This is a genomic window from Nocardioides sp. JCM 18998, assembly GCF_055391535.1.
Window position 1 is genome coordinate 451,641 of the sequence record NZ_AP043886.1, and the last position, 57,671, is coordinate 509,311.

The window sequence follows — 57,671 nt, forward strand, 5'->3', positions numbered from 1 at the left end:
GGCGGCCACTTCAACCCCGCGGTCTCCGTCGGCGCGGCGATCAGCGGACGGATCGCCTGGATCACCGCCGGCTTCTACGCGGTGGCCCAGATCGTCGGCGCGATCGTCGGAGCACTGGTGCTGTGGATCGTCGCCCACGGGTACAGCGCCTACGCCTCCCACTCCGCGATCGGGATCGGGCAGAACAGCTTCGGCGGCACCGGCGGCTACAGCTGGTGGGCGGCTTTCGTGCTGGAGCTGGTCCTGACGGCGGTCTTCGTCTACGTCATCCTCGCCACCACCGACGAGCGCAACCCGTACGCCGCAGCGGCGCCGCTGGCCATCGGCCTGACGCTCACTGCGATCCACTTCGTCGCGATCCCGGCCACCGGCACCTCGGTCAACCCGGCCCGCTCGATCGGCCCGGCGCTCTTCGCCGGCGGCCACGCGATCGGCCAGCTCTGGCTCTTCATCCTCGCCCCGCTCCTCGGCGGCGCCATCGCAGGCATCACCTACCCGCAGATCTTCGGCCGGGTCAGCGACCCGGTGCCCGGCTCGGGCCTCGTGCTCCCGGTCCGCACCGCGACCGGGACGACCCCGGAGCACGCCGGCTGGGGCCAGCAGGGCTGGGGCGGCCCGGAGGCCACCGGCCCCGCGCCGGTCGCCGGCCACGCGAACGCACCGCAGGCCGACGGCGGTCAGACGGGCCAGACGGGACAGACGGGCCAAGCAACGGCGCAGTCCATCGCGGACCTCCCTGTCATCGAGCAGGACGGCTGGCGCTGGGACTACGCCGCGCAGCAGTGGCGCCCGATCGAGCAGCCCGGCCAGCCCGACTGACCCCGACTTTGCAGCAAGGCCCGTCGAGTCGGCACAAGATGCGCCGACTCGGCGGGCGTCTCGGCTACTGGCGGAGCACCTGGTGCTCCCCCGTGCTGGTGTCGATCCGGTCGACCAGGCCCTCGCCCTTCGCGTAGGTGTCCCACTGCTGCGAGCCCGGGCTGAGCGTGCTCGCCCACTCGAGCGTGACGCGCGGGGTCGCCTGCGCCACCGTGATGACGTCCTCGACGACCCCCTTCTCGTAGCCGGCGCGATAGCCGTCTCCGAGTCGCGGCGCGTGCGCCATCACCAGCCCCGCCTCGGCACCCTCCCGACCGGCCTGCCACAGGTCCGCGCGTCCGAACCACCAGACGTTCCCGCGAGTGTCCTGGGCGTAGTAGTCGGTCCACGAGACCGGGGACTGCCCCGGTCGTACGGTCTCGGTGGCGACCGCCGTGGTCGAGACGCCATCCACCTCCACCGGCTCCTCGAGGACCCGCACGGTCCGGACCGCGTCGGGGTAGCCGATCCGGCGCAGGTCGTAGGTCCAGGTGCGGCCCGGCGTCAGCGGCAGCCAGGCGTTGTCGATCCGGTCGACGAAGTCCGTCGCGCGCGGCGACGGCGTCGGGATGACGAGCTCGTCGACACCGGTCGGCGGGTACGCCACGGCACCGGTGCCGCAGGCGCTCAGCAGGAGCGCGCCGGCGAACAGACCGGCGACGACCGAGGACCTCACGGGTCGCGCGCCCCGGCTAGCCCTGCGCCGGGATGGTGCTCGCGAGCACCCACATCGCGACGCCGACGACCACCAGCAGGGTGACGTCGAACCAGCGGCCGCGGACCTCGAGCATCCCCGCGTCCCGCTCGCGCAGCAGCGCCCGCGGGATCGCAGCGGCGACGAGCGCGCCGGCGAGGATGTGCACGCCCCCGCGCCAGTGCCCCGCGCTCACCACGACCAGCGCAAGGATCGTCACGAGCAGGACCAGCAGGTAGAGCGCCCCGCCGATCGTGGAGGGGTAGCGACGAGGCTCCCCCTGCTCCTCGGCCTGCTCGTCGCACTCCTCGGCAAGCGAGAGCGGCGGCGCAGGAGCCTCGGCCGGCGCGCCCTGAGTCACCTCAGGGGTCGCTGCCGGCTGAGGCTCGGGCGTCGAGCCGTCCTCGAGAGGAGTCACAGAAGCCAAGTTACGCGTTCGCCTTCTCCGCGTTGAGGACGACGTTGGAGAGCAGCATGGCGCGCGTCATCGGGCCGACGCCGCCGGGGTTGGGCGAGACCCAGCCGGCGACGTCCCACACCGACTCGTGCAGGTCGCCGGCGATCTTGCCGTCGACGCGCGAGACGCCCACGTCGAGCAGGGCGGCGCCCGGCTTGACCATGTCGCCGGTGATGATCCCCGGTACTCCCGCGGCCGCGACGACGATGTCGGCCGTGCGGGTGTGCTCGGCCAGGTCGCGGGTGCCGGTGTGGCACAGCGTGACCGTGGCGTTCTCGCTGCGACGGGTCAGCAGCAGGCCGAGCGGGCGACCGACGGTGACGCCGCGGCCGACCACCGTGACCTCGGCGCCGTTGAGCTCGACGCCGTGGCGGCGCAGCAGCTCGACGATGCCGAACGGGGTGCACGGCAGCGGGGCGTCCTCACCGAGGACGAGCCAGCCGAGGTTGGTCGGGTGCAGGCCGTCGGCGTCCTTGGCCGGGTCGATGAGGCCCAGCACGCGGTTCTCGTCGATGCCCTTGGGGAGCGGAAGCTGGACGATGTAGCCCGTGCACGCCGGGTCCTCGTTGAGGGTCCGGACCGCGGCCTCGATCTCGTCCTGGGTGGCCGACTCCGGCAGGTCGATGCGGATGGACTCGATGCCCACCTCCGCGCAGTCCTTGTGCTTGCCGTTGACGTACCAGGTCGAGCCCGGGTCGTTGCCGACCAGGATGGTGCCGAGGCCGGGCCTGACGCCGCGCGCGTGCAGGGCCGCCACGCGCTCGCGCAGCTCCTCCTTGATCGCCTTGGCGGTCGCGGTTCCGTCGAGCTTCTGTGCAGTCACGTCGTCATCCTGTCATCGCGGTATGTGGGCGTCTCACCAGGTTTCGACACGCTCGGCCTCGGCTTCGCAAGCGCAGCCGAGCTCGCTGCTCAACCACCGACGATCGAGTCCGCTGGCGCGTCCTCGATCAGTGGAAAAAGTGCCGGGTGCCGGTGAAGTACATGGTCACGCCGGCGGCCTTGCAGGCCTCGATGGTCAGCTCGTCGCGGACCGATCCGCCGGGCTGCACGATCGCCTTGACCCGGGCGTCGATCAGGATCTGCGGGCCGTCCTCGAAGGGGAAGAACGCGTCCGAGGCGGCCACGGCACCCTCGGCGCGGGCGTCGTCGCCGGCCAGGGTGTTGGCGCGCTCGACGGCGAGCTTGCAGGAGTCGACCCGGTTGACCTGCCCCATGCCGATGCCGACCGAGCCGCCGTCCTTCGCGAGCAGGATGGCGTTCGACTTGGCCGCGCGGCAGGCCTTCCAGGCGAAGGCCAGATCGGCGAGGGTCTGCTCGTCGGCCGCCTCGCCGGTGGCGAGCGTCCAGTTGGCCGGGTCGTCGCCCTCCGCGTCGACGTGGTCGACGGTCTGCATGAGCAGGCCGCCGGAGATCGGACGGGTCTCCACCGGGGAGCCACCCTCGACCGGGGCGATCAGGATGCGGATGTTCTTCTTGCCCTGGAGGATCTCCACGGCGCCGTCCTCGTAGCCCGGAGCCACGATGACCTCGGTGAAGACCTCGGCGACCTGCCGGGCCATCTCGACCGAGACGGGGCGGTTCGCGGCGATCACGCCGCCGAACGCGGAGACCGGGTCGCAGGCGTGCGCCTTGGCGTGCGCCTCCTCGATCGTGCCGCCGACGGCGAGACCGCAGGGGTTGGCGTGCTTGATGATCGCGACGGCCGGCTCGGCGAAGTCGTTGGCTGCGCGCCGGGCCGCGTCGGTGTCGACGTAGTTGTTGTACGACATCTCCTTGCCGTGCAGCTGCTCGGCCTGCGCCAGCCCCTTCGGACCGAAGCCGTTGAGGTAGAGCGCGGCCTGCTGGTGCGGGTTCTCGCCGTAGCGGAGCACCGCGGCCTTGTCGTACGTGCCGCCGATCCAGGCGGGGAAGCCGGAGCCCTCGGAGGAGTCGGTCAGCACGGAGCCGCACCAGGACGCGACGCCCACGTCGTAGGTGGCGGTGTGGACGAACGCCTTGGCGGCGAGCACCTTGCGCTCCTCGTACGAGAAGCCCTCGCCCTGCGCGGCCTCGACCGCGCGGGCGTAGTCGGCACCGTCGGTGACGATCGCGACCGACGGGTGGTTCTTGGCCGCGGCGCGGACCATCGAGGGACCGCCGATGTCGATCTTCTCGATGATCTCCTCGACCGTGCCGCCGGCGGCGACGGTCGCGGCGAACGGGTAGAGGTTGACCACGACGAGGTCGAACGGCTCGACGCCGAGCTCGTCGAGCTGGGCGACGTGGTCGTCGAGGCGGCGGTCGGCCAGGATGCCGGCGTGGACGCGCGGATGCAGCGTCTTCACCCGGCCGTCGAGGCACTCGGGGAAGCCGGTCAGGTCCTCCACCTTGGTCACGGGCAGGCCGAGCGAGGTGATCAGCGCGGCGGAGCCGCCGGTGGAGACGAGCTCGACGCCGGCCTCGTGGAGGCCCGTGACCAGGTCGTCGAGACCGGTCTTGTCGAAGACGGACACGAGTGCCCGCTTGATCTGGATCTTGTCCTGCTGGCCGGTCATCGCAGACTCCTACGGAGGTCGAGGTAGGACGGCACCCAGGCGGACGATGCCGGTCAACACACTCCCTGGTGGTCACCCACCCGCGCCAGTCGTGTGAGGGCAGCCTACCGAGGCATCAAGCGCCGAAGCGAACCCGGCGACCCTCGACGCGGAACCCCTCGCGCGACATCCGACCGACCGTGTCCACGAGCATCGTGCGCTCGGCGACCTTGATCCGCTCGTGCAGCACCTCGACGGTGTCGTCGTCCTCCACCGGGACGGCGCTCTGGGCCACGATCGCGCCGGTGTCGACGCCCTCGTCGACGACGAAGAGCGTGCAGCCGGTGACCTTGACGCCGTACGCGAGGGCGTCGGCGGGGCCGTGCATGCCGGGGAAGCTCGGCGAGAGCGCCGGGTGGGTGTTGATCGTGCGGCCGCCGAAGCTGGCGAGGAAGGCCGGGCCGAGCAGCTTCATGAAACCGGCCGAGACGACCAGGTCGGGCTCGAAGGCGGCGACCTTGTCGGCGAGGGCCTCGTCCCAGCGGTCGCGGGAGGTGTAGTCGGCGACCTTGGCGACGAAGGTCGGGATGCCCGCCCCTTCGGCACGCTCGAGGCCGACGATCGCGTCGCGGTCGGCACCGACGGCGACGATCCTGGCGCCGTACGCCGGGTCCGCACAGGCGTCGAGCAGGGCCTGCAGGTTGGTGCCGGAACCGGAGACGAGGACGACGAGGCGAGCGGTCACGCGCCGGAGTCTAGCGACGCCCGGAGACGGCTCTCCCGCTCACCGGGACAGCCCGCGGGGTCAGGCGGACTCCTCAGCCGCGGCCAGGTGCCGGCGCTGCCACCAGGTCATCGCCGTGCCGGCCACCAGGCCACCGATGCCGAACGACGTGACCGCATGCCACAGGGTGTCGAGGGCGAGCGGACCGACGTCGGCCATCCGCCCCGGACCGACCGCCCCGCCGGCCAGGCCGGCCAGGATGCCGATCACGATGCCGGCCAGGACCCCGGCGGCCAGCCCGCGGACGGCGCCGTGCTCCCAGCGCACGGTCGGCTGCCGGCGCTGGACCAGCACCACCGCGAGCGCACCGACGAGCGGCGCGAGGACCAGCACGTACGGCGTCCAGAACGGGGTCGGGCCCTCGTCGGGCAGGGCGGCCAGCAGCGGGAACATCGGCACCGGGCCGAGTGTGACCGCCGCCGGGCTGACCAGCGTGTGCGCGCCGACGGTGAAGCCGGGACCGAGCAGGTAGGAGCTGGAGAAGAGCGCCGCGTTGGGCACCACCAGGAGCATCAGCCCGACGTAGAGGACGGCCGGGCCGGCGCCGAGGTGGAGCTGCGACATCACGTTGAGCGCGGTGTCCCCGTCCACGACCAACGCGATCGCGAACGCGAGCAGCGACAGGCCGAGCCAGAGCAGCACCAGCAGCCGTACGGTGGCGAAGGTCGAGCGGGCGATCGGGGGCATCAGCGCCAGCCAGACCGCGGCCCGTCCCGACCCGGCGGCGATGCCGCTGGCGCCGGCGCCGGCGCACAGCAGCAGCGACCAGAGCACCACCCGGCTTTCGGAGGGCGCCGTCGCCGCGGTGCCGCTGACGGCGGAGACGACCAGGGCCGTGGCGACGTACCCGATGGTGAAGAGGCCGGCGGCCGCCGGGACCGTCCAGTCCCGCTCACCATCGGCCAGGGCGTGATGGTCGGGGCCGTGCTCGGCGACCGTCTCCCCCACCCGCAGGCCGCAGCGCCACGTCACCCATGCGAAGGCGAGGGTCAGACCGAGCGGCACCGCGGTGATCCGAACGCCCTGGACCGCGATCCCCGAGCCGTGGCCGGCGAGCCAGCCGAGGGCGCCGACCCGCAGCGCGCCGCTCGGAGAGCCGTGCGCGCCGGCGTCGGTGAGGAACCAGCCGACCACGCCCACCACCAGGCAGGCCGCCAGCGTCACCGCCGCGGCCGCGATCCCACCGAAGGTCGCCACCAGGGCCAACGGGCGGCGCAACCGGAGATCGGCGCGCAGCTCGGCGTCGGTGCGGCGGCGGACGGAAGTGAGCGAGGAGGACATCGGGACCATCCTCACCCCGGGCCCGTGGCCGTCCGGGGAGGACGCGCCGCTGGACCTGCTCGCGATGGGGAGAGGTCACCTCCCCACGGCTAACCTGTCGATGCCCATGAGTACCAAGCAGCAGCACGCCGACGACTTCGAGACGTTCTACAAGGACGTCCGCAGCCGCCTGTTGCTGCAGACCTGGGCGCTCACCGGCGACCTGACCGCGGGCCGCAAGGCCGTCCAGGACGCGCTGGTCATCGCATGGCACCACTGGCGCAAGGTCGGCCGGCTCAGCCCGGCCGAGCGCGAGGACTGGGCCCGCCCGGTCGCGTGGCGCTACGCACAGCGCCGGCACTCGGTGCCGCACTTCCACCGCTCCCAGGACGGGGACGAGGAGGCGCAGGCGACGCTCGAGGCGCTGCGCCAGCTCCCGCTCGAGGAGCGCAAGGTCCTGCTGCTGGCCCACCTGACCACGATCAGCGAGGACGCCCTCGCCCGCGAGGTCGGCATCACCCAGCTCCGCGCCGCCCAGGTGCTCCAGAACGCCACCCGCGACTTCAGCCTGGCCCGCAGCGCGCTGCCGACCGAGGTGCTGCCCTGCTTCGCGTCGATGGCCGTCACCGTCGAGGCGACGCGCTGGCCGCGGCCCACGATCCTCACCCGAGCGGGCTCCGCCCGCCGCCGTACGCACACCGTCGCCGGGGCGGCGCTCGCGGTCGCGGCGTTCGTCGGCTCCGGGTTCGCGGTCACCGACGCGGCCGGAGACCGGCCCAGCCTGGCGAGCCTGTCGCTGCACCACCGGCCCGATGCCAGCGCGAGTCCCATCGGCTACGACCTCGCCGCGGACACCCTCGTCGACGAGGCCCAGGTCGGCGCCGCGTTCGGTGGCACCTGGACCGCCACCATGACCTCCGACGACCGCAGCAGCGCGGTCCAGCTCCCCTGCCAGCGCACCGCGCTCTCCGACCCGCGCGCGCTCGCGGTGGTCGGGCGCACCTTCGTCGGCGCCAAGGAGACCATCACCGCGATGCAGAGCACGCTGGCCTCGGCCACGACCTCCGCCGCGGAGTCGGCCTACACCAAGACCCTCGGCTGGTACGGCGGTTGCAGCGACAGTCGGGTGCAGCTGCTCGCGACCAAGACGGTGACCGGGGTCGGCGACCAGGCCAGCGTCCTGCTGCTGCGGGACTGGACGGCGCCGCAGCGCACGATCGCGGTGGGCGTCGCCCGTACGGGCGTCCTGACGACCGCCGTCGCCGGCCGGCTGCCGGTCGCGGCGACCAAGCACGCCACGAAGCCGGCCGACGACCCGGCTCTCGCCGGGGTGACGACGCTGCTCAGCGACGCCGTCCAGGGTCTGTGCGGCCAGGACGACGCCGGCGCCTGCATCACCGCGCCCGCCAGCAGCACGGCCCCGCCGCCGCCCGCCGGCGCGGCGCCGGCGCTGATCAACGAGGTCGACCTGCCGCCCGTGACAGGGGTCGACGAGCCCTGGGTCGGCACGGCGGCCACCCGTGCGACGACCAACACCGCAGCCACCCGCTGCGACAATGCCACCTTCACCGGGCCCGGGATCACCAACGCGCTCACCCGCTCCTTCGTCATCCCGACCGCGAAGGGCCTGGCCCCACAGTTCGGCCTGACCGAGACGATCGGCGACTTCAGCAAGCCACACGCGGCGAGCGAGTTCGTCGACCAGATCCGCGACAAGCTGGCGACGTGCGACACCCGCGAGCGCGGCAGCCATGTCACCAAGCTGAGCTCGACCTCGTCGGCCGACGGCGACGTCACCGCGTGGCGGGTCCAGGTGGAGACCTCCAAGGACGCCACCGGCGCGTCGGTGACCTACCTGATGGCGATCGTGCGGACCGGTGCCGGCGTCGCCCAGGTCGGCTTCGTCCCGTCGGGCAAGGTCACCATGACCGACAGCGACTTCACCGCCCTCGCCCAGCGCGCGGCCGACCGGCTGACGTACCTGAAATAGGTCTGCAACCGGGCTGTGCGCCCGGGCGTATCTCTGCTGGAATCACTTCGCAGAGAGAAGGAACACGCCATGGACTCTTCCGAGTTCGACGAGTTCTACACCGCGACCTATGCCCGCGTCGTCACGCAGGTCTACGCCATGGTGGGGAGCCGCGACGAGGCTGAGGAGTGCGTCCAGGAGGCCTATGTCCGGGCCTGGTCGCATCGTCGGAAACTGAGCTCCGACCTCCACCCCGAGGCCTGGGTACGCACCACCGCGTACCGCCTCGCCGTGAGCCGCTGGCGCCGGGTGGCACGGGGGCGCCGGCCCAGCGACCGGGCGCTCGGCGCCCCCGTGAGCACCCCGGCGCCGTCCGAGGCCCACGTCGCCCTGATCGCCGCGCTGCGGCAGCTGCCCGAGGCGCAGCGGCGCGCGGTCGTGCTGCACCACCTCGCCGACCTGTCCGTCGCCGACGTCGCCCGCGAGACCGGCGCCCCGGACGGCACCGTGAAGGCCCGGCTGAGCCGCGGTCGCGCCGCCCTCGCCGCGCTGCTGACCGAGTCGTCCGACTCCCCCGCCCCTTCCTCGCGCCCGGAGGCCCGCCATGCGTGACCAGCTCTTCGACTCCCTGACCGACGACGTCGTCGCCCGTCCCCTGCCCGCGGCTGAGGTACGCCGTCTCGGCGACCGTCTCCGCCACCGCCGGCAGACCGCGCTCGGTGTCGCCGGGCTGGCCGTGATCGCGGCCATCGTCGTACCGGTCGCGCTGACCCACAGCTCCTCGAACCGCTCGCTGCCGCCGGCCACACCCTCGCCGACCCCGGTCACCACGGTGCCGGCCGACTTCCCACTCGCCGACGGCCTGCCGCGGCGCGACGGCCGCACGCATCAGCGGCTCGCCGCGAGGCCGCTGACCACCGAGCAGGACAAGGCCTGCGGCACGGTCCTGTGGAGCGCCGTGACGCCGCAGCTCACGACCGGTGGTGCCACCGTCACGTACGACAACGGCTCCGAGGCCGGTCTCTCACGCAGCCTGGCGCTCTACGCGAGCGCCACTCAGGCCCGCACCGTGGTCGACTACATCCTCGGGACGCTCGCGACCTGCCCGAGCGCCGTCGCCGATGGCGGCCAGGTCGAGCGGGTGACCGCCTCATCCTCCGGCGCTCCGGGAGATGCGTGGGTGATCCGCTGGACCGACGCGCAGGGCCACTTCACCGGCGAGGGCTCGGTCAGCAGCGTGATCCGGGTGGGCAACGCCGTGCTGCTCGACGGGGCCTCGTTCGGGGGCGCGGGCGACGACGCCGTGGTCCAGCAGGAGGTCGACCGGCTCGCCGACCACGCGGCCGGGGTGGTCGCCGCGATGAGGCGGACGTTCGGCGACTGAGCAGCCCCGGGATGCGCAGAGCGCCCCGGCCATCGGCCGGGGCGCTCTGCTCGTACTGGTTGATCCGGATGGATCAGCGCGCGTTGAGGATCTCGCGCGCGAGAGCGGCGGTCTCGGACGGCGTCTTGCCGACCTTCACGCCGACGGCCTCGAGGGCCTCCTTCTTGGCTGCGGCGGTGCCGGCGGAGCCGGACACGATCGCACCCGCGTGACCCATCGTCTTGCCCTCGGGGGCGGTGAAGCCCGCGACGTAGCCGACGACCGGCTTGGTGATGTTCTCCTTGATGTACGCGGCAGCACGCTCCTCGGCGTCGCCGCCGATCTCGCCGATCATCACGATGACCTCGGTCTCCGGGTCGTCCTGGAACGCCTGGAGCGCGTCGATGTGGGTGGTGCCCACGATCGGGTCGCCGCCGATGCCGATGGCGGTGGAGAAGCCGAAGTCCTTCAGCTCGTACATCATCTGGTAGGTCAGGGTGCCCGACTTCGAGACGAGACCCACCGGACCCTTGCCGGTGATGGTGTGCGGCGTGATGCCGGCCAGCGACTCACCCGGGGTGATGATGCCGGGGCAGTTCGGACCGATCATGCGGGTCTTCTTGCCCTGCAGGTACGACCAGACCTCGGCCGTGTCCTGCACCGGGACACCCTCGGTGATCACGACGAGTAGCGGGATCTCGGCGTCGACCGCCTCGATGCACGCGTCCTTGGTGAACGCCGGCGGCACGAACGCGACCGAGACGTCGGCGCCGGTCGCGGCCATCGCCTCGGCGACGGTCGCGAAGACGGGCAGCTCGACGTCGTTGCCGTCGTGGTCCTTGTGGGTGACGGTGGTGCCCGCCTTGCGAGCGTTGACACCGCCGACGATCTGGGCGCCCGAGTCGACCATCAGGGCGGTGTGCTTCGCACCCATGCCGCCCGTGATGCCCTGGACGATGATCTTGCTGTCCTTGTTGAGGTAGATGCTCACTGTTTTATCTCTCAGTCCCTCAGGCGTTCGCCAGCTCGGCGGCCTTGTCGGCGCCGCCGTCCATGGTGTCGACAACGGTCACGAGCGGGTGGTTCAGCTCGTTGAGGATCTGGCGGCCGAGCTCGACGTTGTTGCCGTCGAGGCGGACGACCAGCGGCTTGGTGGCGTTGTCGCCGAGGATCTCGAGCGCGCCCTTGATGCCGTTGGCGACCTCGTCGCACGCGGTGATGCCGCCGAAGACGTTGACGAAGACCGACTTGACCTGCTCGTCGTTGAGGATGACGTCGAGGCCGTTGGCCATCACCTGGGCGTTGGCGCCGCCGCCGATGTCGAGGAAGTTGGCCGGCTTCACGCCGCCGTGGTTCTCACCGGCGTACGCGACGACGTCGAGCGTCGACATGACGAGACCGGCACCGTTGCCGATGATCCCGACCTGGCCGTCGAGCTTGACGTAGTTGAGGCCGAGGTCCTTGGCCTTCGCCTCGAGCGGGTCGGCCTCCTCGCGGATCTCGAAGGCCTCGTGCTCCGGGTGGCGTACCTCGGAGGCGTTCTCGTCGAGCGAGACCTTGCCGTCGAGGGCCTCCAGCTTGTCGCCCTCGAGGCGGGCCAGCGGGTTGACCTCGACGAGGGTGGCGTCCTCCTCGACGAACGTCTTGTAGAGGGCCTGGATCATCTCCACGGCCTGCTCGAAGACGGCCTCGGGGAACTTGGCCTCGGTCGCGATCTCGCGAGCCTTCGCCTCGTCGACGCCCTGGCCCGGGTCGATGCCGATCTGCTTCACGGCGTCGGGGTTGGTCTTCGCGACCTCCTCGATCTCGACACCACCCTCGACGGACGCGATGCAGAGGTAGCGCCGGTTCGACCGGTCGAGCAGGAAGGAGAAGTAGTACTCCTCCACCGGAGGGGTGGCCGGAGTCACGAGGACGCGGTTGACCCGCAGACCCTTGATCTCCATGCCCAGGATGTTGCTGGCGTGCTCGAAGGCCTCATCAGCGGTCTTGGCAAGCTTGACGCCGCCGGCCTTGCCACGGCCACCGGCCTTGACCTGAGCCTTGATGACGGTCACGCCGCCGATCTGCTCGGCGGCGGCCTTCGCGTCCTCGGCGGTCTCGACGACCACACCCAGGGTGGTCGCGACGCCGTGCTTGGCGAAGAGCTCCTTCGCCTGGTACTCCATCAGATCCACTGATCCACCAGTCTCTATCAGGGTTGGTTCGAGTCGCGGGCGCAGCACGGCCCGGCGGGCTCGGGGATGTCCTCGACGCACCCTAGACCGGCAGGGCTGCCGCCGACGAGGGGCGGGGTCGGGTTCGTGACGCACGCCATAGTGGCGAGGACCGGTGGTTCTGCCGTGCGGAATCTCTGAGGACCCATCCGGAAAACGATTAACCATCACGAGCGCATGGCCGATACGGACAAGGAAGAGCATGCTTCGGCCCGGTTGTGGAAGGCCCTAGGGAGTCGGCTACAGTCGGGTCGCCGTCTGAACCCCGAGCAGCGGAGCGATGAACACATGGGTAAGCGCCGAGCGGATGTCGCCGTCGACAGCCAACCGTCGGAGGCGACCCCGGAAGTCGGCTCGTACGTAGGCAAGCGCCGCGCCGCACCGGTCACCGAGGCGCCGATCGCGGCCCCCGTCGAGACCGCCCCGCCCGCCCCGTACGTAGGCAGGCGCCGCGCCGCCGCCGAAGAGCCGGTCACCGCGCCCGCCGTCGAGCAGGCTCCGGTCCTCGTCGCGATCCGCCGGGACGACCCGGCCCTCGACATGCCGGAGCCGCGTCCCGCTTCCGACGTCGTCGCCGCCGACGTCGCCGCGGTAGCGGTCGCCATCGAGGAGCCCGACACGATCTGGCGCGACCTGCGGATCGACACCGGCTCCCTGCCGCCCTTCGAGGAGACCGCGGCCTACGCCACCGACTTCAGCGCCGAGACCACGACGCACCTGCCCGTCATCGGCACGGGCAAGCGTCGCGCCCGCTCCGGCGCCGCCGCCCCGGCCAACCCGCTGATCAAGCGGCTGCCGTCCCTGCCCCTCACCCTCGGCGTCGCCTCCCTGGCGATCGCCGTCGGCGGCGCGATCACCGCGGCCCACGCCCCCAGCCACACCGACAGCTCCGCGTTCGTCGCCGCCAGCGCACTCGCCGGCGCCAGCGACGTCGGCCAGGTCGGCGGGCGCAGCGAGAGCGTCTCGCGCAGCAGCGACCGTACGGAGCTCGTCGACCAGGCCGCCAAGGACGCTGCCGAGCGCGCCGCGGCCCTGAAGAACATCAACGCGCAGGCCACCGGTGTCGACCACTGGAAGGCCGCCAACCTGTGGGCCCTCCCCGTCCAGGCCGGCGTCTACCACCTGACCGGCCGCTTCGACGACGTCAGCGGCCTGTGGGCCAGTGTCCACACCGGCCTGGACTTCGCCGCCGACACGGGCACCCCGATCCACGCGGTCGCGGGCGGTGTGATCACCGAGACCGGCTGGGCCGGGGCGTACGGCCAGCGCACCATCGAGACGCTGCCCGACGGCACCGAGATCTGGTACTGCCACCAGAACGAGTTCGGCGTCACCACGGGCGAGAACGTCTCCGAGGACCAGGTCATCGGCTACGTCGGCTCCACCGGCAACACCACCGGCCCGCACGTGCACATCGAGGTCCGCCCCGGCGGCGGCGACCCGGTCGACCCGGACACGGCCCTCAAGGCCCACGGCATCGACCCCGACGCCAACCAGTAGCCGACTCGGCCTCCTTACATCTGCGGAGGCCCCTCGGCACAGGTCGGGTTGCCGCTCCGTCGTCGGCGGCCCGCCGGATCGTCAGCGCACCGGGGTGCGCCGCGCCGTGTCGGCCCGGGCGCACGCGCAGCGGGGACACGCCCGACGATCCCTTCCGTACGGGTCGCGTCGAGCGCCGTCGGGCGGGGAGCCCTTGCGCGCGGCCCGTTCCGCCCCGTCGCGGCGCGTGGGGCGATGACGATCCGCCAGCCCGCTGCTCGTCGCTCGGGGCGTGGTCAGCTCAGAGCTTGGTGACTGGCGCGTACCGCAACAGCAGCCGCTTCACGCCCTGGGTGCCGAAGTCGATCGAGGCCACCGTCTTGTCCGCGACGCCCTCGACGGTGACGACCGTGCCGAGGCCGAACGAGTCGTGGGTGACCCGGTCGCCGGGGTCCAGCGAGGGGATCTCGCGGGCAGGCTTCGACTTCGCCGCCACGTCGGCCCTGATCGCTGCGGAGGAGAAGTTGCGGCGGCCGGCGCCGGTGAGCGTGCCGAAGCCACTGCTGAACCGCTCCCCGCCGAGGTCCTGGCGCGTCCAGGAGGTCATCGCGGCCTCCGTACGGCGCCAGTCGACCAGATCGACCGGCAGCTCGTCGAGGAAGCGCGAGGCGGGGTTGTGCGCGGGCGAGCCCCAGGCGGAGCGGACCACGGCGCGGGAGATGAGGAGCCGTTCGCGGGCCCGGGTGATGCCGACGTAGGCGAGCCGGCGCTCCTCCTCGAGCTCGGTCGAGTCGCCCAGCGCACGCGAGTGCGGGAAGACCCCGTCCTCCATGCCGGTGAGGAACACGATCGGGAACTCCAGCCCCTTGGCCGTGTGCAGCGTCATGAGCGTGACGACGCCCTCGTCGGTCTCCGGCACCTGGTCGGAGTCGGCGACCAGCGCGACCCGCTCCAGGAAGTCGTCGAGGCCCGGAGCGACGATCCCGGCGTCGACGTCGGCGGGGTCGGCCGACGGCCCGGCGACGGGGTCGTCGGAGAACTCGCGGGCGACAGCGACCAGCTCGGCGAGGTTCTCCACGCGGGTGGCGTCCTGCGGGTCGTCGCTCGCCTCGAGCTCCTGGAGGTAGCCGGAGCGTGCGAGCGTCGCCTCGAGCACGACGTCGGGCCGCTCTCCCCCGTCGACCATCGACTGCAGCTCGGTCATCATCGCGACGAAGGCGCGGATGTTGCTGGCGCTGCGGGTCGCCAGCCCCGGGGCGAGGTCGGCGCGCTGCAGCGCCTCCCAGAAGGTCAGGCCGTCGCGAGCGGCGAGGGCGTCGACGCACTCCACCGCCCGGTCGCCGATGCCGCGCTTGGGGGTGTTGAGGATCCGCCGCATCGAGACCTGGTCGGCGGGGTTGGCGAGCGCGCGCAGGTACGCGAGCGCGTCGCGCACCTCGCGCCGCTCGTAGAACCGCACGCCGCCGACGACCTTGTACGGCTGGCCGGTGCGGATGAAGACCTCTTCGAAGACCCGGCTCTGCGCGTTGGTGCGGTAGAAGACGGCGATCTCGCTGGCCTTGTGGCCGGCGTCGACCAGCTTGTCGATCTCGTCGCTGACGAAGCGGGCCTCGTCACGCTCGTCGTCGGCGACGTAGCCGACGATCCGCTCGCCGTCGCCCGCCTCGCTCCACAGCCGCTTCTCCTTGCGGCCCTTGTTGTTCTTGATCACCGCGTTGGCGGCGGTCAGGATCGTCTGGGTGGAGCGGTAGTTCTGCTCGAGCAGGATGCTGGTGGCCTGCGGGAAGTCCTCCTCGAAGTCGAGGATGTTGCGGATGTTGGCCCCGCGGAAGGCGTAGATCGACTGGTCGGCGTCGCCGACGACCATCAGCTCGGCCGCCTCGCTGCGAGGCACCGACGGATCCAGGTCCTCCGGGTTGTCGGCGCACAGCTCGTGGATCAGCGCGTACTGCGCGTGGTTGGTGTCCTGGTACTCATCGACGAGCACGTGCCGGAAGCGGCGCCGGTACGTCTCCCGGACCTCCGGGAAGCGCCGGAACAGGTCGACGGTCGTCATGATGAGGTCGTCGAAGTCGAGGGCGTGCGCCTCGCGCAGGCGCTTCTGGTAGAGCGCGTACGCGGCGGCGTAGGACTCCTCCAGGCCGTTCTTGGCGTCCTTCGCGGCGTCGTCGGGGTCGCGCAGCTCGTTCTTCTGGTCGCTGACCCAGTTGAGCACCTGGGCCGGCGGGTAGCGCTTGGGATCGAGGTCGAGATCGCCGACGACCAGCGTCATCAGGCGCTTCTGGTCCTGCGCGTCGTAGATCGTGAAGCTGGACTTGTAGCCCAGCTTGTCGATCTCCTTGCGCAGGATCCGCACGCAGGCGCTGTGGAAGGTCGAGACCCACATGATCCGGGCGCGCTTGCCGACCAGGTCCTCGACCCGCTCCTTCATCTCGGCGGCGGCCTTGTTGGTGAACGTGATCGCCAGGATCGAGCCCGGATGGGCACCGCGCTGGCTGATCATCCACGCGATCCGCCGGGTGAGCACGCGGGTCTTGCCGGAGCCGGCGCCGGCGACGACGAGCAGCGGCACGCCCTCGTGGGTGACGGCGGCGCGCTGGGGCTCGTTGAGGCCCTCGAGGAGCTCCTCGGCGCTCGGTCCGCGGCGCGCGGGACGGGGCTCCTCGGGGAGGGCGAACAGGGCAGCAGCGTCAGGCATCGTCATCGCCCGCCCACCCTAAGTCCGGGCACCGACAGTTCCCGAGTCGGGCGAGGCGCTCGCGCGCTGCGCCTCGTGGCCCTTGCGGGCGAGCTTCGCCGCGTACATGCGCGCATCCGCCTCGGCGAGGGCGCGGTCGACGCACCCCCGACCGGACGTCGGCACGACCGACGCCGAGCCGACGGAGGCGGCGACGCCTACGGCGGCCATCGCCTCGGCGTAGCGCAACGCGACCCCGTCCAGATCGGCCACCGGAACACCGTCGACGAAGACGACGAACTCGTCCCCGCCGTAGCGCGCGACCGAGTCCCCGGGACGGGTGGCGGCGCGCAGCGCCTCTCCCGCCGTCCGCAGCAGCGCGTCGCCGGCCTGGTGACCGTCGCTGTCGTTGATCGCCTTCAGCCCGTCCAGATCGATCATCACCACGCCGCCGTGGTCGCCCAGCGCGGCGACCCGCTCCTCCACGTCGGCGGTGATGATGTCCCAGCCGCGCCGGTTCAGCAGGCCGGTCAGCCCGTCGGTGTTCGCCAGCGCGGAGGCGGCGATCGCGGAGTGGTGGTGGGACGCCGCCGCACGGACGAGGTGCAGCTGGGTCGACAGCAGCATCGAGAAGACGCCGAGCAGGTCGGTATCGATCTCGGCGACCGAGTGCAGCGGAAGCGCGCCGGCGCCGCACAGGGTGCCGTAGAGCGAGCCGTCGCCCTCTCGGATGGGGACCCCCGCATAGGACCGTACGTCCCCCGCGGCGGGCAGTGCGGCGTAGTCGTCGTCGAGGTGCGAGTCGACCACGACGCTCGCGGCCCCGCCCAGCATGCGACGGCAGAAGGTGTCCTCCCACGGGACCCGGTCGCCCACGTGCAGCAGCTCGTCACCGCTCACGTGCAGGTGCACCTGCTCGACCCCGTCGACCCGACTTACCGACCAGTCCGTGAGGCTGGTGTGGGATCGGAGGTAGGTGACCACCCGCTCCGCCGAGGCGGCGAAGCTCTCGATGTCGGTCGAGATCGCGTCCATGGCCCCGCAGACTAGCGATCCCGACGGGGTGCGTGGGTCTCCTCCTCGCGGAGGGACGCGCGCCGCGTCGACAGACGTCGCACGAGCCAGCCGGCGAGTAGGGCGCTGAGGACCATGTCGTAGCGGCCGAGCAGGGCCACGAGCAGGTCGAGGAGGATGAAGAACCAGAGGATGCCCACGACGACGCGGATGCCGTCGCTTCCATACGGCCCGGTGACCGCGAGCCGCGCAACCAGCACGACGCCCACCACGATCGGGAGCAGCGCGAGCGCGACCCCGACCGGCCAGGCCAGATCGGTCTCGGCGACGGTGTAGGTCAGCATCCAGTGCGCGAGCACACAGACGAGGACGAGCACGCTCAGACCGCGCCGCGGCGCGCGACCGGCCTGTGCGGCGAGTTCGCCCGGCACAGACCCGTGACGGGCGCGGCCCACCACGAACGCGCTCACCACCAGGGCCACGAGCAGCAGTCCGGCTGCGACCAGGACGAGCGCCGGAGGGCGCTGGTCGAACTCGCCGTAGATCACCGGCGTCAGGGCCAGGACCACACCCGCGAGCACCAGGCCCGGTCGGCCGACCCACGGTCGATGCCTCGCTCGTGGAGCCAGCCACTCGACGACCAGCACCGAGGCGCAGATGCTGGTGGCCGTGTGGAACGCGGTGAGATGGACGGCGAGCAGGACATGGGTGTGCCAGACCACGCTGTAGGAGCCGATGCCCGCGTCGTGCCAGAACCGCGGGAGGAACCAGTACCGGTCGACCAGCGCCTCCTCCCACACCGCGTACGCGGCACCGAGCAGCACCAGACCCCGGAACCCCAGCCGGAACCGGAACGCGACGTCGCGACAGAGCAGGGCGCCGCAGCCGTACAGGGCGGCCATGAACGCGAGGTTCCCGGGCAGCAGCAGGTCCAGCGGCGGGCTCGAGCCGGAGAGGCCCTCGCCGAAGAACGGCGCGACGAGCAGGATGAGCAGTACGGGGCTGGTGACGACGCGCCGGAGTCGTCCCGGCCGTCCGGCCGTTCCCGGCGTACCCGGCGTGCGCCGCCCCACGGGAGGCACCCGTCAGAGCAGGCGGCGATCGCTCGCCCAGCGGGTGAGCTCGTGGCGGGAGGAGAGCTGCAGCTTCTTCAGCACGTTCGACATATGCGTCTCGACGGTCTTGATCGAGATGAAGAGCTCCTTGGCGACCTCCTTGTAGGAGTAGCCGCGCGCGATCAACCGCATCACCTCGCGCTCGCGCTCGGTGAGCCGGTCGAGGTCCTCGTCGACGGCGGCCACCTCGATGACCCCGGAGAACGCGTCCAGCACGAAGCCGGCCAGACGCGGCGAGAAGACGGCGTCGCCGCCGTTGACCCGTTCGATCGCGGCGGCGAGCTCGGGGCCGGTGATCGTCTTGGTGACGTAGCCCCGCGCGCCGCCGCGGATCGTGCCGATCACGTCCTCGGCCGCATCGGACACCGAGAGCGCGAGGTAGCGCGGCTGCCCGTCCACCGACGGCGCGCGCCGCATCACCTCGACACCGCCGCCACCGGGCAGGTGCACGTCGAGCAGGACGACCTCGGGCCGGTGACGGGCAACGGCGTCGACGGCCGTGTCCACGTCGGCGGCCTCCGCGACCACCTCGATGCCGGGTTGCTGGGCGAGCTCGGCGCGCACCCCGGTCCGGAACATGGCGTGGTCGTCGACCACCAGCACCTTCACACCCATGTCAGCCCTCCTGCCTTCCGCGCGGCATGCGCAGCCGCACCTCGGTGCCCTCGCCGGGCCCCGTCCTGATCATCGCAGTCCCACCGTGCCGCTCCATCCGGCCCTGGATCGAGTCGCGTACGCCGTGGCGGTCCGCCGGGCGCTCCAGCACCTCGTCGAGGGAGAACCCCACCCCACGATCGCGTACGAAGACCTCGACCGTGTCGGCCGTGACCTCGGCGTAGACGTCGATCCGCGGCACGTCTGCGTGCTTGGCCGCGTTCGTCACCGCCTCGCGGGTGGCGGCGACGACCGGCAGCAGCTCGGCCGCGAGCGGCGCATCCCCGACCACGACCACGTCCACCACCACGCCGTGCGCGTCCTCGACCTCGGCGGCGGCCGACTTGAGCGCGGCGGCGACGCTGGCGTCCGGCTCGTTGCTCTCGTCGTAGAGCCAGCCGCGCAGGTCGCGCTCCTGCGAGCGCGCCAGGCGCGCGACCGTCCCGGCATCGTGGGCGTTCTTCTGGATCAGCGCGAGGGTCTGGAGCACCGAGTCATGCAGGTGGGCGGCCATGTCGGCGCGCTCCTGCGTACGGACGCGCTCGGCGCGCTCGGCACCCAGGTCGGCGTAGAGCCGCAGCGCCCACGGGCCGACGATGACGCCGATCCCGGCCACGCCGAGGAGGAACGCGACGACGAGCCGGCCGGCGTCGGCGATCGAGCCGCCGCGCACCTCGAAGAGGGCGAACGCGATCAGCACCAGGAGCACGCCTGCGGCGACCCGGGCGTACGCCGCCCAGCCGCCCCGGCCGAAGACCATCGCGATCGGATCCACCCGTTCGCGGGCGTCGAGCCAGCGCTCGCGCTGTGCCTCGTCGGCCTGCCGCCACAGCAGCGTGACACCCGCCAGACCGACCACGACCGGCCAGAAGAGCGTGCCGGTGCCGATCATCGACTCGAGCAGCAGCACCCCGCCGAAGGCGAGCGCGCAGCCGGCGATCGCCGGCCCGGCGTCGCTGAGCCGGCGCATCCTGCCCGGGCGGCGCCCGCCGCGGGTGGCCGACTCCGCCCCGGGCGTACCGGCCTCGACGACCGGCGCGGGCGGCAGCATCAGCCACAACCCGGCGTAGAGCGCCACACCGAAGCCGTCGAGGAGGGCCGCGGCGACGAAGAAGATCCGCACCCACAGCACCGGCAGCCGCAGGTGCTGCGCGAGGCCGGCGGCGACCCCGCCGATGACGCCCGCCTCGGTGTCCCGGTAGGCCCGCCGGGCGGTCGTGACCACACTCATGCACGTACTCGCTTCGCTCCGTGCGCATGAGGCTCACGGCACGCGGTTCTGGATGATGAGCGCGCTGCGCTCGCTCATGGTGGCTCCATCGTCACATGGGTGCGCACACGGAGCCATGAGGATGGACCCTGAACGGCCCCTCAGGGTGCCCCCGAAGGATCAGGGCCGTCCCCGATGGTGGTCGGGCGTGCCCGGCGGCAGGCTGGAAGCATGACCACGAACCAGACCGAGGCCCCGCAGCCGTCGCACGACCCGAGCGGTCAGCGCACGCCGCCGCGTCGTGAGCCCACCGACCTGGGCAGCCTGCGGCGCAGCATCGGCGACCGGCACGTCGCCGGCGTCGCGGGTGGTCTGGCGCGCCACTTCGGCATCGACCCGATCATCATCCGGGTCGCGCTGGTGGTGCTGGTCTTCTTCGGCGGCGCGGGCGTGCTGCTCTACGTGGGCGCCTGGCTGCTGGTCCCCGAGGAGGGCACCGAGCATGCGGTCGTACGCCTCGACGACCGGAGCCGCTCGTTCCTGCTCTACGTCGTCGGCGGTATCGCCGCACTGGCCCTGCTGGGCGACACGATCGGCCACTTCCGGCTGCCGTGGGGCCTGCTGGTCGCCGGCATCGTCGCGGTGCTGATCCTCGGCAACATCGACCGGGTCCGCGTCCGCCCCCGGGGACGGAGCTCGCGGGAGGGGTACGTCCCGCCGACGCCCGGCGTGTACGACACGCCGCTCGGCACGGCCGGTGCCTCCGCCCCCGAGCCCGATGCTCGCGAGCCCGGCGCGCCCGACCCCGGCCACGAGGCCCGCGCGGACGCGCCCACCGCGACGTCGTACGCCGCCCCCGACTACGCAGCCGCCTACACCGCCGGCTCGGCGCAGATCACCGCCGAGGTCGACGAGAAGGTCCGCCAGAAGGTCCAGCGGTACGAGTCGCGCCGCCGCGGCCCGATCCTCTTCTGGTTCACCGTCGCGCTGATCCTCGTGTCCCAGGGCGCGCTCGGGATCATCGACCTGGCCGGCGCGAACATCGCCGACGCCGCCTACCCGGCCACCGCCCTCGGTGTCACCGGCCTGATGCTCGTGCTCGGGGCCTTCTGGGGCCGCGCCGGCGGCCTGATCGTCCTGGGCCTGCTGAGCGCGATCACCCTGATCGGGGCCACCGCGGCGGACGAGTGGGGGCTCGACGCCCACAGCCGTACGGCGGTCTTCGAGCCGTCGTCCAGCGCCGCCGTCGTCGACACCTACACCCACAGCACCGGTGAGCTGACCGTGGACCTGAGCCGGGTGAGCGACCCGGCCGCGCTGGCCGGCCGCACCATCGTGGTCACCTCGCACGTCGGCACCATCGACGTGATCGTGCCGGACGGCCTGACGACCGACGCGACCGGCACCGTGCGCGGCCCCGGTCAGGTCGACATCTTCGGCGACGGCAGCGGCGGCATCAGCACCACGCTCACCGGCGGGACGACCGGCACGGTCGGCGGCTCCGCCCTCCCCCTCACCATCGACGCCAAGCTCAACGTCGGCAAGATCACCGTGGAGACCCGATGAACGACCAGCACGACGAGACGTTCGCACCCGAGCCCGACCCGGAGCAGCCGGAGCGGACCGAGCAGCTCGAGCAGGCCGAGTCCCAGCCGCTGGGGCACACCGGCCCGTACGGCGAGCCGGAGCCGATGCCGATCCCGGAGCCGGCACCGCAGCGCCGTACCGGCTCGCACCCGGTCAACGTCGGCCAGCTCGCGATGGGCCTGGTCTTCCTGGCCGCCGTCGGGGTCTGGGCCCTCATCCAGGGCGACGTGGTCACCGGAGACGAGATCCGCTGGCTGTTGCCGGTGCCGTGGGTGATCGGAGGCGGCATCGGCCTGGTCGCAGCCGCGATCTCCAGCGTGCGGCGTCACGGCGTCGGCCGCTAGCACGCGAGAGGTCACGTGTCGCGGGTTGAGTGTCCAGGACGCTGGCCACTCGACCCGCCGTCAGTGACCTCTCGACCGGATGGATCGACCTGGGTGGATCGACCTGGATGGATCGACCCGGATAGATCGACCTGGGTGGATCGACCTAGGCGGGCTCGCCGACCACGCTGCGGGCGAGGGAGGCGACACCCCGGTCGGCGTAGTCGGTGAAGACGCCGTCGACGCCGGCGGCGAAGAGCTCGCGGTGCTCGGCGATCGAGCCCCGCATCGTCCACACGAAGACCCGTAGCCCGGCGCGGTGCGCGTCGGCGAGCAGCGGCTGCACCGCCCCGCTGCCGGTGAGGACCATGGTGCGGCTGGGGCCGAGCGCGTCGGCGTACCAGGCGATCGCGTGGCAGTCGATCGGGCCGTCGGTCTCGTCGACCAGCTGGACCAGCGGGAGCGGCGTCAGGGGGCTCATCCGGCGGACGAACTCCCGGTCGAACGACTGGATCCAGACCAGCGAGTCGCCCCGCTCGACGCCGTGGTCGCGCAGCGTGGAGAGCAGCGGCTGGACCATCGGCAGCCCGGCGGCCGCGAAGTAGCCGGGGTGCTTGACCTCGACGTGCAGCCCGATCCGGCGCCCGGCCCGGGCCGACTCCTCGGCGACCAGCAGGAGCAGCTCGTCGAGGCTGATGATCGGATCGAGGATGCTCGGCGCTCCGAGGGTGCGCAGCTCGGCGAAGGTGAAGTCCTCGGTGAACCAGCCCTCGACCCGTCGGTCCTCGATCTGCCGTACGGTCCGCCGGGCGGCGAACTCGGGCCGTGTCGCGACATCGGTGGTGCGGGACAGCTCGTTCTCGTGCCGGACGACGAGGACGCCGTCGCCGCTCATCACGACGTCGGTCTCGACCGCGTCGGCGCCCATCCGGATGGCGAGCCGGTAGGAGTCGAGGGAGTGCTCGGGCAGGTGACCCGGCGTACCGCGGTGACCGATCACGAGAGGCATGGCCCCCACGCTCACCAGTCGGGTTGACCAGACGGCCGATCCCACGTGAACCCCAGGCGACGAGGTCCCGACAAGCTCGACCACCGTCCAGGATCAGGGTGTGTCGGCGCCGCTCCAGGTGACGCCCTCGCGGATGACCCGGGCCGGGGTGCCGGCGACGGCGGTCTCCGCGGGGACCTTCTGCCCGCGCACCATCGCCCGGGCGCCGACCACCGCGCCGTCGCCGATCTCCACGTGCCCGGTCACGATCGCGTCGCGGCCGAGCCAGACGTGGTGCCCGAGCCGGATGGTGGCGCCGTACGGGTTGAGCCGCTCGCCCGTCTCCACCGACTCGAGCCGGTGCATGTCGTCGGTGGCGAGGTAGACGTTGGCCGCCCAGAGCTGATCGCTGGCGGCGACGATCGCGCCGCCGTTGCGGGCGTCGATGACCGAGCAGCGGGTGCCGACGACGTCACCGTCGAGGATCACCGCCGAGCGCCCGCCGCAGTAGAGCTCGCCGGCGGTGAGCTCGATCCGCGGGCCGAGATGGATCGTCGCCTCGTCGCCGCCGACCAGCAGCGAGACCACGTTGGTCAGGTCGCTGGCGACCACGAGCAGGACGTCGGAGAACGGGTAGTAGGTGAGCCGCTCCAGCAGCGCCGGGGCCAGCACGGCGTCCGGGGTCAGGTAGAGCGCATTGGACTGCTCGGCCCACCACGGCGGCACCGGCGCGCTCACCGCTCGCAGGTCGAGCCCGGCGAGGGCGTCGGCGTCGGCGCCCAGACCGACCAGCCGCTCGCGGTGCGCGGCCGTGAGGGGCTCGCCCAGGGTCCACGGGCTCGCCGACGAACTCACGGATGACCCCACAGATGACCCCACAGATGACCCCACAGATGACCCCACAGATGACCCCACAGATGACCCCACAGATGACATGGCGGGTTTCTACCATCCCGGATCGGGCAACCCGGTTCGGATGGAGAAAGAGCCTCCGGAGCACGAGGACAGACGGGAGACCCCCAGCGAGCGGCTGGACCGGCTCTTCGACGACCTGCTCCAGGAGCTGCGGGTGATGCAGACCGGGGCGCAGCTGACGTCGGGCTTCCTGCTGACGCTGCCGTTCCAGAGCCGCTTCCCCACCCTCGACGGCTTCCAGCGCGGGCTCTACCTGGCCCTGGTGCTGCTGTCATTGCTCACGACCGCGCTGGTGATGACGGCCGTGGCCGTCCACCAGCGGCTGACCGGGCGACACGTGAAGGAGCAGGTCGTGGCCGCCGGTCGCCGGCTGCTCACCGCCGTGCTCGCCACCCTGGCGCTGCTCGTCGACGGGATCGCGGTGCTCGTCGTCGACGTGGTCGGGAGTCGGGGCTGGGCGCTGGCGATCGGCGGCGCGATGGCGCTGGTGCTGGTCGCGCTCCTCATCGCCCTGCCCCGCGCCGTACTCGCGAGTAGCGAGAGGGGATAGGTTCGGCACCATGAAGCTCTCGACCCCGCTCTCCTACTTCGGCAACCCGCGCGAGACCGCCGATCAGGTCGTCGCCCTGGAGAAGGCGGGGCTCGACCAGCTCTGGGTCGCGGAGCCGTACGGCTTCGACGCGGTCTCGCTGCTCGGCTATCTCGCCGCCAAGACCGAGACCGTCGAGCTCGGCTCCGGCATCCTCAACATCTACTCGCGCACCCCGGGCGCCCTGCTGCAGACCGCTGCCGGCCTCGACAACGTCAGCGGTGGCCGCGCGATCCTCGGCCTGGGCGCGAGCGGTCCGCAGGTGATCGAGGGCTTCCACGGCGTGGCGTACGACAAGCCGCTGGGCCGCACCCGCGAGATCGTCGACATCCTGCGCCGCGGCCTGCGCGGCGAGCGGCTGGTCAACGACGGGATCTACCAGCTGCCGCTGCCCGCCGGCCAGGGCACCGGCCTGGGCAAGCCGCTGAAGCTGCTCAACCGCCCCGAGCGTGCGGACGTGCCGATCTGGCTGGCCTCGCTCGGCAAGAAGAACGTCGAGCTGACCGCCGAGATCGCTGACGGCTGGATGCCGCTGCTGTTCCACCCCGAGCGGGCGGGCCAGGTGTGGGGTGAGGCGATCGCGGCCGGCAACGCCAAGCGCAGCGCCGACCTGAAGCCGATGGAGACCACTGCGGGCGGCCTGCTCGCGATCGGCGAGGGTCCGGAGACCAAGGCACTGCTCGACCAGGCGCGCCCGCTGTACGCGCTGTACGTCGGTGGCATGGGCGCGCGCGGCCGCAACTTCTACAACGACCTGGCGTGCGAGTACGGCTTCGAGAAGGAGGCCAAGCAGATCCAGGACCTCTATCTCGACGGCCACAAGCGCGACGCCGAGGCGATCGTGCCGACCGAGTGGCTCGAGGCCGCCAACCTGGTCGGCCCCGCTTCCTACGTGAAGGAGCGGATCGCGGCCTTCGCCGAGGCCGGCGTGACGAGCCTGCAGGTCAGCCCGGCCTTCGGCACGGACCCGGTGGCCGCGATCGGCCAGGTCAAGGAGTGGCTGGTCTGAGGTGACCGGTGCGCCTCAGGGCCGCCGGTCCTGGCTCCAGGCCGCCCCGAGCGCGAAGAGGTTCGGCGCCCGGTAGTGCTCCATCGCGTCGGCGATCCTGCGCCGCCCGGTGCGGTCGGAGATGCCGAGCGCGTGCGAGGCGGCCTCGACGGTGGCGCCGTTGCCCATCAGCTGCAGCAGCGGGCCCCACGACGCGGCGCCCTCGCGCACCGGTACGGCGCTGGCCCAGAGCTGGTCGAAGACCCACTGGGCGAGCCCGGCCACGGCGGGGCTGCGTACCGCGATCGCCGAGGTGGGCCAGCTCTCGCCCCACTCCAGGGGCAGCGCGACGACCTCGCCGTCGGCGACCCAGAACCAGCCCGGCAGGTCGGCTCCGATCCGGATGTCCACGCCACCGGCCAGCTCCTCGCTGATCCGCTGGGCCGCCTCGGGCCGGCCGACCTCCGCGACGTTGCCGATCACCCGGGCCCGATGTCCCGGCCGGCCGATCACGCTGTGCCAGGAGGCCTGCATCTCGGGGTCGGCGACGTAGAGCCGGGTGGCGTCGGGCAGTACCACGTCCGTGCGCCGCAGCGGCCGGCTCTCGATCACGCGGTGCCACAGATCGGTCACCGCGGACCAGCCGTGGAAGACCTCCACCTCCAACAGGCCGTGCGCGTTGGCGCCGCCGATCTCCCAGTCGCGCGCCAAGGCCGGCAGCTGCCGGACGAGACCCGCCAGCTCGGCGAGGCCGGCGGTGAACCGGTCGCCCAGCTCGCCGCTGCGCCGTACGACCTCCTCGGCGACGCGCTCGGTGGGCGGCTCGTACCCGATGCTCTCGCCCTTGAGGGTGAGGTAGCCGTCGTCCACGAGCTCGTCGACCTGGACGGCGACCTGGACCGGGTCGCGCAGGGCGAGCGACGCGAGCTCGGTCACCGTCGCCGGCCGCGCGCGCAGCGCGATGGCGAGCAGATCGAGGTGACGCGACGGCATGGATCGATCCTGGCATGGGACAGGGGTGGGGTGGCTACCCCGTGAATGGACGGGTGTGGCCGTGGCCGATCCTGGCCAATGTCCACCCCCGGACAGGTCGTCGGCCCACACTGGTCGACAACCAAGGCCGGGGGTCCGGGACCGTGTGGGGGTTCCGGACCCTTGGTCACTGGTCTCCCCGGGCGCTCCGGGCGGGCCACCAGCCGGTCGGCTGATCGGGCCGTGGGGGCGGATGGCTAATCTGGCAGGGATGTCCACGACTCCCACCCCGCAGGAAGTACGCCGCGCGCTCGCCCGCGCCGAGCGCGGCGCCGCCCTCGACGTGCCGGAGGCGACAGCGCTGCTGGCCGCGACCGGCGACGACCTCGACCGGCTCTGCGCCGCGGCCGCGAAGGTCCGCGACGCCGGACTGGTCGCCGCCGGTCGGCCGGCCACGATCACGTACTCCCCCAAGGTCTTCATCCCGATCACGCGGCTGTGCCGCGACCGGTGCCACTACTGCACCTTCGTGGAGACCCCCGCCCAGGCCGCTCGGGAGGGACGCGAGCCGTTCCTGTCGCCCGACGAGATCCTCGAGATCGCGCGCGAGGGCGCCGCGCTCGGCTGCCTGGAGGCGCTGTTCACCCTCGGCGACCGGCCCGAGGACCGCTGGCCCGAGGCCGCCGAGTGGCTGGAGTCGCGCGGCTACGACTCGACGCTGTCCTACATCCGGGCGATGGCGATCCGGGTGCTGGAGGAGACCGGGCTGCTGCCCCACCTCAACCCCGGCGTGATGTCGTGGGAGGAGCTCAACCGGCTCAAGCCGGTCTCCCCCTCGATGGGGATGATGCTCGAGACCACCTCCCGGCGGCTCTTCGAGACCAAGGGCGAGGCGCACTACGGGTCGCCGGACAAGGACCCGGACGTACGCCTGCGGGTCCTCGAGGACGCCGGGCGACTCGCCATCCCCTTCACGTCCGGGCTGCTCGTCGGGATCGGCGAGACCCTGACCGAGCGGGCCGAGACGATCTTCGCGCTGCGCAAGGTGCACAAGGAGTACGGCGGCCTCCAGGAGGTCATCGTGCAGAACTTCCGTGCCAAGCCCGACACCGCGATGCGGCACGTCGACGACCTCGACCTGGCCGAGTACCGCGCCGCGATCGCCGTCACCCGGCTCGTGCTCGGGCCGAAGGCCCGCGTCCAGGCGCCGCCGAACCTGGTCGACACCGATCCCGCCGCCGGCGAGTGCCGCCAGCTCCTGGATGCCGGCGTCGACGACTGGGGCGGCGTCTCCCCGCTGACCCCGGACCACGTGAACCCCGAGCGCCCCTGGCCCTCGCTGGACGCGTTGCGACGAATGACGGCGGAGTGCGGCTTCGAGCTGCGCTCGCGGCTGACGGTCCACCCCGAGTACGTCCTGGCCGGACTGGGCCCGGGCGGTGGGGCCTGGCTGGACCCGCGGGTCGCGGCGCACGTCGCGGCGCTCGCCGGCGAGGACGGCCTGGCGATCCCGGAGGTCCGGCCGCAGCCCGGGATCTCGTGGCAGGAGCCCGACGGCGGGCTCGCCAGCGCCGGACGCACCGATCTTCATACGGCCATCGACGCGGAGGGTCCCGGCGGCGGCCGCACCGAGGACCGCCGCAGCGACTTCGAGAACGTCTACGGCGACTGGGACGCGGTCCGCGCGGCCGCCGCGACGACCGGCGCCCCGGCCGTGCTCCACGCCGAGGGCCGCGAGGCGATCGCCGCCGCCGAGCAGGACCCCGGCAATCTGTCGGAGGAGCACGCCCTCACCCTGATGACCGCCGAGGGCGACCTGCTGCGCGAGGTGACCCGGCTGGCCGATCACCTGCGCCGCGAGACCGTCGGCGACGACGTCACCTATGTGGTCAACCGGAACATCAACTTCACCAACGTCTGCTACGTCGGCTGTCGCTTCTGCGCGTTCGCGCAGCGGCGTACGGATGCCGACGCATACTCCCTGTCCTACGACGAGGTCGCCCAGCGCGCCCAGGAGGCGTGGGACCTCGGTGCCACCGAGGTCTGCATGCAGGGCGGCATCGACCCGCAGTTGCCGGCGGCGGCGTACTTCGACCTGGTGAACGCGGTCAAGCAGCGCGTGCCGCAGATGCACGTGCACGCCTTCAGCCCGATGGAGATCGTCAACGGCACCGCCCGCACGGGCCTGTCGATCGAGGACTTCCTGATCAAGGTCCGCGAGGCCGGCCTGGGCTCGATCCCCGGCACCGCCGCGGAGATCCTCGACGACGAGGTCCGCTGGGTGCTGACCAAGGGCAAGCTGCCGGCCCGGAGCTGGATCGAGATCATCTCGACGGCGCACCGCGTCGGCATCCCGACCACCTCGACGATGATGTACGGCCACGTGGACAACCCGCGGCACTGGGTCGGCCACCTCAACGTCCTCAAGGGCATCCAGGACAAGGCGCTGGAGCACGGCGCGGCGCGGTTCACCGAGTTCGTGCCGCTGCCGTTCGTGCACACCAGCTCGCCGATCTACCTGGCCGGCGCCGCGCGCCCGGGTCCGACGCTGCGCGACAACCTGGCGGTGCATGCGATGGCGCGGATCATGCTGCACGGCCGGATCGACAACATCCAGACCTCGTGGGTGAAGCTCGGCACCGAAGGAACCCGCGCCATGTTGAATGCCGGCGCCAACGACCTCGGCGGCACGCTGATGGAGGAGACGATCTCCCGGATGGCGGGCTCGGAGTTCGGGTCGGCCAAGACCGTCGAGGAGCTCACCGAGATCGCCGGGGGCATCGGCCGACCGGTCCACGAGCGCACCACGCTGTACGGCACGGCCTAGGACCGACCATGGGGATCGGCGTCCCCAGATCGGGGGAAACCCCAGTGACGCCGCCGGGCAAAGTTTGTTCCACTGGATCCATGCACCGTCAGATCGCTGGAACCCTCACCGGGCGGGTGACCAAGTGGGTGGTCCTGGTGGCGTGGCTGATCGTGATCGCCGCCGCCAGCACCTTCGCCCAGAAGCTCGGCGACGTGCAGAACAACGAGGCCTCCTCCTGGCTGCCGGCCAGCGCGGAGTCGACCAAGGCTCTGGACAAGCTGGCGCCGTTCTCGGATCAGAACGACATCCCGACGATCGTGGTCTACCACCGCGACGGCGGGCTCACGGCAGCCGACTTCCAGGCCATCGCCGAGCAGGCGCCGCAGATCGCGGACCTGGACGGCGTCGTCACACCCACGGACGGCAGCCCGACGGTGGTGTACCCGACCGACGAGGCGAGCGGTCAGAAACAGGGGCTGGTCTCCCAGGACGGGGCCGTGGCGACCTCGATCGTCACGTTCAACCTCGGCTCGCAGGGCTGGAACAAGATGCCGCCGATCGCCGACGACCTCCGGTCGATCGCGACCATCCCCGGCGTGGACGTGCATCTCGCCGGTCCCGGCGGCCAGGTGGCCGATGCCGCCGACGCGTTCGCCGGCATCGACGGGACGCTGCTGTACGCCGCTCTCGGCGTGGTCATCGTGATCCTGCTCTTCACCTACCGCAGCCCGATCCTGTGGCTGCTGCCGATCCTGTCCTCCGTCTTCGCGCTCTTCACCGCCGAGGCGGTCATCTACTTCCTGGCCAAGTACGCCGATCTCACCGTCAACGGGCAGAGCCAGGCGATCTTGAGCGTGCTCGTGATCGGCGCCGGGACCGACTACGCGTTGCTGCTGGTGGCCCGCTACCGCGAGGAGCTGCGCCGCCACGAGGACCGGCACGAGGCGATGGCCGTGGCCCTGCACCGCGCGTCCTCGGCGGTCATCGCCAGCGCCTCGACGGTCGCGATCGGCATGCTGTGCCTGCTTCTTGCCGAGCTCAACTCGACCAAGGGCCTGGGCCCGATCATGGCGATCGGCGTCATTGTGACGCTCGTCGTGATGCTCACCCTGCTGCCGGCCCTGCTGGTGATCACCGGCCGCTGGGTGTTCTGGCCGCGGCGTCCGGCGTACGGCTCCGACGAGCCGACCACGCACGGGTTCTGGTCCCGGGTCGGCAACCGGATCGCCCCGCGGCCGCGGGCCGTCTGGGTCACCACCACGGTGGTGCTGCTGATCGCGTGCCTGGGCGTGCTCACGCTCAAGACCGGCAACATCCCGACCGACAAGCAGTACACCAAGACCTACGACTCCGTGGTCGGCCAGCGCGTCCTGGTCGACCACGGCCTGGCCGACACCTCGACGCCGATCCAGGTGGTGACCACCCCGGACCAGGCTGAAGCCGTGGTGAGTGCCATCGGCACCGTGGACGGGGTCGGACCCGTCGACGACAGCATCCCGCCGGTGGGCGGGGTGAAGTACCTGCCCGTGACCCAGACGGTCGACCCAGCCAGTCAGAGCGCCGCGGACCAGGTGGTGGCCGTACGCGACGCGGTGAGCGACATCCCCGACACCCTGGTCGGCGGCTCCGCGGCGATCTACCTCGACACCGCCGACGCGGCACACCGCGACAACCGGGTCATCATCCCGGTCGTGCTGATCGTGGTGATGCTGATCCTGATGCTGTTGCTGCGCGCGCTCTTCGCGCCGGTGATGCTGATCCTCACCGTCATCCTGTCGTTCGGCGCGGCACTGGGCCTGTCCGCGCTGATCTTCAAGTACGTCTACGGCTTCGACATGGCGGACTCGGGCTTTCCGCTGTTCGTCTTCGTGTTCCTCGTCGCCCTCGGCATCGACTACAACATCTTCTTGATGACCCGGGTGCGCGAGGAGACCCAGCGGGTCGGCACCCGTCAGGGCTCGCTGATCGCGCTGGCGTCCACCGGCGGGGTGATCACGTCGGCCGGCCTGGTGCTGGCCGCGACGTTCGCCGTGCTGGGGACCATCCCGCTGGTCTTCCTCGCCGAGGTGGGCACCGCGATCGCGCTGGGCGTCATGCTCGACACGCTGGTGGTGCGCGCGGTGCTGGTCACCGCCCTCAACCTCGACCTGGGAGCGCGGATCTGGTGGCCGAGCTCCTTGGACCGCACCTCGGCTCCGCAGGCTCCGACGCCGGCGGCGATGACCGACTCCTGATCTGTTCGCAGCCCCACGCTGCCCTCGAACTCCCCGTGTGGGCACACTGGGGCATGGGCACCGGTGCCCGCAGGCACGAGAGGAGTGTTCGATGAGCGAAGAGGGCGAGTCCTACGGCGACTACAGCGTCGACGACGAGGACCAGCCGGGGGCCGAGGGCGATCTCGTACGAGATCCTGCGCGCGACCCCGACGACGAGCTCGACGCGGGCTACTCGCCGCCCGAGAAGTGGAGCGTCGTCAACCGCTTCGGCGCCACCCCGTGGGAGGAGGCGCACGGCGAGTCCCTCGAGCAGCGTCTACGCCAGGAGGAGCCGGAGCGCGATCCGTACGAGGAGGACGAGGTCGACGAGGCCAACGAGGACCGCGAGGTGGGCGATCGCCGCGCCGGTCGCCTGGTCGATCCGGACCAGGGCTACGGCGAGGACACCGAGAAGGACATGGTCGGCTGGGATGCCGGCATCGACGGCGCCGGCGCTTCGGCCGAGGAGGCCGCGATGCACATCGTCGACGATGAAGAAGCCACCTCCGACGAGGACTGAACGATGCGCCCGGGGGTACCTGGGTGCCTCAACTATCGAGGAGGGAATCGATGGCATTCCTACTGTGGATCCTGGCGGTCATCCTGGTCGTATCCGGGATCGTGAGCATTCTGCGCGGCGCGTTGCTGTGGGGGATCGTGCTGATCGTCGTCGGCCTGCTGGTCGGCCCGGGTGGCGTCAGCATCTTCACGTAGCGAGAACGGTCACGACGACCGGCCGCGCACCGGAGCACACGCTCTCCGGGCGCCGGCCGGTCGTCGTGCGTCCGGCATCTGCGTCTGAGCGCACTCGACGCATAAACTCACCCGGTGTCCGAGACTCCCGAGACTGACGCGCCGCTCGAGCGGATCGACCCCGCCGAGCTGGCGGTGGCCCTCAAGGTGCTCCGTGAGCTGCACCGGCTCGATCCGGAGCATCCCGACGTCACCACGGTCAAGCACGCGACCGGCCGGATGTGGAAGCTGCTCAAGAAGAGCCGGCGCGCCGCGCTCCGCGAGGAGCGCCAGGCGCACGACAACGCGGTCATCTCCCTGACGGCGACCGGCTCGCCGCTGCGGATCGACGACGAGACCGCCGGACTACCGCTGGTCTCCACCGCCCCCGGCGCGATCGCGGGCGAGCTGCGCCGCGGCCGGGACTGCTACATCTGCAAGCAGGAGTACTTCCAGGTCGACGCGTTCTACCACGGCCTGTGCCCGAGCTGCTCCGCGATGAGCCACGCCAAGAGGGACGCTCACGCCGACCTGACCGGCAAGCGGGCGCTGCTGACCGGCGGCCGCGCCAAGATCGGCATGCACATCGCGCTGCGGCTGCTGCGCGACGGCGCGTACCTCACGCTCACCACGCGCTTCCCGAAGGACGCCGTACGCCGCTTCGCCGCCCTCGAGGACAGCGCGGACTGGTTGCACCGGCTCAAGGTGATCGGCATCGACCTGCGTGACCCCACACAAGTGGTGGCGCTGACCGACGAGGTCGCAGCCGACGGGCCGCTGGACATCATCGTCAACAACGCCTGCCAGACGGTCCGCCGTCTGCCCGGCTCGTACAAGCACCTGATCGACGGCGAGGCGGCTCCGCTGCCCTCCCCCGGCTACTACGGGCACCGCGAGCTCCCCGAGATGCTCACGTTCGACCGGATCTCGGAGGCACACCCGGCCGCGCTGGCAGGCGCCCTCGCGAGCGCCCAGGGCGCCCACCACGAGGGTGAGTCGCCCGAGGCGCACGCCGCTGCGCTGGCGGCCCACAACGCCGCGTCGCTGACCCAGCTCGCGCTGACGGCGGGCAACGCCTCGCTCGAGGCTCACCTCGCCGGCACCGCCATCGACGCGGGCGGCCTGATCCCGGACATCCAGACGAACAACTCGTGGACGCAGGTCCTCGACGAGGTCGACCCGCTGGAGCTCCTCGAGGTGCAGTTCTGCAACTCGATCGCACCGTTCCTGATCAACTCGCGCCTGCGTCCGGCGATGCGCGCCGCGATCCAGAACGGCGCGCGACGCGCCTACATCGTCAACGTCTCCGCGATGGAGGGCCAGTTCTCCCGCCGCTACAAGGGCGCCGGCCACCCCCACACGAACATGGCCAAGGCCGCGCTGAACATGATGACGCGGACGTCGGCCGGGGAGCTCTTCGAGACCGACAAGATCCTGATGACGGCCGTGGACACCGGCTGGATCACCGACGAGCGCCCGCACGAGGAGAAGCTCCGCATCGCCGCCGAGGGCTGGCATGCACCGCTCGACCTGGTCGACGGCGCCGCCCGGGTCTACGACCCGATCGTGCGCGGCGAGGCCGGCGAGGATCTCTACGGCTGCTTCCTGAAGGACTACGCGCCCTCCCCCTGGTGAGCCGCTGACCACCCACCGCTGCGGTGGTCGCGGCGTCCGATTCCCGCCGGATCGACCGCTCGATCGTGCCTAGCGTTGCTGCATGACCCTGACGACGAGTCCTGACGACCGGCCATCGCAGTCCCGGGAGACCCCGCGCGGCGACGCGCACGTGGCGATCGACCCCGCGATCCTCTACTTCGGCACTCCTGTCGTCCTGCTCAGCACGCTGAACCCGGACGGCACCACGAACCTGATGCCGATGTCCTCGGTGTTCTGGCTCGGTCATCGCGCGGTCTTGGGCATGGCGGCCGGCTCGCAGACCGCCGCGAACCTGTCCCGGCAGGGCGAGGTCGTCCTCAATCTGGCGTCCGACGACCTGGTCGGCGCGGTCGACCGGCTCGCGCTGACCACCGGGCGCCCCGACATCTCGCCCCGGAAGGCCGCACGAGGGTACGTCCACGTGGCCGACAAATTCGCCACGGCCGGCCTGAGTCCGTGCTCGTCCGAGACGGTCGCCCCCGATCGAGTCGCCGAGTGCGTCGTCAGCCTCGAGGCCCGCGTGAGCGACCTCCGCCCGATGTACGCGGACGACGCGGATCGCGCGGGCTCGACGATCATCGTCGAGGCATCGGTGTCTCGCGTGTGGGTCGCGCCGGCGATCCGACTGGCCGGCCACCCCCACCGGATCGACCCCGACCGGTGGCGGCCGCTGATCATGAGCTTCCAGCACTTCTACGGCCTCGGCGAGAGGGTCCACCCCTCTCGGCTCGCCGGTATCGACGAGGAGCTCTACCGGTAAATGCGGGAGGCCCCCATCAGAACAGTGTTCTGATGGGGGCCTCGACCACAATGATTGTCCGGCGGCGTCCTACTCTCCCACAACCTCCCGGTTGCAGTACCATCGGCGCTGTAGGGCTTAACTTCCGGGTTCGGGATGGGACCGGGTGTTTCCCCTACGCTATGACCGCCGTAACCCTTGCCCACCGAATACATTCGATGGAAGTCACGTTGGTGAATCGTTGGTTCGTGGACGCGAACACTTCTTTGCGCAGTTTAGATTGCGTTTGTTGGTTTTGTTGAGCATTTGTAAGGCAAGCCCTCGGCCTATTAGTACCAGTCAGCTCTACCTCACGGTTGTACACTTCTGGCCTATCAACCCCATCGTCTATAGGGAGCCTTAACCCAATAAGGGTGGGAAACCTCATCTTGAAACATGCTTCCCGCTTAGATGCGTTCAGCGGTTATCACTTCCGAACGTAGCCAACCAGCCATGCACCTGGCGGTACAACTGGCACACCAGAGGTTCGTCCATCCCGGTCCTCTCGTACTAGGGACAGCCTTTCTCAAGTTTCCTACGCGCGCAGAGGATAGGGACCGAACTGTCTCACGACGTTCTAAACCCAGCTCGCGTGCCGCTTTAATGGGCGAACAGCCCAACCCTTGGGACCTACTCCAGCCCCAGGATGCGACGAGCCGACATCGAGGTGCCAAACCATCCCGTCGATATGGACTCTTGGGGAAGATCAGCCTGTTATCCCCGGGGTACCTTTTATCCGTTGAGCGATGCCGCTTCCACATGCCGACACCGGATCACTAGTTCCGACTTTCGTCCCTGCTCGACATGTCTGTCTCACAGTCAAGCTCCCTTGTGCACTTACACTCAACACCTGATTACCAACCAGGCTGAGGGAACCTTTGAGCGCCTCCGTTACATTTTAGGAGGCAACCGCCCCAGTTAAACTACCCATCAGGCACTGTCCCTGAACCGGATCACGGTCCTAGGTTAGACATCTAGTACGACCAGAGTGGTATTTCAACGATGACTCCACCCATACTGGCGTATGGACTTCACAGTCTCCCACCTATCCTACACAAGCCGAACCAAACACCAATACCAAACTATAGTAAAGGTCCCGGGGTCTTTCCGTCCTTCTGCGCGTAACGAGCATCTTTACTCGTAGTGCAATTTCGCCGAGTCCACGGTTGAGACAGCGCCCAAGTCGTTACTCCATTCGTGCAGGTCGGAACTTACCCGACAAGGAATTTCGCTACCTTAGGATGGTTATAGTTACCACCGCCGTTTACTGGGGCTTAAGTTCTCAGCTTCGACATTGCTGTCTAACCGGTCCCCTTAACCTTCCAGCACCGGGCAGGAGTCAGTCCGTATACATCGTCTTACAACTTCGCACGGACCTGTGTTTTTAGTAAACAGTCGCTTGGGCCTGGTCTCTGCGGCCATCACCGCTTCCCCACGCAAGGTGGTTCACGGATCCGGCCCCCCTTCTCCCGAAGTTACGGGGGCATTTTGCCGAGTTCCTTAACCATGGTTCACTCGATCGCCTTGGTATTCTCTACCTGATCACCTGAGTCGGTTTGGGGTACGGGCGGCTCGAAGCTCGCTAGAGGTTTTTCTCGACAGCATAGGATCATCGACTTCCCCCAAAGGGTCCCCATCAGATCTCAGACTTAATGCAACGCGGATTTGCCTACGTCACGTCCTACATCCTTAGCCGGCGACAACCATCGCGCCGGATCGACTACCTTCCTGCGTCACCCCATCGCTTACCTACTACACGCTCGGGTCATGCGCTACGCACACACGCCGCCCCCGAAGGGTTGGTCGCGGTGTTTCGGGCACTTAGCATCACGCGCCTCAGCATGGGCGCTTCTTCGCCGGTACCAGAATATCAACTGGTTGTCCATCGACTACGCCTGTCGGCCTCGCCTTAGGTCCCGACTTACCCAGGGCAGATTAGCTTGACCCTGGAACCCTTGATCATCCGGCGGATGAGTTTCTCACTCATCATTCGCTACTCATGCCTGCATTCTCACTCGTGTAAACTCCACGGCCAGATCACTCTGCCGCTTCACCGCATACACGACGCTCCCCTACCCACCCCAGACCAAGTCTGGAGTGCCATAGCTTCGGCGGGCGGCTTGAGCCCCGCTACATTGTCGGCGCGGAATCACTTGACCAGTGAGCTATTACGCACTCTTTCAAGGGTGGCTGCTTCCAAGCCAACCTCCTGGTTGTCACTGCGACTCCACATCCTTTTCCACTTAGCCGCCGCTTAGGGGCCTTAGCTGATGGTCTGGGCTGTTTCCCTCTCGACAATGGAGCTTATCCCCCACTGTCTCACTGCTGCGCTCTCACTTACACCCATTCGGAGTTTGGCTAACGTCAGTAACCTGGTCGGGCCCATCGGCTATCCAGTGCTCTACCTGATGCAAGAAACACGCAACGCTGCACCTAAATGCATTTCGGGGAGAACCAGCTATCACGAAGTTTGATTGGCCTTTCACCCCTATCCACAGGTCATCCCCTCCATTTTCAACTGAAGTGGGTTCGGTCCTCCACGCCGTCTTACCGGCGCTTCAACCTGCCCATGGATAGATCACTTCGCTTCGGGTCTAGAGCATGCGACTAAAACGCCCTATTCGGACTCGCTTTCGCTACGACTACCCCACACGGGTTAACCTCGCCACACACCACTAACTCGCAGGCTCATTCTTCAAAAGGCACGCCATCACCCCGAAAGGCTCTGACGGATTGTAGGCACACGGTTTCAGGTACTATTTCACTCCCCGCCAGGGGTACTTTTCACCTTTCCCTCACGGTACTTGTCCGCTATCGGTCATCAAGAAGTATTTAGGCTTAACAGGTGGTCCTGCCAGATTCACACGCCATTCCAGGAGTAGCGTGTTACTTGGGATGCACCTCCACAGTCCGTGTCTTACCACTACGGGACTCTCACCCTCTACGGCGCCGCTTCCCAACGACTTCGCATTCAACACGGATTTCTTACTGTGCCCCAGGCCGGCAGACCCAGGAGAAGGCTCCCACAACCCCAACCACGCAACCCCTGCCGGGTATCACACGTAACTGGTTTAGCCTGATCCGCTTTCGCTCGCCACTACTCACGGAATCACTATTGTTTTCTCTTCCTACCGGTACTGAGATGTTTCACTTCCCGGCGTTCCCTCCAACATCCCTATACATTCAGGATGCGGTAACACGACATGACTCGTGCTGGGTTCCCCCATTCGGACACCCCCGGATCAACGCTCCGTTGCCAACTCCCCAGGGCTTAACGCAGGCTCGCACGTCCTTCATCGGCTCTTGATGCCAAGGCATCCACCATGTGCCCCTCATAGCTTGCCAAACAAACACTCAACAAAAACAACAAACACCGACAACAAACCGGCATCCATCGCCTCATCAAGCAAAACTCAAATCAAAGGCAATAAACTACAAAGACTAGAAAGCACCGCCACCACCCGTACCTGGTGAAGTACGAAAGGCTTGCACGGCGGCACTCATAAGATGCTCGCGTCCACTATCCAACTATCAACCACCACACCCACCAACCCTCTCCCCCAGTACAACCGCACCAGGCTCGAGCGAAAGAGGCCACCCGTGAACCCGAACCCCGCAACCAACGGTCACGGCGAGCCAACAGGCACGAGGAGTGTGATTCCTCAAAGCCCAACAGTGTGCCAAAACTCCCCTGTCCACCGGTGCACGATGAGGTTCCACGCCCCCGAAGAGGCAGTACTGACATCAAACACCAACCCGACCGGGTCCTTCATCGACGATTCCACTAGCGAGCAGCACCATCGCCAAGACACAGTTGTCCTGGACATCATGGCTGACTGACTCCTTAGAAAGGAGGTGATCCAGCCGCACCTTCCGGTACGGCTACCTTGTTACGACTTCGTCCCAATCGCCAGCCCCACCTTCGACAGCTCCCTCCCACAAGGGGTTAGGCCACCGGCTTCGGGTGTTGCCGACTTTCGTGACGTGACGGGCGGTGTGTACAAGGCCCGGGAACGTATTCACCGCAGCGTTGCTGATCTGCGATTACTAGCGACTCCGACTTCATGGGGTCGAGTTGCAGACCCCAATCCGAACTGAGACCGGCTTTTTGGGATTCGCTCCCCCTCACGGGATCGCAGCCCTTTGTACCGGCCATTGTAGCATGCGTGAAGCCCTGGACATAAGGGGCATGATGACTTGACGTCATCCCCACCTTCCTCCGAGTTGACCCCGGCAGTCTCCTATGAGTCCCCAACCGAATTGCTGGCAACATAGGACGAGGGTTGCGCTCGTTGCGGGACTTAACCCAACATCTCACGACACGAGCTGACGACAGCCATGCACCACCTATCTACCGACAAAAAGGGGCACTATCTCTAGCGCTTTCCGGTAGTAGTTGAACCCAGGTAAGGTTCTTCGCGTTGCATCGAATTAATCCGCATGCTCCGCCGCTTGTGCGGGCCCCCGTCAATTCCTTTGAGTTTTAGCCTTGCGGCCGTACTCCCCAGGCGGGGCGCTTAATGCGTTAGCTGCGGCACGGAACCCATGGAATAGGCCCCACACCTAGCGCCCAACGTTTACGGTGTGGACTACCAGGGTATCTAATCCTGTTCGCTCCCCACACTTTCGCTCCTCAGCGTCAGAACATTCCCAGAGAACCGCCTTCGCCACCGGTGTTCCTCCTGATATCTGCGCATTTCACCGCTACACCAGGAATTCCGTTCTCCCCTGAATGCCTCTAGTCTGCCCGTATCGAAAGCAGGCCAGGTGTTAAGCACCTGGTTTTCACTCCCGACGCAACAAACCGCCTACGAGCCCTTTACGCCCAATAATTCCGGACAACGCTCGGACCCTACGTATTACCGCGGCTGCTGGCACGTAGTTGGCCGGTCCTTCTTCTGTGCATACCGTCACTTGCGCTTCGTCTGCACTGAAAGAGGTTTACAACCCGAAGGCCGTCATCCCTCACGCGGCGTTGCTGGATCAGGCTTCCGCCCATTGTCCAATATTCCCCACTGCTGCCTCCCGTAGGAGTCTGGGCCGTGTCTCAGTCCCAGTGTGGCCGGTCACCCTCTCAGGCCGGCTACCCGTCGAAGCCTTGGTAGGCCATTACCCCACCAACAAGCTGATAGGCCGCGAGCACATCCTGGACCCAAAAAAGTTTCCACACACCCCCATGCGAGAGCGCGTCATATCCGGTATTAATCACCGTTTCCGGTGGCTATCCCAGAGTCCAGGGCAGATTACTCACGTGTTACTCACCCGTTCGCCGCTCGAGTACCCCGAAAGGCCTTTCCGCTCGACTTGCATGTGTTAAGCACGCCGCCAGCGTTCGTCCTGAGCCAGGATCAAACTCTCCATCAAAAAACAAACACCCAACCACCCCAAAAGAGCAGCCGAGCAAGAAGAGATGCCTGCAACAAAACAAACCCCGACAATCTCTTGTCAGAATCATGTTCGTATCCGTCAAACCCAAAGATTCAACGGGGCACAACAAAATTAATTCGTCGACTATTTGACACACTGTTGAGTTCTCAAGAATCACACGCGCACCGTGGCTCGAAACCAAGTCCTTCAGTTTCTCACCTGCGGGGCGATCCGTACTTTATCGGAGACTTTCACTTTCCACCAATTCGGCGGATTCGCTCTTTTCTCCCATCACACGACTGTGGTCCGGACCCTCTCGGCTCCATCCCCCGCTCGTGGCGACTCGGAGAACAGTACGCACACGGGGCAGACATGCCAAATCGAGCGGGCGTCACGCTCAACGTCAGCTTCCGAGGCGCTCCGGAGGCTCTGCCGAGGTGCCGTCAGCGCTCGGCCGCGTACTGCTCCCGCAGCCTGCCCTTGACCATCTTGCCCGTGGGCGTCCTCGGCAGCTCGGCGCGGAAGTGGAACTCGCGGGGCACCTTGAAGTGGGCGATCCGTTCGCGGGCGTACCGGCTCAGCTCCTCGGCCAGCTCCGCGTCGCCGACCACCCCGGGAGCGGGCTGCACGACGGCGATCACGCGCTCCCCCATCTCCTCATCGGGCACTCCCAGCACCGCGATGTCCGCGACGCCGGGGTGGAGGGCGAAGAGGTCCTCGATCTCCTGGGGGTAGATGTTCACCCCGCCGCTGATGATCATGAAGGCCGTGCGGTCGGTGAGATAGAGGAAGCCCTCCTCGTCGAGGTAGCCGAGGTCGCCGACCGTGGTCCAGCTCGGGTGCTCGGGGTGCTCGGCGGCCCGCGTCCTCTCCGGGTCGTTGTGATAGCTGAACGTGCGCTCCTCGCGCTCGAAGTAGATCGTGCCGATCTCGCCGGGCGGCAGGTCCCGCCCGTCGTCGCCGACGATGTGCGGGATGCCGAGCAGCGGCCGGCCGACCGAGCCGGGGCGCTGCAGCCAGGTGGCCGAGTCGATCATCGTGGATCCATTCGCCTCGGTGGAGGCGTAGTACTCCTCGATCACCGGGCCGAACCACTCGATCATCCGGCGCTTGACCTCGATCGGGCACGGCGCCGCGGCGTGCACGACGCAACGCAGGCTCGAGACGTCGTACCGCTCCCGGACCTCCGCGGGGAGCTTGAGCATCCGGACGAACATGGTCGGGACCATCTGGGTGTGGGTCACCCGGTAGCGCTCGATCGCGGCCAGCGCTTCCTCGGCGTCGAACCGCTCCATCATCACCACGGTCCCGCCGGCCACGTGGATCGCGCCCATGAAGCGCAGCGGTGCGGCGTGGTAGACCGGAGCCGGCGAGAGGTAGATCGTGTCGGGACCGAAGCCGTAGACCCGGCCGAAGACGGTCGGGTACAGGTAGCCCGGCTCGTCGACGGCGATCGGCGGCAGCGGCGGCTTGATCCCCTTGGGCCGGCCGGTGGTGCCGCTGGAGTAGAGCAGGTCGTCCCCGTGCGGCTGCTCGGGGAGCGGTCGATCGCCCGCAGCGGCGAGCGCCTCCTCGTAGCCGGCATAGCCCTCGATCGCCCCGCCGACGGCGATCCGCACGGCGACGTCCGTCTCCAGCCCTCCGGCCAGCTCCGCGAGCGCCGCGGAGACGACCAACGCCTTGGCGCCGCAGTCGTTGAGGATGTACGACGCCTCCGGAGCGCTGAGGTGGCTGTTGACCGCGGTGATGTAGAGCCCGGATCGCAGCGCCGCCCAGTAGACCTCGTAGGTCTCGGGCCGGTTGTCGCTGATCATCGCGACGCCGTCGCCGACCTGGAGACCCGCCGCCCGCAGGTGGTTGGCGAGCCGGAGGCTGCGGTCGTCCAGCTCGGCATAGGTCAGCGTCCGGCCGGAGCCGGACATGATCAGGGCCGGCTTGTCCGGCGTCGTCCGTGCCCAGGTTCCCGGATACATGCGTCGACCCTGTCAGCAACGCGGGCCGCGCGGTAGGGCCCCTCAAGCGGTCAGGCGGGGTGCTCGGCCGCCCAGGCGACCAGGTCGCGCGCGGCTCCGTACGGGGGCTGGGAGGCGCCGCGCCACACCGCGTGCAGGCGACGGGTGAGGTCGAGGCCGGCCACATTGATCTTCACCAGCCGGCCCAGCGCCAGGTCCTCGCGGATCGCGTGCGCACCTACCGCGGCGGGGCCGGCACCGGCGGCGACGGCGGCGCGGACGGCGGCGGTACTGGAGAGCTCGAGGGCGGGTGCCGCCGTCTCGAGATGGCTGAGGGCGCGGTCCAGGACCATCCGGGTGCCGGACCCGGGCTCTCGCACGACGAGCGGTGTCCCCGCGAGCGTCGCCGCGCTGATCCGCCGGCTCGCGCGCGAGACCCACGGGTGCTTCGGCCCCACCACCACGACGAGGGTGTCGGTCCCGACCAGCCGGTGGTGCAGGTCGGAGGGAGCGTCAGGCCCCTCGATGAAGCCGAGATCGACCTCACCCGTACGGACGAGGTTCTCGACGCGCTCGCTGTTCGTCGCCGTCATCGTCACCTCGGTCGGCGTCAGCCCCGCGTGGATCTGACGCGCGCGCAGGGCGACCAGCCAGCCCGGGAGCAGGTGCTCGGCGATGGTGAGGCTCGCGGCGATGGTGAGGTGGCCCCGCCGATCCGCCCGGAGCGCCGCGATGCCGGCGTCCATCTGCGCGGCGGCGGCGAGGATCGCGCCCGACCACTGCACCAGCAGCTCTCCGGTGGGGGTCAGCGCCGATCCGCGGCGCGTACGGTCCAGCAGCGAGGCGCCCACGAGCGACTCCATCGTCCGCAGCCGCGAGGAGGCCGCCTGCTGGGTGATGCCGAGCTCGACGGCGGCCGCACTGAGGCTCCCCGTCTCCGAGACCAGGGTGAGGAGCTCGAGGGCGCGCAGCTCCGGAACGTGTGGCCCCAACATGGCACAAGGCTACCTTGTGACCCCACAAGCACAACCTCGTTCTGTGATTCACCATGCGTACGAGAGAATGAGGTCATGAGTATTCGTGTGGCCATCATCGGCGGCGGTCCCGCCGGCATCTATGCAGCAGACATCCTGACCAAGTCTGAGGCGGACGTGTCGGTCGACATCCTCGAGCGGCTGCCCGCTCCCTTCGGCCTGGTCCGCTACGGCGTGGCGCCGGACCACCCGCGGATCAAGGAGATCATCAAGGCGCTCGACCGCGTCCTGGCGAAGGACGAGATCCGCTTCCTCGGCAACGTCAACTACGGCGTCGACGTGAAGCTCGACGACCTGCGCGAGTTCTACGACGCCATCATCTTCTCCACCGGCGCCAAGGCCGACCGCGAGCTCGGCATCCCCGGCGAGGAGCACTCGATCGGCGCCGCCGACTTCGTCTCCTGGTACGACGCGCACCCCGACGACGCCCCCACGTGGGACTTCGAGGGCGCGACCTCCGTCGCCGTCGTCGGTGTCGGCAACGTCGCGCTCGACGTCGCCCGCGTCCTGGCGAAGACCGCCGAGGAGATGCTGGTGACCGACATCCCGGTCCAGGTCTACGAGGGCCTCAAGGCCAAGCAGATCACCGACGTGCACGTCTTCGCCCGCCGCGGCCCGGCGTACGCGAAGTTCTCTCCGCTGGAGCTGCGCGAGCTCAACCACTCGCCCAACGTGGAGGTGATCGTGCACCCCGAGGGCTTCGACGTGGACGACCACGGCATGCAGCACATCGCCGAGCACAAGGCTCAGAAGCTCGTGCTCGACGTGCTCGCCAACTGGGTGGGTCGCGACGAGGTCGGCAAGCCGCACCGCATCCACCTGCACTTCGCCGAGGCGCCGCACTCGATCGAGACCGACGCCGAGGGCAAGGTGGTCGCCTTCAAGACCGAGCGCACCCACTCCCCCAACGCCGACGGCAACGTCGAGGGGACCGGCGAGATCAGCGAGTGGCCGGTCGGCCAGGTCTACCGCGCCATCGGCTACAAGTCCGAGGCGCTCCCGGACCTGCCGTGGGACGCCCGCAAGGCGATCATCCCCAACGACGGCGGCAAGGTCCTCGACCTCGACGGCAACCCGATCCCCGGCCTGTTCACCACCGGCTGGATCAAGCGCGGCCCGGTCGGCCTCATCGGTCACACGAAGAGCGACGCCGCCGAGACCGTCGGCCACCTGCTCGAGGCCACCACCGAGACCGCGCCGCAGCGCTCGCCCGAGGCGGTCGACGCCTACTTCGCCGAGCGCGGCGTCAACGTCTTCAACCACGGCCACTGGGTCAAGCTCGATGCCCACGAGATCGCCACCGGCGAGTCGCAGGAGCGCATCCGGGTGAAGGTCGCGACCCGCACCGAGATGCTGGAGGCCGGTCAGGCCTGATCGCCCCGTACCTGACGTTTCTCACACCGACACGCGGCAGCGTGGTGAGAAACGTCAGGTACGTCGCATTTCAGCCGGCGAACGCGTGCACGGGCGCCCCGCCGACGCCGACCTCGAGCGCCAGCACCTGACCGGCGTGCTCCTCCGGCTGGGGCCGGTCCTTCTTCGAGGTGGTGATGAAGAGCGTGCGCCCGTCGGCTCCGCCGAAGGCGCAGGAGGTCGGGTTGGCGACGCCGACCTCGATGACGTCGACCAGGGCGCCGGAGGCGTCGAAGTGACGCACCTGTCCGCCGGACCAGACGGCGACCCACAGGCCGCCGTGCTCGTCCATCGCCATCCCGTCGGGGTAGCCCGACTCCAGCTGGATGTGCACCTTCCGCTCGCCGAAGGCGCCGGTCGCCGGATCGACGTCGTAGGCGTAGATCTGTTGGTGCGGGCTGTCGGCGTGGAAGGCCGTACGACCGTCGGGCGTCCAGGCCAGACCGTTGGGGATGGAGACCGGGTCGCGGACGACGTCGACGCTGAGGTCGGGGTTGAGCCGGTACAGGACGCCGCCGTCGAAGCGCTCGTCGTAGCTCATCGAGCCGACGTAGAGCCGGCCCGACGGGTCGACACTGCCCTCGTTCAGCCGCACCTCCGGGTCGGCGTGGACCGGGATCTCCTCGAGCGTGCCGAGGTCCTCGTCGAGGAGCGCGAAGCCGCGCTCGAACGCCATCACGTATCCGCCGCCAGCGCGGGCGCGGATCACGGCTGCGACGTCGCTGACGTGGGTCTTCATCCCGTGGGCATCCACGATCGTGTGGACGTCGCCGCGGGTGATGTCGACGTAGCGCAGTGCGCCGATGCGCGGGTCCCAGAAGGCACCCTCACCGTGATAGACGGATGGATCTCCGAGCCAGGTCTGTGAGGTCACGAGGGAGCACGATAGAGCGCTCTCATGACCCGCGACCAACCGGTCACGGTGCGATGATCGGCGCCCTGGGAGAATCGGCGCATGTACGTCCCCCGCTTCAACGCCCTGACCGACGAGACCGAGATCCGCGCGCTCGTCGCGACGGTCGGGGCCGGCGACCTCATCACCACCGGCGAGGACGGCTTCCCGCTCGCGACCCGGCTGCCGGTGGTGTGGCGCGACGACCGGTTGCTGCTGCACATGGCGATCGCCAATCCGCACTGGCGCACCCTCACCGAGGGCGAGCCCGCCCTCCTGATCGTCACCGGTCCGGAGGCGTACGTCTCGCCGAGCTTCTACGCCTCCAAGGCCGAGCACGGCCGGGTCGTTCCGACGTGGAACTACTCGGCCGTCCACCTCACCGGCCGGCTCGCCGTCCACACCGACGCCGGGTGGCTGCGGCGCCAGGTCGGCCTGCTCACCGATGCGATGGAGGCCTCGCGTGCGGAGCCGTGGCGCGTCGAGGACGCACCCGACGCGTACGTCGAACAGCAGCTGCGGGCCGTGGTCGGCATCGAGCTGAGCGTCGAGCGGGTCGAGGGGAAGGCGAAGCTGAGCCAGAACCGCTCCGCCGAGGACCGGGCCGGCGTGATCGAGGGACTGCACGCCACCGGGATCGGGCGCGACACCGCGGTCGCCGAGGCGATGGAGCGGCTCTGACATGCGGAACGGGGAGCGCGGCGCGCATCGGATGCGCACCACACTCCCCGTCCGTCGAGCGCTACGAGTCGCTCACTCCCACTCGATCGTGCCCGGCGGCTTCGAGGTCACGTCGATCACGACACGGTTGACGTCGGCCACCTCGTTGGTGATCCGGGTGGAGATCCGCTCGACCAGGTCGAACGGCAGCCGGGCCCAGTCGGCGGTCATGGCGTCCTCGGAGGTGACCGGGCGCAGCACGATCGGGTGACCGTACGTGCGGCCGTCGCCCTGGACGCCGACCGAGCGGACGTCGGCGAGCAGTACGACCGGCATCTGCCAGATGTCGTTGTCGAGGCCGGCGGCGGTCAGCTCCTCGCGGGCGATCGCGTCGGCCTGGCGCAGGATGTCGAGGCGCTCGCGGGTGACCTCGCCGATGATCCGGATGCCGAGGCCGGGGCCCGGGAACGGCTGGCGCTGGACGATCTCCTTGGGCAGGCCGAGCTGGTCGCCGACCGCGCGGACCTCGTCCTTGAAGAGCGTGCGCAGCGGCTCGACGAGCTCGAACTCGAGGTCGTCGGGCAGCCCGCCGACGTTGTGGTGGGACTTGATGGTGGAGGTGCCGGCGCCGCCACCGGACTCGACCACGTCGGGGTAGAGGGTGCCCTGCACCAAGAAGCCAACGGTGGAGCCGACGCCGTCTTCGGTCTGGGGGGCGGTGCGGATGATGTCGGCCTGCGCGCCCTCGAAGGAGCGGATGAACTCGCGGCCGATGATCTTGCGCTTGGTCTCCGGCTCGGAGACGCCGGCGAGGGCGTCGAGGAACTGCTTCTCGGCGTCCACGACGACCAGCTTGGCGCCGGTCGCGGCGACGAAGTCGCGCTCGACCTGCTCGGACTCGCCCTGGCGCATCAGGCCGTGGTCGACGTAGACACAGGTGAGGCGGTCACCGATCGCCTTCTGCACGATCGCCGCGGCGACGGCGGAGTCCACGCCGCCGGAGAGGCCGCAGATGGCCCGGCCGTTCTCGCCGATCTGCTCGCGGATCCGCTCGATCTGCTCCTCGGCGATGTTGCCGATGGTCCAGCTCTGGCGGCACTTGGCGATGTCCCAGAGGAAGTGCTCGAGCACCCGCTGGCCGTGCTCGGAGTGCAGCACCTCGGGGTGCCATTGGACGCCGGCGAGGCCCGCCTCGACGTTCTCGAACGCTGCGACCGGGGTGACGGCGGTGGAGGCCAGCACGTCGAAGCCGGCCGGAGCCTCGGTCACCGAGTCGCCGTGCGACATCCAGACGTTGTGCGCGGCCGGGACGCTGGCCAGCAGCGTGCCACCGGTGGAGACGGAGACCGGGGTGCGGCCGTACTCGCGCGCACCGGTCGCCGAGACGGTGCCGCCGAGGCCCTTGGCCATCAGCTGGAAGCCGTAGCACATGCCGAAGACGGGAGTGCCGGCGGTGAAGATCGCGTCGTCGATCGCCGGGGCGCCCTGCTCGTACACCGACGACGGACCGCCGGAGAGGATGATCGCCTTCGGCCGCTTGGCGAGCATGTCGGCGACCGACATGGTGTGCGGCACGATCTCGGAGTAGACCCGCGCCTCCCGCACCCGCCGCGCGATCAGCTGCGCGTACTGCGCGCCGAAGTCGACGACGAGGACCAGATCGTGCTCGACCGATTCGTGAAGGGGCTGCGCAACGGCGTCAGTCATAGCCGGATCTTATCGGCGCCCGCACCCCGAGCCGAACCGACGCCGAGTCGGCGCAGCTCGCCTCGAGATGCGCCGACTCGACGCAGGGTGGGTCAGGAGTGGGGTGTGACGACCGCGCGGCCGCTGAGCTCGCCGGCCTCAAGCTTGCGGTACGCCTCGAGCGCCTGGTCCATCGAGTAGCGCTCGACGTCGGGGACGATCTGGCCGGCGCGATACATCGCGACCACCTCGTTGAGGTCCTCGATGGTGCCCCAGTACGTGTTGGTGATGGTCGCCTCGTACGGGTTGGTGAAGAACGACCAGTCCGTGACGCCGCCCGCTATGCCGACCACCGTCAGCCGACCGCCGATCGCCAGCGCGCCCTGCGCCACCTTGATGGTGGGCGAGGCGCCGACCAGGTCGAACGCCGCGTCCACGCCGCGCCCGCCGGTGATCTCGCGGATCCGCGCGACCTGATCGGGCCCGCCCGGGACGGCGATCGCGCCGCGCTCGACAGCGCGGGCCATCGCGTCCTCGCGCATGTCGGTCACGATCACGGTGGCGCCGGTCAGGGCGGTGAGGATCTGGACGGCGATCTGACCGAGGCCGCCGAGCCCGACGACGAGCGCGAACCGGCCGCCGCCGGCGAGGTTCGGCAGGGCGAGCTTGATCGCGTGGTACGGCGTCAGGCCGGCATCGCTGAGCGGTGCGGCCGCGACCGGATCGGCGTCGCCGAGCGGGACCAGGTTGCGCGCGGGAACGGTGACGTACTCCGCCATGCCGCCGTTGCGACCCAGCCCGATGGCGGCGTACGGGTTGGTGGCGGCGTTGTCGCAGTAGGTGTCCTGCCCGCGTGAGCAGGGGGCGCAGTGCCCGCAGCCGATCGGGCCGTAGACGAGGTAGGCATCGCCCTTGGTCAGGCCGGTGACGCCGGGGCCGATCTCCTCGATCCAGCCGGAGTTCTCGTGACCGAGGATGAAGGGCGGCACCTGGGCACCCGGCTGGCCAGCCTTGAACTCGCGGTAGATCGCGACGTCGGAGTGGCAGGCGCCGGCGCCGGCCACCTTGAGCAGCACCTCGCCTGGGCCCGGATCGGGGCGCTCGACCTCGGTGAGGATCGGGAAGGTCTCGTAGTTCTCGAACAGGACAGCACGCATCGGGCAACCTCTCCAGGAAGGGCCGAACTGGCGTGCCGTCGGATCGGCGGGACGCCGGGAACGGAGGTCGAAGGACCTAGAGGCAACGTAGCGCGCACCGGCAACGGCGACATCCCCCAGCCCATGTGCGTGCCGGGCGGCGCCAGGGTCTCGACACGCGGTCACGCCCTCGCAAGCTCGGACGTGCGCTCGCTCGACCTCCTCGCTGGTGTGCCGCGCTCCTTCGTCGCGCCGCACACGCTCGGAAAATGCACCAGGGCCCGGCCGGGGAGGGAGGGTGGCCGGGCCCTGATCGTCCACGCAACTGCTGGACAGCGCCTGGACCGCGTGACCCGGACAGTTAAGGGAGGGAGCAATCCGGGTCTGCTGCTCCAACGAGGAGCAACAGACCCGGTTACGGACTCTCCGAGATTTTCTGGAAAGAAAATCAGCCGACGCCGACGATGGGCAGGCGCAGCGCCGCGGGGGCGCTCGGCGGGACTGCCGGACGGTGCGGATTGACCGGTTCGAGACGGCGGTAGTCGGCACCCAGGGCGGGGCGGGTGTCCGTCTCGCCCTTGTTCGGCCAGAACGCCATCGCCCGCTCGGCCTGGGCGGTGATCGTCAGGGACGGGTTGACGCCGAGGTTCGCCGAGATCGTCGAGCCGTCGACCACGTGGAGGCCGTCGTAGCCGTACAGGCGCTGGTAGGGATCCACGACCCCGCTGCGCGACGAGTCCCCGATCGCGCAGCCGCCGATGAAGTGCGCGGTCATCGGGATGTCGAAGGGCTCGCCGACGGTGCCGCCCGCGTACCCCTCGCCCGCATCGGTGGACATGTGCCGGGCCATCATGCGTGCGCCCTCGTTGGCGGCCGGTATCCAGGTCGGGTTCGGCTCGCCGTGGCCCTGCTTGGAGCTGAGCCTCCAGCCGAGCGCCGTCTTCTTGGGGAAGACGGTGATCGAGTTGTCCTTGGCCTGCATCACCAGCAGCACCACCATCCGCTCGGACCAGTGCTTCACGTCGTAGAGCGTGCGGAGGTTGCGGCGCTGGGCCCACATCTCCTTGGCCCACCGCTTCTTGCGGTCCGGACCGCCGTCGGTGAGCACAGTCTGCAGGAAGGACATCGCGTTCGAGCCGTGGCCGTAGCGGACCGGCTCGAAGTGGGTGTGCTCGTCGGGATGGATCGAGGAGGTGATCGCGACGCCCTCGCTGTAGTCGACGCTGAGGTCGGGAGCGATGGACCCGAGGATCGCCTCGGAGTTGGTACGGGTCAGCTCGCCGAGCCGGTCCGAGATCAACGGCAGGTCACCGGTGGCCTTGAGCCGGTGCAGCAGCTTCTGGGTGCCGATCGCGGCGGCGCTGAAGACGACCTGGTCGGCGGTGAAGACCTTGGTGGCGCCCTTGTCCCGGCGCAGGCGGGAGAGCTTCGCCTTGGTCCAGCGGGTGTGGACCTCGTACCCGCCGCCCTCCGACGCCGGGCGCGGGATCACCCGCGTGACGGTGGTGAGCGGGTGGATCTGCGCACCGTTCTTCTCGGCGAGGTGGAGATAGTTCTTCACCAGCGTGTTCTTGGCGTTGTGGCGGCAGCCGACCATGCACTCGCCGCACTGGGTGCAGGTCGTACGGGTCGGGCCCTCGCCGCCGAAGTACGGGTCCGCGACATCGGTGCCCGGTGCCACGCCCTCGTCGCCGAAGAAGACGCCGACGGGCGCCTGGTGGTAGCTCTCGGCGACCCCCATGTCGGCGGCGACCTTCTGCATGATGCGGTCGGCCGGCGTGATGTGCGGGTTCACCACGACGCCGAGCATCCGCTTGGCCTGGTCGTAGTAGGGCGCCAGCTCCGACTTCCAGTCGGTGATGTGGGCCCACGACCGGTCCTCGTAGAACGGGTCGAGCGGCTCGTAGAGGGTGTTCGCGTAGACCAGTGATCCGCCGCCGACACCCGCCCCGGCGAGGATGATCGCGTCCTTGACCATGTCGATGCGCTGGATGCCGTAGCAGCCGATCGCGGGGTTGAAGAGGAACCGCTTCAGGTCCCACGAGGTGTCGGCGAAGTCCTCGTCGTCGAGCCGGGCACCGGCCTCGAGGACGCCGACGGAGTAGCCCTTCTCGGTCAGCCGCAGTGCACTGACCGAGCCACCGAAGCCGGAGCCGATGACGAGGACGTCGTAGTGCGTGGCCTTGCTGGAGGTCCCGGCGTCAGGCACGACCGACCGCCTTGAGGGCGCGCAGCGAGGCGGTCATGACCTTGGCGTAGGCCTCGTCCGACATCCCGAACATCGGGCTGAACCGCATCCCGCGCTGGGTCGCGACCGACTGGGTCTCGGTGAAGCGCAGCAGGCCCTCGGCGCCTTGGCGGCGGCCGGTGCCGGACTCGCGGAAGCCGCCCATCGGCGCGTCGATGCTGGCGAAGGAGGCGGCGAACGCCTCGTTGATGTTGACCGTGCCCGCCTTGACCCGGGCCGCGAGACGACGGGCACGGGCGGTGTCGCGGCTGTAGATCGAGGCGTTGAGACCGTACTCGCCGTCGTTGGCACGGTCCACCGCGTCCTCGTCGCTGGTGACGCGGTAGATCGACACCACCGGGCCGAAGGTCTCGGTGCCGAAGCAGGTCATCTCGGGGCTGACGCCCTCGAGGATCGTCGGCTCGAAGAAGAAGGGGCCGAGGTCGGGCCGCGCCCTGCCCCCGGCGAGCACACGGGCGCCCTTGGTGACCGCGTCCTCGACGTGGGTGATGGCGTTGTCGAGCTGGTTCTGGCTGATCAGGGAGCCCATGTCGTTCTCCCAGGCCAGCGTCGCGCCGAGGGTCATCGCCTGCGTACGGGCGGCGAACCGCTCCACGAAGCGGTCGTAGATCGCGTCGGCGACGTACATCCGCTCGATCGACACACAGAGCTGGCCGGTGTTGGAGAAGACGGCACGGGTCGCGCCCTCGGCGGCCTTCTCGATGTCGGCATCGGCGAGCACGAGCATGGCGTTCTTGCCGCCGAGCTCGAGCGAGGAGCCGATCAGCCGCTCTGCGCACTGCCGGCCGATGATCCTGCCCGTCGCGGTCGAGCCGGTGAAGCAGATGTAGTCGGCGCGCTCGATGATGCTCGTGCCGATCTCCGCGCCGGGGCCGGCGACGACGGTCCACAGGTCCTTGGGCAGGCCGGCCTCCTCGAGCAGCTCGGCACCGAGGAGCGCGCTGAGCATGGTCTGGGCGTCAGGCTTGGCGACCACCGCGTTGCCGGCGGCGATCGCGGCGAGGCCGTCGCACAGCGCCAGGGTGAACGGGTAGTTCCACGGCGAGATGATGCCGACGACGCCCTTGGGGACGTGGTTGACGTCGATCCGGGTCAGCCCCGGGATGACGCCGGGTCGGCGCTCGGAGCGCAGGTGCTTGGCGGTCGTACGACCGTAGTAGCGCGCCGTCAGCGCGATGTGCAGCGGCTCGTCGAAGGCGTGCTTGCGGGCCTTGCCGGTCTCCAGCACGATCAGGTCGAGGATCTCCTCCTGGCGATCCAGCACGAGGTCGTGGAGGCGCAGCAGGATCCGCTCGCGCTCGACGACGGGCGTACGCGCCCACTTCTCCTGCGCGATGCGGGCGCGCGCGAACGCCTCGGCGACGTCGGCGTCGCTCGACTGCGGCACGTGCACGAGCGGCGCGCCGTCGAGCGGCGAGCGCACCTCATGGGTCTCCCCCGACGTCGCCAGCAGCCGCGCGGTCAGCCGGGCGGCGTAGCCCGGGTCGAGCGCGTACGTCGCGGCCGGGTCGTGCTCCGGGTCGCGGGGGCCGTCGACGAGTGGCTGGCGATCGGGGTTGGAGGCACTCATGTACCGAGAGTATGTGACGTGCGTCGCCCTTGGCTACTGGTTAGTAGCCACACGCTGTACCGGGTACCTTCGCGCGTTCCTCAGACCAGGTCGTCGACCCGGCGCCGGGCCTCGTCGGCCTCGAGGTCGGTGGCCATCGTCTGGCTGGCCCGCTCGGCCGCGACCCGGTGGCGGTACCACTCCACCTGACGGTCGACCTCCGCCTTGTCCCAGCCCAGCTCGGCGGCCATCAGCCTGGCGACGCCCGGAGCCGCGCCGGCGCCTCGGTCGAAGGTCTCGATCGAGATGCGGGTACGGCGGGCGAGGACGTCGTCGAGGTGGCGCGCACCCTCGTGAGTGACCGCGTAGACGACCTCGGCGGCGAGGTAGTCCTCGGCGCCTTCGAGCGGCTCGGCCAGCGTCCTGCGGGCCCCGATCAGGTCGAGCAGGTCATCGATCAGGCCGCCGTACCGGTGCAGGAGGTGGTCGATGCGGGCCACGTGCAGCCCGGAGCGCCGGGCGAGCAGGACGCGCTGGTTGGAGCGGGTCTCGAAGCCGTCGGCGCCCAGCAGCGGGACCCGGTCGGTGATCGACTCCTGGACGTGCAGGTCGGTGGTGGTGCGCAGCGAGTGGACCGCTGCGTCGACGGCGTCCTGCGCCATCACCCGGTAGGTGGTGAGCTTGCCGCCGGCGATCATGACCAGGCCCGGGACCGGGGTGACGACGGTGTGCTCGCGGCTGATCTTCGAGGTCGGCTCGGACTCGCCGGAGAGCAGCGGCCGCAGGCCGGCGTACACGCCCTCGACGTCCTCGTGGCCCAGCGGCTCGCGCAGGATCGCGTTGACGTGGTCGAGGACGTAGTCGATGTCGGCACGGCTGGCCGCCGGGTGCGCGAGGTCGTAGGTCCACGGGGTGTCGGTCGTGCCGATGATCCAGTGTCGGCCCCACGGGATGACGAACAGGACCGACTTCTCGGTGCGCACGATGAAGCCGGACTCGCTGCGGATCCGGTCGCGCGGGACGACCAGGTGGATGCCCTTGGAGGCCTGGACGTGCAGCGCGCCCCGACCGCCCACCATCTCCTGGATCTCGTCGGTCCACACGCCCGCGGCGTTGACCACGGTCTTGGCGCGGATCTGGTGGGTGGTCCCACGCTCCAGGTCGGTCGCGGCGACGCCGACGACCCGCTCCCCCTCGCGCAGGAAGCCGGTGACCCGCACCCGGGTGGCGACCTGGGCCCCGTGCCGGGACGCGGTGCGCGCAAGCATCATCACCAGCCGGGCGTCGTCGACCTGGGCGTCGTAGTACTGGATCGCCCCGGTGATCGTGTCGGTGCGGAAGTCCGGCGCGATCCGGGCGACCGTGCGCCGGGTGAGGTGGCGGTGGCGCGGGACGCCGGTGCCGCCACCCTCGAGCAGCGAGCCGGCGAGCGCCATCCCGTCGTAGAGCGCCAGGCCGCTGCCGACGTACCCGCGCTCCCAGATCGGGTGGGTCAGCGGGTAGAGGAACGGCACCGGTCGTACGAGATGGGGCGCGAGCCGGGTCAGCAGTAGGCCGCGCTCCTGCAGCGCCTCGCGAACGAGCGCGAAGTCCATCATCTCCAGGTAGCGCAGGCCGCCGTGGATCAGCTTGGAGCTGCGCGATGAGGTGCCGGAGGCGAGGTCGCGCTGCTCCAGCAGCCCGACGGAGAGCCCACGGGTGACCGCATCCAGCGCCACGCCTGCCCCGACCACGCCGCCGCCGACGACCAGGACGTCGAGCTCGGGCTCCCCACGCGCACCGGTCATCGCGGCGAGCGCGGCGCTACGGGCGTCGGGGCTGAGCACTCCAGGCGCGGTCATGGCGCCAGTCTGTCAGCCCCGTTCACCCGACGCGGTGCGTCGCGCCTGCTGGCGGCGGAGCTCTGCCTTCGCGAGCGCGTTCTTGTGCACCTCATCGGGGCCGTCGGCGAAGCGGAGGGTGCGGATGCCGGCGTACGCCTTGGCGAGCGGGAAGTCCTGCGAGAGACCGCCGGCGCCGTGCGCCTGGATCGCCTTGTCGAGGATCCACTGCACCGTGGCCGGGGTGGCGATCTTGATCGCCTGGATCTCGGTGTGGGCGCCCTTGTTGCCGACGGTGTCCATCAGCCAGGCCGTCTTGAGCACCAGCAGGCGCAGCTGCTCGATCCGGACGCGCGAGGTGGCGATCCAGTCGCGGATCACCCCCTGGTCGGCCAGCGGGCGACCGAACGCGATCCGGGAGTCGACCCGCTCGCACATCAGCTCGATGGCGCGCTCGGCCAGCCCGATGGCGCGCATGCAGTGGTGGATCCGGCCCGGCCCGAGGCGGGCCTGGGCGATGGCGAAGCCCATCCCCTCGGCGCCGATCAGGTTGGCGACCGGGACGCGGGCGTCCTCGAAGAGGATCTCGGCGTGGCCGCCGTGGTCGTGGTCGTCGTAGCCGAAGACCTCCATGCCGCGCCTCACCGTCACGCCGGGGGTGTCGCGCGGGACCAGGATCATCGACTGCTGGCGGTGCCGCTCAGCGCCCGGATCGGTCTTGCCCATCACGATGAAGATCCTCGCGTTGGGGTTCATCGCGCCGGTGATCCACCACTTGCGGCCGTTGAGGACGTACACGTCGCCGTCCCGGGTGATCGAGGTGGCGATGTTGGTGGCGTCGCTGGAGGCGACGTCGGGCTCGGTCATCGCGAAGGCGCTGCGGATCTCCCCGCTCAGCAGCGGCGCCAGCCACTGCTCCTTCTGCGCATCGGTGCCGAAGTCGTGCAGCAGCTCCATGTTCCCCGTGTCGGGGGCGGCGCAGTTGAAGACCGCCGGCGCGAGCGCGGTGCGGCCGGTGATCTCGGCGAGCGGCGCGTACTGGAGGTTCGTCAGCCCCGCACCCTCCTCGCCGGGCAGGAAGAGGTTCCACAGCCCACGGGCGCGGGCCTCGGCGCGCAGCTCGCCCAGGATCGGGGCGCTGTCCCACGCCCAGGGGTCGTCGAGGGCGGCGACCTGCTCCTCGAAGACCCGCTCGGCGGGCTCGACGTGACTGGTCATGAACTCGAGCAGCGTGCTGCGCAGCTCCTCGGTACGGGCGTCGTGGGCGAAGTCCATGGGCGTTCTCCTGGATCAGTTGTCGAGCGCGTCGAGGCCGGCGGCGAGCAGGGGGTGGATCGCCTCGCCGATCCTGTCGAAGCCCTCCCCGACGGTCTGGCCCTGCAGGTAGCGGTAGTGGATGCCCTCGAGGATGGCGGCCAGCTTGAAGGCGGCCAGCCCGAGGTAGAAGCCGAAGCGGGTGAGGTCGCGACCGCCGCCGGCCGCATAGCGCTCGAGGATCTCGTGCTCGGTCAGGTAGCCGGGCGCGGCGCCGACGTCGGAGACGACGGCCCCGGCACGTGCGCCGAGACGCTGGTAGAGCAGCATCAGCGCGAGATCGGTGAGCGGGTCTCCGAGCGTGGCCATCTCCCAGTCGAGGACGGCGGTGACCCGGTCCTCGTCGTCGACCAGGACGTTGTCGAGCCGGAAGTCGCCGTGCACGATCCCGGGCGCCGACTCCGGGGGCACGGCGGCCGCGAGCCGGGCGTGCAGCTCGTCGGCGGCCGGCAGGTCGCGCGTACGGGAGGCGTCCAGCTGCTTCTTCCAGCGGGCCACCTGGCGGGTGAGGAAGCCCTCGGCCCGGCCGAAGTCGGCCAGTCCCACGCCCGCCGGGTCGATCCGGTGCAGAGCCGCGAGGGTGTCGACCAGCCGGGTACTGATGACGCGCACCCGCTCGGCGCCGAGCGGCGCCAGCTCGGCCGCCAGCCGGTAGGGCGTGCCCTCGACCCGGTCCATCACGTAGAACGGCGCTCCGATCACGTCGACGTCCTCGCAGTGCGCGTACGTGTGCGGCACCGGCACCTCCGTGTGGCGCAGCGCCGTCATCACCCGGTACTCGCGGCCCATGTCGTGGGCGGTGGCCAGCACGTGGCCCAGCGGCGGGCGGCGCACGATCCAGGTGCCGGTGCCGTCGGTGACCTGGTAGGTGAGATTGGACTTGCCGCCGGCGATCAGGCCGGCCCGCAGGTCGCCACCGAGCGGCGCGACGTGGTCGGGCCACCAGGCGCTCAGCCGGGCGAGGTCGAGGCCGGGCAGGTCGTCGGTCATGCGGGCGCCTCCGAGGCGAGTCCGGGGATGAGGGCGGCGAGAGCCGTACGGGTGGCGGCGGCGTCGGTGTGCAGCACCCCGTGCATGCCGACCGCCTCGGCGCCCTCGATGTTCGGCCGGGCGTCGTCGACGAAGACGGCGCTGGACGGGTCCGAGATGCCGAGACGCTCGAGCGCCAGGAGGTAGATCTCGGGCACGGGCTTGCGCAGCCCGACCTCCGCGGAGATCACCATCGTGTCCATCAGGTCGGCGAGCCGCCCGCGCGGATAGGTGTTGCCCCAGCTGTTGGAGAGCAGCGCGGTGCGGAGGCCGGCGGCGCGCAGGTCGGCCAGCAGGTCGTACATCCGCTCGTCGGCGCCCATCGCGGCGAACAGCCTCCGCAGCACGCCGGTGGGCTCGACCGGCGTGCCGTCGACGGTGGTCAGCCGGGCCGCGAGCAGCGCGTCGAACTCCTGCGCGGAGAGCTCGCCGGTCTCCAGCCGGTGGATCGGGGTGCCGGATGTGGCATCGCGACCGAGCCACTCCTTGAGTGTGCTCGAGAACGACTCCGGGCGGATGCCGTCGGCCTCGAGCCAGGCCGCGATCGAGTCGCCGATCGGCGTGGTCAGGACGCCGCCGTAGTCGAAGACCACGGCCGTGATCGGTGCGGTCACGGGACGAACACCACCCGGCCGACGGTCTCGCCGTCGGCGAGACGCTGCACGCCGTCCGCCACCCGGTCCAGGCCGAGTCGCTCGCTGACCAGGGGCCTG

45 protein-coding genes, 3 rRNA genes and 1 riboswitch (2 of these 49 cut by a window edge) are annotated in these 57,671 nt (G+C 69.9%); of the genes, 17 read left to right on the top strand and 31 right to left on the bottom strand.

Annotated features, from left to right (window positions below):
• Window positions 1-819, top strand: partial view of an MIP/aquaporin family protein gene (locus ACZ5L9_RS02155; RefSeq protein ID WP_464533198.1) — the 3' portion only. It extends 285 nt beyond the left edge of the window; only the last 819 of its 1,104 coding nucleotides appear in the window; its start codon lies beyond the left edge, outside the window; the stop codon is at window positions 817-819.
• Window positions 820-883: 64 nt separating this feature from the next.
• Here ACZ5L9_RS02155 and ACZ5L9_RS02160 read toward each other — a convergent pair whose 3' ends face one another.
• The 6 genes from ACZ5L9_RS02160 to ACZ5L9_RS02185 form a co-directional block, all read right to left on the bottom strand.
• The gene (locus ACZ5L9_RS02160; RefSeq protein ID WP_464533201.1) at window positions 884-1,534 is read right to left on the bottom strand and encodes a hypothetical protein; all 651 of its coding nucleotides are present in this window, start codon (window positions 1,532-1,534) and stop codon (window positions 884-886) included.
• Between the two features lie 16 nt (window positions 1,535-1,550).
• Window positions 1,551-1,970 (bottom strand): DUF3017 domain-containing protein, encoded by a 420-nt coding sequence (locus tag ACZ5L9_RS02165; protein WP_464533204.1) that lies wholly within the window; start codon window positions 1,968-1,970, stop codon window positions 1,551-1,553.
• Window positions 1,971-1,980: 10 nt separating this feature from the next.
• A complete protein-coding gene (locus ACZ5L9_RS02170) occupies window positions 1,981-2,832 on the bottom strand; it encodes a bifunctional methylenetetrahydrofolate dehydrogenase/methenyltetrahydrofolate cyclohydrolase (RefSeq protein WP_464533206.1) in 852 nt (283 codons plus the stop codon).
• A 127-nt stretch (window positions 2,833-2,959) separates the two neighbouring features.
• Window positions 2,960-4,546, bottom strand: coding sequence for a bifunctional phosphoribosylaminoimidazolecarboxamide formyltransferase/IMP cyclohydrolase (purH, locus tag ACZ5L9_RS02175; protein ID WP_464533210.1), 1,587 nt, complete (start codon window positions 4,544-4,546; stop codon window positions 2,960-2,962).
• 26 nt (window positions 4,547-4,572) lie between these two features.
• A riboswitch (ZMP/ZTP riboswitch) is annotated at window positions 4,573-4,649 on the bottom strand.
• Window positions 4,650-4,661: 12 nt separating this feature from the next.
• Window positions 4,662-5,270: a phosphoribosylglycinamide formyltransferase gene (purN, locus tag ACZ5L9_RS02180; protein WP_464533214.1), complete on the bottom strand. Its 609-nt coding sequence runs from the start codon at window positions 5,268-5,270 to the stop codon at window positions 4,662-4,664.
• Window positions 5,271-5,330: 60 nt separating this feature from the next.
• Complete coding sequence (locus tag ACZ5L9_RS02185; protein WP_464533218.1) at window positions 5,331-6,590, bottom strand: cell division protein PerM; 1,260 nt, start codon at window positions 6,588-6,590, stop codon at window positions 5,331-5,333.
• Between the two features lie 106 nt (window positions 6,591-6,696).
• On the opposite strand from ACZ5L9_RS02185, the gene ACZ5L9_RS02190 reads away from it, so the two are divergent.
• The 3 genes from ACZ5L9_RS02190 to ACZ5L9_RS02200 all read left to right on the top strand — a co-directional run bounded on the left by ACZ5L9_RS02190 (window position 6,697) and on the right by ACZ5L9_RS02200 (window position 9,922).
• A complete protein-coding gene (locus ACZ5L9_RS02190) occupies window positions 6,697-8,559 on the top strand; it encodes a SigE family RNA polymerase sigma factor (protein ID WP_464533222.1) in 1,863 nt (620 codons plus the stop codon).
• Between the two features lie 69 nt (window positions 8,560-8,628).
• Entirely contained in the window at window positions 8,629-9,150 is a 522-nt protein-coding gene (locus ACZ5L9_RS02195; RefSeq protein ID WP_464533224.1) for a SigE family RNA polymerase sigma factor, read from the top strand.
• Entirely contained in the window at window positions 9,143-9,922 is a 780-nt protein-coding gene (locus ACZ5L9_RS02200) for a hypothetical protein (RefSeq protein WP_464533226.1), read from the top strand. The genes ACZ5L9_RS02195 and ACZ5L9_RS02200 overlap by 8 nt, the downstream gene beginning before the upstream one ends.
• Window positions 9,923-9,995: 73 nt before the next feature.
• On the opposite strand, the gene sucD is transcribed toward ACZ5L9_RS02200, so the two are convergent.
• Both sucD and sucC read right to left on the bottom strand, forming a co-directional pair.
• Window positions 9,996-10,892, bottom strand: a complete 897-nt coding sequence (gene sucD, locus ACZ5L9_RS02205) for a succinate--CoA ligase subunit alpha (protein WP_464533229.1) — start codon at window positions 10,890-10,892, stop codon at window positions 9,996-9,998.
• A gap of 19 nt (window positions 10,893-10,911) precedes the next feature.
• Window positions 10,912-12,078 carry an ADP-forming succinate--CoA ligase subunit beta gene (sucC, locus tag ACZ5L9_RS02210; RefSeq protein ID WP_464533232.1) on the bottom strand — a complete coding sequence of 389 codons (1,167 nt, stop codon included), beginning with the start codon at window positions 12,076-12,078 and terminating at the stop codon, window positions 10,912-10,914.
• Window positions 12,079-12,405: 327 nt separating this feature from the next.
• Here sucC and ACZ5L9_RS02215 point away from each other — a divergent pair, with 327 nt between their 5' ends.
• Complete coding sequence (locus ACZ5L9_RS02215) at window positions 12,406-13,617, top strand: M23 family metallopeptidase (RefSeq protein ID WP_464533234.1); 1,212 nt, start codon at window positions 12,406-12,408, stop codon at window positions 13,615-13,617.
• A 280-nt stretch (window positions 13,618-13,897) separates the two neighbouring features.
• On the opposite strand, the gene pcrA is transcribed toward ACZ5L9_RS02215, so the two are convergent.
• The 5 genes from pcrA to ACZ5L9_RS02240 are packed head-to-tail and all read right to left on the bottom strand — an operon-like array spanning window position 13,898 to window position 20,287.
• Window positions 13,898-16,300, bottom strand: a complete 2,403-nt coding sequence (pcrA, locus tag ACZ5L9_RS02220) for a DNA helicase PcrA (protein ID WP_464533236.1) — start codon at window positions 16,298-16,300, stop codon at window positions 13,898-13,900.
• Between the two features lie 12 nt (window positions 16,301-16,312).
• On the bottom strand, window positions 16,313-17,308 hold the full coding sequence (locus ACZ5L9_RS02225) for a GGDEF domain-containing protein (protein WP_464533238.1): 996 nt from the start codon (window positions 17,306-17,308) through the stop codon (window positions 16,313-16,315).
• Window positions 17,309-17,319: 11 nt separating this feature from the next.
• Complete coding sequence (locus ACZ5L9_RS02230) at window positions 17,320-18,360, bottom strand: hypothetical protein (protein ID WP_464533241.1); 1,041 nt, start codon at window positions 18,358-18,360, stop codon at window positions 17,320-17,322.
• A gap of 12 nt (window positions 18,361-18,372) precedes the next feature.
• Window positions 18,373-19,017, bottom strand: coding sequence for a LuxR C-terminal-related transcriptional regulator (locus tag ACZ5L9_RS02235; protein ID WP_464533244.1), 645 nt, complete (start codon window positions 19,015-19,017; stop codon window positions 18,373-18,375).
• A 1-nt stretch (window position 19,018) separates the two neighbouring features.
• Complete coding sequence (locus ACZ5L9_RS02240) at window positions 19,019-20,287, bottom strand: ATP-binding protein (RefSeq protein ID WP_464533246.1); 1,269 nt, start codon at window positions 20,285-20,287, stop codon at window positions 19,019-19,021.
• Between the two features lie 210 nt (window positions 20,288-20,497).
• Here ACZ5L9_RS02240 and ACZ5L9_RS02245 point away from each other — a divergent pair, with 210 nt between their 5' ends.
• Together ACZ5L9_RS02245 and ACZ5L9_RS02250 are read left to right on the top strand one after the other, a co-directional pair.
• On the top strand, window positions 20,498-21,832 hold the full coding sequence (locus ACZ5L9_RS02245; protein ID WP_464533249.1) for a PspC domain-containing protein: 1,335 nt from the start codon (window positions 20,498-20,500) through the stop codon (window positions 21,830-21,832).
• The gene (locus ACZ5L9_RS02250) at window positions 21,829-22,197 is read left to right on the top strand and encodes a hypothetical protein (protein WP_464533251.1); all 369 of its coding nucleotides are present in this window, start codon (window positions 21,829-21,831) and stop codon (window positions 22,195-22,197) included. Before ACZ5L9_RS02245 ends, ACZ5L9_RS02250 begins: the two co-directional genes overlap by 4 nt.
• 145 nt (window positions 22,198-22,342) lie before the next feature.
• Here the strand turns inward: ACZ5L9_RS02250 and ACZ5L9_RS02255 are convergent, their stop codons facing one another.
• Together ACZ5L9_RS02255 and ACZ5L9_RS02260 are read right to left on the bottom strand one after the other, a co-directional pair.
• Entirely contained in the window at window positions 22,343-23,185 is an 843-nt protein-coding gene (locus ACZ5L9_RS02255; RefSeq protein WP_464533253.1) for a glycerophosphodiester phosphodiesterase family protein, read from the bottom strand.
• Between the two features lie 93 nt (window positions 23,186-23,278).
• A complete protein-coding gene (locus ACZ5L9_RS02260; RefSeq protein ID WP_464533255.1) occupies window positions 23,279-24,019 on the bottom strand; it encodes an acyltransferase in 741 nt (246 codons plus the stop codon).
• Window positions 24,020-24,140: 121 nt separating this feature from the next.
• Between ACZ5L9_RS02260 and ACZ5L9_RS02265 the strand changes: the two genes are divergently transcribed.
• Complete coding sequence (locus tag ACZ5L9_RS02265) at window positions 24,141-24,629, top strand: DUF6328 family protein (protein ID WP_464533257.1); 489 nt, start codon at window positions 24,141-24,143, stop codon at window positions 24,627-24,629.
• A 10-nt stretch (window positions 24,630-24,639) separates the two neighbouring features.
• The gene (locus tag ACZ5L9_RS02270; protein WP_464533259.1) at window positions 24,640-25,677 is read left to right on the top strand and encodes an LLM class F420-dependent oxidoreductase; all 1,038 of its coding nucleotides are present in this window, start codon (window positions 24,640-24,642) and stop codon (window positions 25,675-25,677) included.
• A 15-nt stretch (window positions 25,678-25,692) separates the two neighbouring features.
• Here ACZ5L9_RS02270 and ACZ5L9_RS02275 read toward each other — a convergent pair whose 3' ends face one another.
• Window positions 25,693-26,649 (bottom strand): hypothetical protein, encoded by a 957-nt coding sequence (locus ACZ5L9_RS02275; protein WP_464533261.1) that lies wholly within the window; start codon window positions 26,647-26,649, stop codon window positions 25,693-25,695.
• A gap of 250 nt (window positions 26,650-26,899) precedes the next feature.
• Between ACZ5L9_RS02275 and ACZ5L9_RS02280 the strand changes: the two genes are divergently transcribed.
• From ACZ5L9_RS02280 to ACZ5L9_RS02305, 6 genes are all read left to right on the top strand, one after another.
• Window positions 26,900-29,455 carry a bifunctional FO biosynthesis protein CofGH gene (locus ACZ5L9_RS02280; protein WP_464533263.1) on the top strand — a complete coding sequence of 852 codons (2,556 nt, stop codon included), beginning with the start codon at window positions 26,900-26,902 and terminating at the stop codon, window positions 29,453-29,455.
• A gap of 80 nt (window positions 29,456-29,535) precedes the next feature.
• Window positions 29,536-31,671 (top strand): MMPL family transporter, encoded by a 2,136-nt coding sequence (locus tag ACZ5L9_RS02285; RefSeq protein WP_464533265.1) that lies wholly within the window; start codon window positions 29,536-29,538, stop codon window positions 31,669-31,671.
• A gap of 91 nt (window positions 31,672-31,762) precedes the next feature.
• The gene (locus ACZ5L9_RS02290; RefSeq protein ID WP_464533268.1) at window positions 31,763-32,212 is read left to right on the top strand and encodes a DUF5709 domain-containing protein; all 450 of its coding nucleotides are present in this window, start codon (window positions 31,763-31,765) and stop codon (window positions 32,210-32,212) included.
• Between the two features lie 50 nt (window positions 32,213-32,262).
• Entirely contained in the window at window positions 32,263-32,406 is a 144-nt protein-coding gene (locus tag ACZ5L9_RS02295) for a GPGG-motif small membrane protein (protein ID WP_464533270.1), read from the top strand.
• A 114-nt stretch (window positions 32,407-32,520) separates the two neighbouring features.
• The gene (locus ACZ5L9_RS02300) at window positions 32,521-34,059 is read left to right on the top strand and encodes an SDR family NAD(P)-dependent oxidoreductase (RefSeq protein WP_464533273.1); all 1,539 of its coding nucleotides are present in this window, start codon (window positions 32,521-32,523) and stop codon (window positions 34,057-34,059) included.
• An 82-nt stretch (window positions 34,060-34,141) separates the two neighbouring features.
• On the top strand, window positions 34,142-34,840 hold the full coding sequence (locus tag ACZ5L9_RS02305; protein ID WP_464533276.1) for a flavin reductase family protein: 699 nt from the start codon (window positions 34,142-34,144) through the stop codon (window positions 34,838-34,840).
• Window positions 34,841-34,896: 56 nt separating this feature from the next.
• Here the strand turns inward: ACZ5L9_RS02305 and rrf are convergent.
• The 5 genes from rrf to ACZ5L9_RS02330 form a co-directional block, all read right to left on the bottom strand.
• Window positions 34,897-35,013, bottom strand: a 5S ribosomal RNA gene (gene rrf / locus ACZ5L9_RS02310).
• 115 nt (window positions 35,014-35,128) lie between these two features.
• Window positions 35,129-38,203: ribosomal RNA gene (locus tag ACZ5L9_RS02315) — 23S ribosomal RNA — on the bottom strand.
• A 503-nt stretch (window positions 38,204-38,706) separates the two neighbouring features.
• A 16S ribosomal RNA gene (locus tag ACZ5L9_RS02320) occupies window positions 38,707-40,222 on the bottom strand.
• Together the 16S, 23S and 5S rRNA genes form the textbook arrangement of a ribosomal RNA operon.
• Before the next feature lie 446 nt (window positions 40,223-40,668).
• Window positions 40,669-42,198, bottom strand: a complete 1,530-nt coding sequence (locus ACZ5L9_RS02325) for an acyl-CoA synthetase (protein ID WP_464533278.1) — start codon at window positions 42,196-42,198, stop codon at window positions 40,669-40,671.
• A 50-nt stretch (window positions 42,199-42,248) separates the two neighbouring features.
• Window positions 42,249-43,172, bottom strand: a complete 924-nt coding sequence (locus tag ACZ5L9_RS02330; RefSeq protein WP_464533281.1) for a LysR family transcriptional regulator — start codon at window positions 43,170-43,172, stop codon at window positions 42,249-42,251.
• Window positions 43,173-43,247: 75 nt separating this feature from the next.
• Between ACZ5L9_RS02330 and ACZ5L9_RS02335 the strand changes: the two genes are divergently transcribed.
• Window positions 43,248-44,585 carry an FAD-dependent oxidoreductase gene (locus ACZ5L9_RS02335; protein ID WP_464533284.1) on the top strand — a complete coding sequence of 446 codons (1,338 nt, stop codon included), beginning with the start codon at window positions 43,248-43,250 and terminating at the stop codon, window positions 44,583-44,585.
• A gap of 70 nt (window positions 44,586-44,655) precedes the next feature.
• Here the strand turns inward: ACZ5L9_RS02335 and ACZ5L9_RS02340 are convergent, their stop codons facing one another.
• The gene (locus tag ACZ5L9_RS02340) at window positions 44,656-45,498 is read right to left on the bottom strand and encodes an SMP-30/gluconolactonase/LRE family protein (RefSeq protein WP_464533287.1); all 843 of its coding nucleotides are present in this window, start codon (window positions 45,496-45,498) and stop codon (window positions 44,656-44,658) included.
• An 81-nt stretch (window positions 45,499-45,579) separates the two neighbouring features.
• On the opposite strand from ACZ5L9_RS02340, the gene ACZ5L9_RS02345 reads away from it, so the two are divergent.
• Window positions 45,580-46,197 carry an FMN-binding negative transcriptional regulator gene (locus ACZ5L9_RS02345; RefSeq protein ID WP_464533290.1) on the top strand — a complete coding sequence of 206 codons (618 nt, stop codon included), beginning with the start codon at window positions 45,580-45,582 and terminating at the stop codon, window positions 46,195-46,197.
• Between the two features lie 72 nt (window positions 46,198-46,269).
• Here ACZ5L9_RS02345 and guaA read toward each other — a convergent pair whose 3' ends face one another.
• The 9 genes from guaA to ACZ5L9_RS02390 all read right to left on the bottom strand — a co-directional run.
• Entirely contained in the window at window positions 46,270-47,883 is a 1,614-nt protein-coding gene (gene guaA / locus ACZ5L9_RS02350; RefSeq protein WP_464533292.1) for a glutamine-hydrolyzing GMP synthase, read from the bottom strand.
• Window positions 47,884-47,975: 92 nt separating this feature from the next.
• Window positions 47,976-49,019, bottom strand: a complete 1,044-nt coding sequence (locus ACZ5L9_RS02355) for an NAD(P)-dependent alcohol dehydrogenase (protein WP_464533295.1) — start codon at window positions 49,017-49,019, stop codon at window positions 47,976-47,978.
• Between the two features lie 427 nt (window positions 49,020-49,446).
• The gene (locus ACZ5L9_RS02360) at window positions 49,447-51,207 is read right to left on the bottom strand and encodes a GMC family oxidoreductase N-terminal domain-containing protein (protein ID WP_464533297.1); all 1,761 of its coding nucleotides are present in this window, start codon (window positions 51,205-51,207) and stop codon (window positions 49,447-49,449) included.
• Window positions 51,200-52,816 carry a succinic semialdehyde dehydrogenase gene (locus ACZ5L9_RS02365; RefSeq protein WP_464533300.1) on the bottom strand — a complete coding sequence of 539 codons (1,617 nt, stop codon included), beginning with the start codon at window positions 52,814-52,816 and terminating at the stop codon, window positions 51,200-51,202. Before ACZ5L9_RS02365 ends, ACZ5L9_RS02360 begins: the two co-directional genes overlap by 8 nt.
• A gap of 80 nt (window positions 52,817-52,896) precedes the next feature.
• Complete coding sequence (locus ACZ5L9_RS02370) at window positions 52,897-54,636, bottom strand: glycerol-3-phosphate dehydrogenase/oxidase (protein WP_464533302.1); 1,740 nt, start codon at window positions 54,634-54,636, stop codon at window positions 52,897-52,899.
• A gap of 12 nt (window positions 54,637-54,648) precedes the next feature.
• On the bottom strand, window positions 54,649-55,890 hold the full coding sequence (locus ACZ5L9_RS02375; protein ID WP_464533305.1) for an acyl-CoA dehydrogenase family protein: 1,242 nt from the start codon (window positions 55,888-55,890) through the stop codon (window positions 54,649-54,651).
• 15 nt (window positions 55,891-55,905) lie between these two features.
• A complete protein-coding gene (locus ACZ5L9_RS02380) occupies window positions 55,906-56,919 on the bottom strand; it encodes a phosphotransferase family protein (protein WP_464533308.1) in 1,014 nt (337 codons plus the stop codon).
• Window positions 56,916-57,572: an HAD family hydrolase gene (locus ACZ5L9_RS02385; RefSeq protein WP_464533311.1), complete on the bottom strand. Its 657-nt coding sequence runs from the start codon at window positions 57,570-57,572 to the stop codon at window positions 56,916-56,918. Before ACZ5L9_RS02385 ends, ACZ5L9_RS02380 begins: the two co-directional genes overlap by 4 nt.
• A protein-coding gene (locus ACZ5L9_RS02390) for an NADPH:quinone oxidoreductase family protein (protein WP_464533313.1) crosses the window boundary here: on the bottom strand, window positions 57,569-57,671 show its final stretch. The gene runs 884 nt beyond the window's last position; 103 of the gene's 987 nt are visible here — the last part of the coding sequence; the start codon falls outside the window, past its right edge; it ends in the stop codon at window positions 57,569-57,571. The genes ACZ5L9_RS02385 and ACZ5L9_RS02390 overlap by 4 nt, the downstream gene beginning before the upstream one ends.

Excerpts from the sequence above, each read along its gene's own strand:
- ACZ5L9_RS02285 (WP_464533265.1), top strand. The coding sequence starts at position 29,536 with ATGCACCGTCAGATCGCTGGAACCCTCACCGGGCGGGTGACCAAGTGG.
- ACZ5L9_RS02305 (WP_464533276.1), top strand. The coding sequence starts at position 34,142 with ATGACCCTGACGACGAGTCCTGACGACCGGCCATCGCAGTCCCGGGAG.
- ACZ5L9_RS02235 (WP_464533244.1), bottom strand. The coding sequence starts at position 19,017 with ATGGGTGTGAAGGTGCTGGTGGTCGACGACCACGCCATGTTCCGGACC.
- ACZ5L9_RS02185 (WP_464533218.1), bottom strand. The coding sequence starts at position 6,590 with ATGTCCTCCTCGCTCACTTCCGTCCGCCGCCGCACCGACGCCGAGCTG.
- purH (WP_464533210.1), bottom strand. The coding sequence starts at position 4,546 with ATGACCGGCCAGCAGGACAAGATCCAGATCAAGCGGGCACTCGTGTCC.
- ACZ5L9_RS02250 (WP_464533251.1), top strand. The coding sequence starts at position 21,829 with ATGAACGACCAGCACGACGAGACGTTCGCACCCGAGCCCGACCCGGAG.
- ACZ5L9_RS02240 (WP_464533246.1), bottom strand. The coding sequence starts at position 20,287 with ATGAGTGTGGTCACGACCGCCCGGCGGGCCTACCGGGACACCGAGGCG.
- ACZ5L9_RS02290 (WP_464533268.1), top strand. The coding sequence starts at position 31,763 with ATGAGCGAAGAGGGCGAGTCCTACGGCGACTACAGCGTCGACGACGAG.
- ACZ5L9_RS02295 (WP_464533270.1), top strand. The coding sequence starts at position 32,263 with ATGGCATTCCTACTGTGGATCCTGGCGGTCATCCTGGTCGTATCCGGG.
- guaA (WP_464533292.1), bottom strand. The coding sequence starts at position 47,883 with ATGACTGACGCCGTTGCGCAGCCCCTTCACGAATCGGTCGAGCACGAT.
- ACZ5L9_RS02195 (WP_464533224.1), top strand. The coding sequence starts at position 8,629 with ATGGACTCTTCCGAGTTCGACGAGTTCTACACCGCGACCTATGCCCGC.
- ACZ5L9_RS02345 (WP_464533290.1), top strand. The coding sequence starts at position 45,580 with ATGTACGTCCCCCGCTTCAACGCCCTGACCGACGAGACCGAGATCCGC.
- ACZ5L9_RS02225 (WP_464533238.1), bottom strand. The coding sequence starts at position 17,308 with ATGGACGCGATCTCGACCGACATCGAGAGCTTCGCCGCCTCGGCGGAG.
- ACZ5L9_RS02330 (WP_464533281.1), bottom strand. The coding sequence starts at position 43,172 with ATGTTGGGGCCACACGTTCCGGAGCTGCGCGCCCTCGAGCTCCTCACC.
- ACZ5L9_RS02355 (WP_464533295.1), bottom strand. The coding sequence starts at position 49,019 with ATGCGTGCTGTCCTGTTCGAGAACTACGAGACCTTCCCGATCCTCACC.
- ACZ5L9_RS02200 (WP_464533226.1), top strand. The coding sequence starts at position 9,143 with ATGCGTGACCAGCTCTTCGACTCCCTGACCGACGACGTCGTCGCCCGT.
- ACZ5L9_RS02375 (WP_464533305.1), bottom strand. The coding sequence starts at position 55,890 with ATGGACTTCGCCCACGACGCCCGTACCGAGGAGCTGCGCAGCACGCTG.
- ACZ5L9_RS02215 (WP_464533234.1), top strand. The coding sequence starts at position 12,406 with ATGGGTAAGCGCCGAGCGGATGTCGCCGTCGACAGCCAACCGTCGGAG.
- ACZ5L9_RS02275 (WP_464533261.1), bottom strand. The coding sequence starts at position 26,649 with ATGCCGTCGCGTCACCTCGATCTGCTCGCCATCGCGCTGCGCGCGCGG.
- ACZ5L9_RS02245 (WP_464533249.1), top strand. The coding sequence starts at position 20,498 with ATGACCACGAACCAGACCGAGGCCCCGCAGCCGTCGCACGACCCGAGC.
- ACZ5L9_RS02255 (WP_464533253.1), bottom strand. The coding sequence starts at position 23,185 with ATGCCTCTCGTGATCGGTCACCGCGGTACGCCGGGTCACCTGCCCGAG.
- ACZ5L9_RS02325 (WP_464533278.1), bottom strand. The coding sequence starts at position 42,198 with ATGTATCCGGGAACCTGGGCACGGACGACGCCGGACAAGCCGGCCCTG.
- ACZ5L9_RS02380 (WP_464533308.1), bottom strand. The coding sequence starts at position 56,919 with ATGACCGACGACCTGCCCGGCCTCGACCTCGCCCGGCTGAGCGCCTGG.
- ACZ5L9_RS02280 (WP_464533263.1), top strand. The coding sequence starts at position 26,900 with ATGTCCACGACTCCCACCCCGCAGGAAGTACGCCGCGCGCTCGCCCGC.
- ACZ5L9_RS02270 (WP_464533259.1), top strand. The coding sequence starts at position 24,640 with ATGAAGCTCTCGACCCCGCTCTCCTACTTCGGCAACCCGCGCGAGACC.
- ACZ5L9_RS02190 (WP_464533222.1), top strand. The coding sequence starts at position 6,697 with ATGAGTACCAAGCAGCAGCACGCCGACGACTTCGAGACGTTCTACAAG.
- ACZ5L9_RS02370 (WP_464533302.1), bottom strand. The coding sequence starts at position 54,636 with ATGACCGCGCCTGGAGTGCTCAGCCCCGACGCCCGTAGCGCCGCGCTC.
- pcrA (WP_464533236.1), bottom strand. The coding sequence starts at position 16,300 with ATGACGATGCCTGACGCTGCTGCCCTGTTCGCCCTCCCCGAGGAGCCC.
- ACZ5L9_RS02365 (WP_464533300.1), bottom strand. The coding sequence starts at position 52,816 with ATGAGTGCCTCCAACCCCGATCGCCAGCCACTCGTCGACGGCCCCCGC.
- ACZ5L9_RS02335 (WP_464533284.1), top strand. The coding sequence starts at position 43,248 with ATGAGTATTCGTGTGGCCATCATCGGCGGCGGTCCCGCCGGCATCTAT.
- ACZ5L9_RS02265 (WP_464533257.1), top strand. The coding sequence starts at position 24,141 with ATGGAGAAAGAGCCTCCGGAGCACGAGGACAGACGGGAGACCCCCAGC.